The 57,671-nt window shown below is 42.8% G+C and carries 54 protein-coding genes (1 of these 54 running past the window's edge); 34 read left to right on the forward strand and 20 right to left on the reverse strand.

Going from position 1 to position 57,671, the window contains the following annotated elements; translation table 11 throughout:
* From K1X84_05545 to K1X84_05585, 9 genes are all read left to right on the forward strand, one after another.
* On the forward strand, positions 1-1,044 hold a 1,044-nt coding region (locus K1X84_05545), incomplete at its 5' end, for a hypothetical protein (GenBank protein ID MBX7151083.1).
* 169 nt (positions 1,045-1,213) lie between these two features.
* Complete coding sequence (lptD, locus tag K1X84_05550) at positions 1,214-2,563, forward strand: LPS assembly protein LptD (protein ID MBX7151084.1); 1,350 nt, start codon at positions 1,214-1,216, stop codon at positions 2,561-2,563.
* A 13-nt stretch (positions 2,564-2,576) separates the two neighbouring features.
* Positions 2,577-3,677 (forward strand): cytochrome c3 family protein, encoded by a 1,101-nt coding sequence (locus K1X84_05555; protein ID MBX7151085.1) that lies wholly within the window; start codon positions 2,577-2,579, stop codon positions 3,675-3,677.
* 30 nt (positions 3,678-3,707) lie between these two features.
* Positions 3,708-4,088, forward strand: coding sequence for a hypothetical protein (locus tag K1X84_05560; protein ID MBX7151086.1), 381 nt, complete (start codon positions 3,708-3,710; stop codon positions 4,086-4,088).
* A 26-nt stretch (positions 4,089-4,114) separates the two neighbouring features.
* Entirely contained in the window at positions 4,115-4,705 is a 591-nt protein-coding gene (locus K1X84_05565) for a cytochrome c family protein (GenBank protein MBX7151087.1), read from the forward strand.
* Between the two features lie 263 nt (positions 4,706-4,968).
* Positions 4,969-5,298 carry a cytochrome c gene (locus K1X84_05570; protein MBX7151088.1) on the forward strand — a complete coding sequence of 110 codons (330 nt, stop codon included), beginning with the start codon at positions 4,969-4,971 and terminating at the stop codon, positions 5,296-5,298.
* Positions 5,299-5,447: 149 nt separating this feature from the next.
* Entirely contained in the window at positions 5,448-7,604 is a 2,157-nt protein-coding gene (locus K1X84_05575; protein MBX7151089.1) for a cytochrome b/b6 domain-containing protein, read from the forward strand.
* An 18-nt stretch (positions 7,605-7,622) separates the two neighbouring features.
* On the forward strand, positions 7,623-10,382 hold the full coding sequence (locus K1X84_05580; protein ID MBX7151090.1) for a cytochrome b/b6 domain-containing protein: 2,760 nt from the start codon (positions 7,623-7,625) through the stop codon (positions 10,380-10,382).
* Between the two features lie 74 nt (positions 10,383-10,456).
* The gene (locus K1X84_05585) at positions 10,457-11,950 is read left to right on the forward strand and encodes a NapC/NirT family cytochrome c (GenBank protein MBX7151091.1); all 1,494 of its coding nucleotides are present in this window, start codon (positions 10,457-10,459) and stop codon (positions 11,948-11,950) included.
* A 28-nt stretch (positions 11,951-11,978) separates the two neighbouring features.
* Here the strand turns inward: K1X84_05585 and arsB are convergent, their stop codons facing one another.
* The 3 genes from arsB to K1X84_05600 are packed head-to-tail and all read right to left on the reverse strand — an operon-like array spanning position 11,979 to position 13,817.
* Positions 11,979-13,028: an ACR3 family arsenite efflux transporter gene (gene arsB / locus K1X84_05590; GenBank protein ID MBX7151092.1), complete on the reverse strand. Its 1,050-nt coding sequence runs from the start codon at positions 13,026-13,028 to the stop codon at positions 11,979-11,981.
* On the reverse strand, positions 13,028-13,444 hold the full coding sequence (locus tag K1X84_05595; GenBank protein ID MBX7151093.1) for an arsenate reductase ArsC: 417 nt from the start codon (positions 13,442-13,444) through the stop codon (positions 13,028-13,030). The genes arsB and K1X84_05595 overlap by 1 nt, the downstream gene beginning before the upstream one ends.
* A gap of 28 nt (positions 13,445-13,472) precedes the next feature.
* Positions 13,473-13,817: a metalloregulator ArsR/SmtB family transcription factor gene (locus K1X84_05600; protein ID MBX7151094.1), complete on the reverse strand. Its 345-nt coding sequence runs from the start codon at positions 13,815-13,817 to the stop codon at positions 13,473-13,475.
* Positions 13,818-13,984: 167 nt separating this feature from the next.
* Here K1X84_05600 and K1X84_05605 point away from each other — a divergent pair, with 167 nt between their 5' ends.
* Positions 13,985-14,986, forward strand: a complete 1,002-nt coding sequence (locus tag K1X84_05605; GenBank protein MBX7151095.1) for an alkaline phosphatase family protein — start codon at positions 13,985-13,987, stop codon at positions 14,984-14,986.
* Positions 14,987-15,000: 14 nt separating this feature from the next.
* Here the strand turns inward: K1X84_05605 and K1X84_05610 are convergent, their stop codons facing one another.
* Genes K1X84_05610 through K1X84_05625 form a run of 4 tightly spaced genes read right to left on the reverse strand, consistent with a single transcriptional unit; the run spans position 15,001 to position 18,746 of the window.
* Positions 15,001-16,167, reverse strand: coding sequence for a metallophosphoesterase (locus K1X84_05610; protein ID MBX7151096.1), 1,167 nt, complete (start codon positions 16,165-16,167; stop codon positions 15,001-15,003).
* Between the two features lie 24 nt (positions 16,168-16,191).
* Positions 16,192-17,286 (reverse strand): VWA domain-containing protein, encoded by a 1,095-nt coding sequence (locus tag K1X84_05615; protein MBX7151097.1) that lies wholly within the window; start codon positions 17,284-17,286, stop codon positions 16,192-16,194.
* A gap of 12 nt (positions 17,287-17,298) precedes the next feature.
* Complete coding sequence (locus K1X84_05620) at positions 17,299-18,288, reverse strand: prenyltransferase (protein MBX7151098.1); 990 nt, start codon at positions 18,286-18,288, stop codon at positions 17,299-17,301.
* The gene (locus K1X84_05625) at positions 18,285-18,746 is read right to left on the reverse strand and encodes a PaaI family thioesterase (protein MBX7151099.1); all 462 of its coding nucleotides are present in this window, start codon (positions 18,744-18,746) and stop codon (positions 18,285-18,287) included. Before K1X84_05625 ends, K1X84_05620 begins: the two co-directional genes overlap by 4 nt.
* Before the next feature lie 271 nt (positions 18,747-19,017).
* Between K1X84_05625 and K1X84_05630 the strand changes: the two genes are divergently transcribed.
* The 8 genes from K1X84_05630 (at position 19,018) to K1X84_05665 (ending at position 25,572) form a co-directional block, all read left to right on the forward strand.
* A complete protein-coding gene (locus K1X84_05630; GenBank protein MBX7151100.1) occupies positions 19,018-19,692 on the forward strand; it encodes an outer membrane lipoprotein carrier protein LolA in 675 nt (224 codons plus the stop codon).
* Positions 19,679-20,308 carry a hypothetical protein gene (locus K1X84_05635; GenBank protein ID MBX7151101.1) on the forward strand — a complete coding sequence of 210 codons (630 nt, stop codon included), beginning with the start codon at positions 19,679-19,681 and terminating at the stop codon, positions 20,306-20,308. Before K1X84_05630 ends, K1X84_05635 begins: the two co-directional genes overlap by 14 nt.
* Before the next feature lie 15 nt (positions 20,309-20,323).
* Positions 20,324-21,562 (forward strand): exodeoxyribonuclease VII large subunit, encoded by a 1,239-nt coding sequence (gene xseA / locus K1X84_05640; protein ID MBX7151102.1) that lies wholly within the window; start codon positions 20,324-20,326, stop codon positions 21,560-21,562.
* A 140-nt stretch (positions 21,563-21,702) separates the two neighbouring features.
* Positions 21,703-22,758, forward strand: a complete 1,056-nt coding sequence (locus K1X84_05645; GenBank protein MBX7151103.1) for a class I fructose-bisphosphate aldolase — start codon at positions 21,703-21,705, stop codon at positions 22,756-22,758.
* Complete coding sequence (locus K1X84_05650; GenBank protein ID MBX7151104.1) at positions 22,755-23,432, forward strand: DUF2259 domain-containing protein; 678 nt, start codon at positions 22,755-22,757, stop codon at positions 23,430-23,432. Before K1X84_05645 ends, K1X84_05650 begins: the two co-directional genes overlap by 4 nt.
* Before the next feature lie 11 nt (positions 23,433-23,443).
* A complete protein-coding gene (locus K1X84_05655; GenBank protein ID MBX7151105.1) occupies positions 23,444-24,010 on the forward strand; it encodes a hypothetical protein in 567 nt (188 codons plus the stop codon).
* Positions 24,010-24,456, forward strand: a complete 447-nt coding sequence (locus K1X84_05660; GenBank protein ID MBX7151106.1) for a hypothetical protein — start codon at positions 24,010-24,012, stop codon at positions 24,454-24,456. The genes K1X84_05655 and K1X84_05660 overlap by 1 nt, the downstream gene beginning before the upstream one ends.
* Positions 24,457-24,507: 51 nt before the next feature.
* Positions 24,508-25,572 (forward strand): winged helix DNA-binding domain-containing protein, encoded by a 1,065-nt coding sequence (locus tag K1X84_05665; GenBank protein ID MBX7151107.1) that lies wholly within the window; start codon positions 24,508-24,510, stop codon positions 25,570-25,572.
* A 66-nt stretch (positions 25,573-25,638) separates the two neighbouring features.
* Here the strand turns inward: K1X84_05665 and K1X84_05670 are convergent, their stop codons facing one another.
* Positions 25,639-26,628: a S1/P1 Nuclease gene (locus K1X84_05670; GenBank protein ID MBX7151108.1), complete on the reverse strand. Its 990-nt coding sequence runs from the start codon at positions 26,626-26,628 to the stop codon at positions 25,639-25,641.
* Between the two features lie 24 nt (positions 26,629-26,652).
* Positions 26,653-27,732, reverse strand: coding sequence for a beta-lactamase family protein (locus tag K1X84_05675; GenBank protein ID MBX7151109.1), 1,080 nt, complete (start codon positions 27,730-27,732; stop codon positions 26,653-26,655).
* Between the two features lie 145 nt (positions 27,733-27,877).
* On the opposite strand from K1X84_05675, the gene K1X84_05680 reads away from it, so the two are divergent.
* A complete protein-coding gene (locus K1X84_05680; GenBank protein MBX7151110.1) occupies positions 27,878-29,530 on the forward strand; it encodes an amidase in 1,653 nt (550 codons plus the stop codon).
* On the opposite strand, the gene K1X84_05685 is transcribed toward K1X84_05680, so the two are convergent.
* The 4 genes from K1X84_05685 to K1X84_05700 form a co-directional block, all read right to left on the reverse strand.
* Entirely contained in the window at positions 29,525-29,965 is a 441-nt protein-coding gene (locus K1X84_05685) for a hypothetical protein (protein ID MBX7151111.1), read from the reverse strand. The two genes, K1X84_05680 and K1X84_05685, sit on opposite strands and share 6 nt — an antisense overlap.
* Positions 29,962-30,444 carry an RNA polymerase sigma factor gene (locus tag K1X84_05690; GenBank protein ID MBX7151112.1) on the reverse strand — a complete coding sequence of 161 codons (483 nt, stop codon included), beginning with the start codon at positions 30,442-30,444 and terminating at the stop codon, positions 29,962-29,964. The genes K1X84_05685 and K1X84_05690 overlap by 4 nt, the downstream gene beginning before the upstream one ends.
* Before the next feature lie 18 nt (positions 30,445-30,462).
* Complete coding sequence (locus K1X84_05695) at positions 30,463-30,894, reverse strand: hypothetical protein (protein ID MBX7151113.1); 432 nt, start codon at positions 30,892-30,894, stop codon at positions 30,463-30,465.
* A gap of 79 nt (positions 30,895-30,973) precedes the next feature.
* Entirely contained in the window at positions 30,974-35,422 is a 4,449-nt protein-coding gene (locus K1X84_05700; protein ID MBX7151114.1) for a DEAD/DEAH box helicase, read from the reverse strand.
* A 226-nt stretch (positions 35,423-35,648) separates the two neighbouring features.
* On the opposite strand from K1X84_05700, the gene K1X84_05705 reads away from it, so the two are divergent.
* Positions 35,649-36,749, forward strand: a complete 1,101-nt coding sequence (locus K1X84_05705) for a serine/threonine-protein phosphatase (protein MBX7151115.1) — start codon at positions 35,649-35,651, stop codon at positions 36,747-36,749.
* A 100-nt stretch (positions 36,750-36,849) separates the two neighbouring features.
* On the opposite strand, the gene K1X84_05710 is transcribed toward K1X84_05705, so the two are convergent.
* The 3 genes from K1X84_05710 to K1X84_05720 all read right to left on the reverse strand — a co-directional run bounded on the left by K1X84_05710 (position 36,850) and on the right by K1X84_05720 (position 38,715).
* A complete protein-coding gene (locus K1X84_05710; protein MBX7151116.1) occupies positions 36,850-37,302 on the reverse strand; it encodes a VOC family protein in 453 nt (150 codons plus the stop codon).
* Between the two features lie 522 nt (positions 37,303-37,824).
* Entirely contained in the window at positions 37,825-37,995 is a 171-nt protein-coding gene (locus K1X84_05715) for a DUF1508 domain-containing protein (protein ID MBX7151117.1), read from the reverse strand.
* A gap of 186 nt (positions 37,996-38,181) precedes the next feature.
* Positions 38,182-38,715, reverse strand: a complete 534-nt coding sequence (locus tag K1X84_05720) for a hypothetical protein (GenBank protein MBX7151118.1) — start codon at positions 38,713-38,715, stop codon at positions 38,182-38,184.
* Positions 38,716-39,132: 417 nt separating this feature from the next.
* Between K1X84_05720 and K1X84_05725 the strand changes: the two genes are divergently transcribed.
* From K1X84_05725 to K1X84_05760, 8 genes are all read left to right on the forward strand, one after another.
* Positions 39,133-40,722 (forward strand): Na+/H+ antiporter, encoded by a 1,590-nt coding sequence (locus K1X84_05725; GenBank protein MBX7151119.1) that lies wholly within the window; start codon positions 39,133-39,135, stop codon positions 40,720-40,722.
* Positions 40,723-40,777: 55 nt separating this feature from the next.
* Complete coding sequence (locus K1X84_05730; protein ID MBX7151120.1) at positions 40,778-41,374, forward strand: hypothetical protein; 597 nt, start codon at positions 40,778-40,780, stop codon at positions 41,372-41,374.
* 36 nt (positions 41,375-41,410) lie between these two features.
* Positions 41,411-42,187 (forward strand): phosphatase PAP2 family protein, encoded by a 777-nt coding sequence (locus K1X84_05735; protein ID MBX7151121.1) that lies wholly within the window; start codon positions 41,411-41,413, stop codon positions 42,185-42,187.
* A gap of 159 nt (positions 42,188-42,346) precedes the next feature.
* The gene (locus K1X84_05740; GenBank protein ID MBX7151122.1) at positions 42,347-42,781 is read left to right on the forward strand and encodes a DUF2569 domain-containing protein; all 435 of its coding nucleotides are present in this window, start codon (positions 42,347-42,349) and stop codon (positions 42,779-42,781) included.
* A 144-nt stretch (positions 42,782-42,925) separates the two neighbouring features.
* The gene (gene hxpB, locus K1X84_05745) at positions 42,926-43,588 is read left to right on the forward strand and encodes a hexitol phosphatase HxpB (GenBank protein MBX7151123.1); all 663 of its coding nucleotides are present in this window, start codon (positions 42,926-42,928) and stop codon (positions 43,586-43,588) included.
* A 9-nt stretch (positions 43,589-43,597) separates the two neighbouring features.
* On the forward strand, positions 43,598-43,849 hold the full coding sequence (locus K1X84_05750; protein MBX7151124.1) for a hypothetical protein: 252 nt from the start codon (positions 43,598-43,600) through the stop codon (positions 43,847-43,849).
* A 192-nt stretch (positions 43,850-44,041) separates the two neighbouring features.
* Positions 44,042-46,066 (forward strand): Na/Pi symporter, encoded by a 2,025-nt coding sequence (locus K1X84_05755; GenBank protein ID MBX7151125.1) that lies wholly within the window; start codon positions 44,042-44,044, stop codon positions 46,064-46,066.
* A gap of 49 nt (positions 46,067-46,115) precedes the next feature.
* The gene (locus K1X84_05760; protein MBX7151126.1) at positions 46,116-46,496 is read left to right on the forward strand and encodes a hypothetical protein; all 381 of its coding nucleotides are present in this window, start codon (positions 46,116-46,118) and stop codon (positions 46,494-46,496) included.
* A 97-nt stretch (positions 46,497-46,593) separates the two neighbouring features.
* On the opposite strand, the gene K1X84_05765 is transcribed toward K1X84_05760, so the two are convergent.
* Positions 46,594-47,571: a deoxyhypusine synthase family protein gene (locus K1X84_05765; GenBank protein MBX7151127.1), complete on the reverse strand. Its 978-nt coding sequence runs from the start codon at positions 47,569-47,571 to the stop codon at positions 46,594-46,596.
* A gap of 267 nt (positions 47,572-47,838) precedes the next feature.
* On the opposite strand from K1X84_05765, the gene K1X84_05770 reads away from it, so the two are divergent.
* Positions 47,839-48,429, forward strand: coding sequence for a DUF1579 domain-containing protein (locus K1X84_05770; protein MBX7151128.1), 591 nt, complete (start codon positions 47,839-47,841; stop codon positions 48,427-48,429).
* A 55-nt stretch (positions 48,430-48,484) separates the two neighbouring features.
* Here K1X84_05770 and K1X84_05775 read toward each other — a convergent pair whose 3' ends face one another.
* On the reverse strand, positions 48,485-48,913 hold the full coding sequence (locus K1X84_05775; protein MBX7151129.1) for a nuclear transport factor 2 family protein: 429 nt from the start codon (positions 48,911-48,913) through the stop codon (positions 48,485-48,487).
* A 229-nt stretch (positions 48,914-49,142) separates the two neighbouring features.
* Between K1X84_05775 and K1X84_05780 the strand changes: the two genes are divergently transcribed.
* From K1X84_05780 to K1X84_05800, 5 genes are all read left to right on the forward strand, one after another.
* Positions 49,143-50,873 (forward strand): amino acid permease, encoded by a 1,731-nt coding sequence (locus tag K1X84_05780; protein ID MBX7151130.1) that lies wholly within the window; start codon positions 49,143-49,145, stop codon positions 50,871-50,873.
* A gap of 111 nt (positions 50,874-50,984) precedes the next feature.
* Positions 50,985-51,458 (forward strand): TlpA family protein disulfide reductase, encoded by a 474-nt coding sequence (locus K1X84_05785; protein ID MBX7151131.1) that lies wholly within the window; start codon positions 50,985-50,987, stop codon positions 51,456-51,458.
* 1 nt (position 51,459) lies between these two features.
* On the forward strand, positions 51,460-52,062 hold the full coding sequence (locus K1X84_05790) for a thioredoxin family protein (protein MBX7151132.1): 603 nt from the start codon (positions 51,460-51,462) through the stop codon (positions 52,060-52,062).
* Between the two features lie 603 nt (positions 52,063-52,665).
* Positions 52,666-54,996, forward strand: coding sequence for a DUF2339 domain-containing protein (locus tag K1X84_05795; protein MBX7151133.1), 2,331 nt, complete (start codon positions 52,666-52,668; stop codon positions 54,994-54,996).
* Complete coding sequence (locus K1X84_05800; GenBank protein ID MBX7151134.1) at positions 54,983-56,236, forward strand: DUF3999 family protein; 1,254 nt, start codon at positions 54,983-54,985, stop codon at positions 56,234-56,236. Before K1X84_05795 ends, K1X84_05800 begins: the two co-directional genes overlap by 14 nt.
* A gap of 2 nt (positions 56,237-56,238) precedes the next feature.
* On the opposite strand, the gene pabB is transcribed toward K1X84_05800, so the two are convergent.
* On the reverse strand, positions 56,239-57,612 hold the full coding sequence (gene pabB / locus K1X84_05805; GenBank protein MBX7151135.1) for an aminodeoxychorismate synthase component I: 1,374 nt from the start codon (positions 57,610-57,612) through the stop codon (positions 56,239-56,241).
* Positions 57,609-57,671, reverse strand: partial view of an aminotransferase class IV gene (locus tag K1X84_05810; GenBank protein MBX7151136.1) — the end only. The gene runs 798 nt beyond the window's last position; the window shows 63 of its 861 coding nt (coding positions 799-861); its start codon lies off the right edge, out of view; its stop codon occupies positions 57,609-57,611. Before K1X84_05810 ends, pabB begins: the two co-directional genes overlap by 4 nt.

The following is a 57,671-nucleotide window of genomic DNA, read 5'->3' on the forward strand; positions in this document are numbered from 1 at the left end:
GATTATGCAACGGTTCCGGGTGAATCGCTTGGATTAATCGATTGCGCTACTTGCCATAGTTCATTACACACAGAATACACACTGGACGACATTGTTTTCACGAACACTGCTGCCGTTCCTATGACGATGTGGAAAGGCGCCAAAACTATCAATTTGACACAAGACGGTGGTGTATCCAATCTTTGCGTGAAATGCCATCAACCGCGTCCTTTGACCAAAGCAAGCCTTACTGATAAAGTTACGACGGATGCCGATTCACTTCGTTTTAACGGCGATGTTTTGGATTATGCCGGTTTAGCCAGTGCACCAGCCGACACTTTCTGGTCCAATCATGATATATCAGCAAACGTACTTTTCCCAAGCTACAGAACGCATGTTCACTATGGAGTAGTTGGCGCTGTGTTTGCGGGACAAGGCGGTGTTGAATTTGCAGGAACAGAAGCCTATGGTAATTCATCGCACACGACGGTTGCTTCCTGCCCGGATTGTCACATGGCTGATGTTTATCAAAGAGGCGGCGGCCACACATTCTTTATGCGTGGAACGGATGCTGAACTTGGTTTGACTTCCAGCACGACATGGAATTTCAATGGTTGCAATGTTTCCGGATGCCACTCAGCAGCCCCGATCAGCGCTACTTCGAGTAAATTTACAACACCGAGATCCAATCAAAAGACCAAACTGAACACCCTTGCTGCTAAACTGAATGCGCTTGGTGGTGCAACGCCGATTCTGCACGTCAATACTGATCCTGTCAGCAATCTCTGGTACGGTCTGACAACCAATAATTATGATGGATATTTGGATATCTATGATCCATCAACGAATCCTGCCGGTGCATGGAGAAATCCGAATCCCAGCAGTTCATGGTCAACGGCACAAAAGAATACAAACAATGCATTGCCTAACTTCCCTTCGTTGACGAAGAGAGATATGGGTGCGATGATCAATTTCCAATTTGCATTGAGAGAATACAGCTTGGGAATTCATAACACGACCTACACGAATGCTTTATTGACGAATACGATTGCTTTGTATCCATAACAAATTCGGACATGGGATTGACTTTTATGAAGAAAGGCTCCACAAATCGTGGAGCCTTTTCTTCGATGTAAATAAAAAAATAATTTTAGATTGAATATTTTTATCGCAATACGTACTTTACAAATGCTTATCACTTCTCTAAACTTTCCCTGCATATGAAGAGGTCACAATGAAACCGATACAACTGCTTTTCGTGTTGACTTTCTTGCTCACCGGAATGATTCAGTCGCAAACAATGAATGCACGTTTTTCCACGTCCGTATATTCGTGGGAAGATCAGTTTACCGACCAAACTGCCGCAAAAAGTTTTCGTGGTTATCAAACGGCGATGTTTCAGGTGAACGGATTGAAATGGGATAACCTGTCATTCAATACTTATTTGCGTTCGACGTATGACTTCGGAACGGAAAGCAAGGATAATCCGGACTATCGCATTTACAATATGTATTTGCGGTGGAGAGCATCTGAAAAAGCTAAAAACAAACTGGATGTACAAGTCGGTCGTCAACAAGTTTTTACCGGTATGCGTAGCCCTACGATCGACGGAATTCGAGCAGACTATAGTTACGATCATAATTTTAATTTTATGGGTTATTTCGGAGCCCTTCCTCCGGCTGATGGAGGAGCATCTGCTTTGAAACCTTTCCAGCGAAGAAGTTGGGGAATAAAATTGTCGACTTCAAAATTCTGGGCCACCAATGCATCGATTACGTATTTTGATAAAAGCCGTGAAGGGCCGTTTTATCACACTGAAAATTCTCTGGGTTTCGACAGTCTTGTTACAAGGCCTGACTTGAAAGAAAGGGTTGTTGGTTTCGATGCTAACAGAATGTTCTTCAAAAAAATTAATGTTTTTGCGAATGCACAATACAATGCGTTAGAAAAAAACATTCAACGCGCATCAGGTGATTTTCAATATACTCCGAATAGCGACTGGTTTGTTGCAGTACAATACATGTATCGGCGACCTTTATTGCTTTATAATTCAATTTTTAGTGCATTTGATGACGTTCGGAGCAATCAAGAAGTATGGATGCGAGTTCATTACCGTATTAATGAGTTGTGGGGTGTGAACGGTGAATACGCCAATGTGTTCTATAAAATGAAGGATGCATGGCGATATGGACTTGGAATTAGTTTCATGCGAACCGGGCTTCAATATCAACGCCGTATGGGTTATGGCGGAACGATGGATGCATTTACTGCTTCAGCGTATTATCCGGTCAATAGCCGTTTAAAGATCAACGGGGCATTGTCGTATACACGATTTGATTTAGCCGACGATATTACCGCGGGTATTGTAGACCCGACCACTGCATCACCGGACGTTTTAAGAAATACCAATACAGCCTGGTCGGCTGTTGCTCGGATTAATTATCAAATCCTGCGTTCGTTTAACATAGATGTTGAAGGACAAATTCTTTCGCAGAACCTTAAAAGCTCACCGGTTTTTGCCGGAAGCAAATACGATGTACGTTTCTTCGTAAGAGCTAACTACTGGATTTTTAAAAGAATCTAACCGGTGAAAAAATATGAAACCATTTAAATTCAAATCATTGGTCATTTTGCCCTTTACGGCATTTGTATTGCTCTTATTGGGTCTTTCGGGGATCGGGCATATCACAAAGTCAGGGCTTTTTCTTCCGTCTCAAGTCGTGTCAAAACTGGTAGGAGGGCATAACTACCATGATGTTTATAAGGAAGAAGACCGTAGCAAATTGATCAAATTCAGCCATGCCTACCACAAAACCGAAGTCGGCGCTGAATGTGCTCAATGTCATAGCGGCGTTGAGAAAAGTACAAAATCCACTGACAATAACTTAGGTCTGATGGAAGATTGCTACGCCTGCCATGATAAGAAAAAAACCGATTGTTCAGTATGCCATATGGAAAAATCGGAGCCTTATTCGGCATTCGCCAATCCTAAACGCGAATTGGTATTTTCTCACAAGCAACACATTGATGCCGGATCTAAATGTGAAGACTGTCATACCAATGTCGGAGAAAAGGGATACGTCAATACCAGTTTTCTTCCGACTATGGAGTCATGTATGGGATGTCACAATGGCGTCAAAGCCAGTAATGATTGTCAAACATGCCACACGGACATTCGTTTTATTAAACCAGCCGATCACGTCGGCGATTTTATGAGAACGCATAAACAAATTGTTGCAACTCAGGGCGATGTAAATTGCGTTATGTGCCATTCTTCCGAAACATGCGAAGAATGTCATGAAGGCGGCAATCTCGAAAAATTCAAAAAGCATAATGATTTTACAACCTCTAAAGGTGCTTCCGGTGTAAACGGCAATAATTCGATGATATTACAACGTTCACACTCATTGGATTATCTTTTTACGCATCGTTTTGATGCAAAAGCAAAAACTTCCGATTGCCAATCGTGTCACGAAACAGAGACTTTCTGCGTCCAATGTCATACTCAGAATCCAAAAGTATCAAAACCTGCGGGCCATGATGCCGCGGGCTTTGTAAATTTCACGGCCGGATCCGGAGGAGGATTGCACGCATCATTGGCGAAAAAAGATATGGAAAATTGTGTTTCCTGTCACGAATTAGAAACCGGAGATGTTACGTGTTTGCAATGCCATACCAATGACGGGAAAAGACGATAATATATAACCTACGACGTAAGGTTGAAATTTATGAAAACTTATGCATTCTTAAGCGGTATTTTCTTAATGATAGCCATTCTGGCTGGTTGCAGCGATTACCGGAGTATTACTGCCAGCGCCCCGCCGCCACCGCCACCGCCGGATTATGTCACGTACGATGCTAATATTAAACCCATTCTTGACAGCAAATGTATTGGGTGTCACAACGCTACGGCTCCGCTCGCTAATTACAACCTGACAACCTATGCCGGTGTTTTGGGTAATGGAACTGATGGCGCACCAAATGCGATTGCCGGCGATGCTACCTGCCGATTGATCACTCAGATCCAAACCGGTCATGGCGGATTGACTCAGAATCAAATCGATCTGATTTATCAATGGGTGGTCGATGATATGTTAAGACAAAATTAACACCAATTATAGAAAGGAGAACCGTCTTGAAGACTTCATTAGTGCTCATCGTCGTCGCGATGTTTCTTGTATCGTTTAATGTGCGTTATTACATTGAACCTTCAACGGAAGGCGACGAACAAGATCAGACTCAACGCGTATTTGTTGGCGCAGACAAATGTAAGCCTTGTCACATGTCTCCTAAAAAAGGCGCCCAATATAAAAAATGGAAAGAAGAAAAACACTCTCAAGCTTTTGCAGCCTTAGCTTCTGATAAAGCAAAAGAATATGGGGCCAAAGTCGGTGTGACCAATCCTCAGGAAGATGGTAAATGTCTCAAATGCCATATTGATGGTTACGGTGTTGATGCTAAGTTTTTAGGCGAAAAATATAACAAAGCCGATGGTGTTGGCTGTGAATCGTGTCATGGTGCAGGCGGCGATTATTGGACCAAAGAAGTAATGACCGATATCTCTGCAGGTAAAACAGATGGCGCCACAGTCGGTTTAGTTAAACCCAATGAACAAACCTGCAAACGTTGTCACAATGAAGAATCGCCTACATTCACCGGATTTAATTTTGAGGAATTTTCAAAGAAAATTGCTCATCCCATGCCAAAAGATGCTACCGGAGGATAAGTGGGCGGACAAAAGATACTTCGTTTGATGCGTCCGAAGTGAACGTTATTTGTCAGATAAAAATTGTAAGAACGCTTTAACAAATCCGCGCAGGCGAAACAAGGTTTTGTTAGAGCGTTTTTATTTGAAAAGGCGCATGACCAAAATCATATCTTTCGATGATGAAGCTCTTTGAAGATTGAATGGGATATGATTAATTTATAAGCAGTAGGATGCGTCTTGCTGCTTAACTTCGGTAAAACCGAAGAAGAAAGGAGAAAAAGATGAAAACGCTGCTATTGATTTTTGCCAGTGTCGGCGTGATTAGTCTTTTTGGGTCGAGTGGTTATACTCAAACCAAAGACGACGGAAAGACAATTTTTTTAGCGACCAAATGCCAACTCTGTCATTCCATTCAATCAGATGGAATTGAACGAAGCGGAAAAAAAGAGTACAGTGATCTATCTAAAATCGGCGCTAAAAGGACGGCTGATTGGATAATGAAGTATCTTAAGAAACAAGAAACGATCGATGGCGTTAAGCATATGAAAGTGCTGACCAATAACGATACGGAGATCGAAACTCTCGCCAAATGGCTTGCTTCACACAAGTGAAAGAGCTGTTGGTTTTAATTAAAACTTACCATGCACCTTTTCATCTTGCTTTCAAAGAGTTAAGTTATAACTACCGTCAGTCCTACGTTGAGGATTGACGGTATTTTTTTAAATGATTGAAATTTTGAAATAATTCGTCAGGTGACACGATGAAATGTTTAGTAAAATTATTAATGGCATGTTTCTGCATGATCTTGGGGGTATCAGCTTTGTTTGGGCAGACCAATCAAACATGTTTAGAGTGCCACAGTGACAATTCATTGACGATGACAAAAAACAAAAAAGAAGTTTCTTTGTACGTCAATGACAAAATTTTGAGTCATTCCGCTCATTCGAAGGTCGCGTGCGTCGCGTGTCATACTGGATTCAATCCGGATGATATCCCGCACAAAGAAAAAATAACACCGGTCAATTGCCTTTCATGCCACAACAAAGCGCTTTTGAAACATCAATTTCACATCAATATGGTCAGCGCGACCGGAACGGATGGGAAAAAAGACGTTTCCTGTAAAGGATGTCACGGGACACACGATGTTCAGCTTACGAAAACCGAGGGAGCAAAATTCAGTAAAGAAAATTTAGTCAATGCCTGCGGATCATGTCATACAGATGTAAAAGAAAAATTTATTCATTCAGCACATGGTGAGGCGTCAAGTAAAGGATCGAAAGACGCTCCCAATTGTTTGACCTGCCATCAAAGCAATATCACCCGGGTTACGGCCGCAATGGATTCCGTTCAGCTTAAAATCGCACAGGAAAAAGTCTGTCTTTCATGCCATTTAAATAATCCCAATGTTGCCGATAAAACGGTAAGAGGAACCAAGTTCATTGAATCGTACGAAAACAGCATTCACGGCTCACAACTCCGGGGCGGCAATGCCAAAGCGGCTAATTGCGTCAGCTGTCATGGCAGCCATGAAATGAACAAAAGTATTGTTGAAAGTTCACGCGTCAATAAACTTAACATACAATCGGTGTGCGCAAAATGTCACGAGAAAATCGAACATGAGTTCAGTACCAGCGTCCACGCAGCAGCCGTCGCGAAAGGTAACAAAGATGCGCCGGTTTGCACCGATTGTCATGGCGAGCATAACATTCTTAAACATGATGACCCAAATTCTCCGGTGTCATCACGAAATTTATCACAACAGGTTTGCGGAACTTGTCACGCGTCCGTCAAATTATCACAGAAATACGGTTTATCTACCGATCGATTTAAAACTTTTTCAGATAGTTTTCATGGATTAGCAGCCCGAGGTGGTTCGGTAGAAGCTGTCAACTGTGCAAGTTGCCATGGTGCGCATAATATTAAACCTCCGGGCGATTCGACGTCAACGGTCAGCAAAGATAATCTGACGAAAACTTGCGGGAAATGCCATCCTGGAGCCAATAATCGGTTTACAGTCGGTTCGGTGCATTCCAGTGTCGAAGAAAAAGAAGATCAACCGATATTGTATTGGATCGCCAACTTTTATATTTGGATGATCGTGGTTGTCGTTGGTGGAATGTTTCTACACAATTTCTTTGATTTTCTTAAGAAGATCCGAAGAAAATTAGCAATACAAAGAGGGGAAATTGAAGAAGAACATGTTGGGCATGCTTTGTATTTACGCATGACCGTCAATGAACGTATCCAGCATGCCACTTTGGCTATCAGTTTCATCCTGTTGGTTGTTACAGGATTCATGTTACGATATCCTGAAGCATGGTGGGTCGTAGCCATTAGAAATATGAGCGACCATGCATTCGAGTGGCGAAGCTGGATACATCGAATTGCCGGCGTTGTCATGGTTGTCGCCAGCCTGTACCACATCATTTATGTTTCATTTACTGTACGGGGCCGCCAACTGATAAAAGATCTTGTCCCGAAAACAAAAGATATGTTTGACGCTATTCATGTGATGAAATATAATTTTGGGCTTCTCAAAGAAAAACCGAAATTTGAGCGCTTTGGTTATGTCGAAAAGGCTGAATACTGGGCATTGGTGTGGGGCACGATTGTCATGGCGTTAACGGGGGCAATCATGTGGTTTGAAAACGCATCGATGGGCATGTTTACAAAACTCGGCTGGGATATTTCACGGACCATCCATTTTTATGAAGCCATTCTGGCAACTTTAGCAATTATCGTCTGGCATTTTTATTTTGTTATCTTTAATCCGGACATGTACCCAATGAACCTGGCATGGTTGACCGGGAAAATATCCGAAAAAGAAATGATGGACGAACATGCGCTTGAACTCGAGCAGGTTAAAAAACTGGAAGCTGATACTGAAAAACGTAACAAACCCGCGTCCGAAGAATAAGAAGTTATTTTAATGCAAATGAAAAAGATAATCACAATTTTGTTGTCTCTCGCGGCATCATCGTTGTTTGCTCAGACCAATAACGATTGCTTTGACTGTCATGACGATGTGACTTTAACGGTCACGCGCGCTGGAAAAGAAGTATCGTTATACGTCAACAAAAAGAAATTTGCGTTTTCATCGCATAAAGATGTCCAATGCGTCGGATGTCATGCTGAATTGGCCGGTAAAGAATTGCCGCACGAAGAATTTGTATCAAAAGCGCAATGCGTTCCTTGTCATGCCAGCGCACAAAAATTTTACGACGAAGGATTACATGGCACAGCTTTTAAACAAGGTGATCGTCTTGCACCGACGTGCATTACCTGTCATGGATCGCCGCATGAAATCCTTTCGAAAACGAACCCCATATCGCCTGTAACTGCAATCAAGATTCCTGAACTTTGCGGACGTTGTCATCACGAAGGATCGCCGGTTCAAATCAAATATGACATCCCGCAATCCAATATTCTGGAAAATTACTCCGAAAGTATTCACGGAGAAGGTTTATTGCATAAAGGATTAGCTGTTAGCGCTAATTGTGCTTCATGCCACACACCGCACCGGATTTTGCCTCATACGGATCCCCGTTCGTCAATTGCGCGGACTAATATTGCAAAAACCTGCACCAAATGTCATCAGGCCATCGAAGTCGTTCATCAAAAAGTCATCAAGGGCGAATTATGGGAAAAAGAAGCCAATGTTTTACCGGCGTGCGTCGATTGCCATCAACCCCATAAAGCCCGCAAAGTTTTTTATGATCAAGGTATGGCCAATAGTGACTGCATGATCTGTCACGATAAAAAAGATCTAAAAGCCAAAGACGGACGTTCGATGTATGTTGATGACCATAAAATGCTCGATTCACGTCACAACAAAACCGCCTGCAGTCAATGTCACGTAGGTGTAACGCCTATCAATAAAGAACGGCCATGTGAAACTCTGACGCAAAAAGTTGACTGTGCAACGTGCCATGCTCAAGTCGGCGATGATTACAAAATCAGCACGCACGGAAAACTGCACGCCAATAATGATCCAAATGCGCCGGTTTGTGCTGAATGTCACGGCACGCATTTCATTCAAGGTAAAAATAATCCGTTGTCTCCGATTTTTGCATCGAACATTCCTAACCTCTGTGCCCGGTGCCACCGCGAAGGCGAAAAAGCGGCTGTACGATATAAGGGTGAACAGCACGATATCATTGAAAATTATCAAGAGAGTATTCACGGTAAAGGCCTTATTAAAAGCGGCCTTTTGGTTACCGCCAAATGCACCGACTGCCATTCGGCTCATCGTGAATTACCTAGTTCAGATCCGATGTCTACGGTGCATTTCAGCAACATACCCGAAACATGCGGAAAGTGTCATAGTGGCGTAGAAGAAAAATTTAATCAAAGTATTCATTCTGCGGCCGTCTCCACATCCGATAAAAAACTACCTGTGTGCAATGATTGCCATACGGCGCATACGATTCGCCGGACTGATGAAACCGGATTCATGCTCAATATTACAAATACGTGCGGTAAGTGTCATGAGGATATTACCAAAACGTATTTTGATACTTACCACGGCAAAGTTTCTCAGTTAGGTTACACGAAGACCGCAAAATGTTACGATTGCCACGGTTCGCATGATATTTTACCTATTTCCAATTCTAAATCGCATCTCAGCCGGGAAAATGTCGTTGCGACTTGCCAAAAATGCCATCCTGAAGCGAACCGTCGTTTTGCGGGCTATCTTACGCATGCAACCCACCACGATCCGAATAAATATCCTTATCTGTTCTGGGTGTTTTGGGGAATGACCGGTCTTTTAGTTACAACGTTTTTCTTCAGCGGACTTCACACGCTATTATGGCTGCCTCGCGCATTGCAAATGCGGCACGTTCATAAAGAATATGTCGTCGATCCGAATGAAAAACAGTTTCAAAGGTTCACGCGCCTAAATCGTATTTTACATATTTTCATGATTGTCAGTTTTATTAGCCTCGCTCTGACCGGGCTTACGTTGAAATTTTCAAATACAGGCTGGGCCAAATTCTTGTCACAGCTTTTTGGAGGATTCGAATCTGCCGGATACATTCATCGTGTTGCTGCCGTAATCATGTTCGGTATTTTTGTTACACACATCACGGATTTGATTAAGAGCAAACGGAAAAATTTTAAGAGCTGGAAAGCGATGATTTTTAGTCCCGACTCGCTGATGTTTAATAAAAAAGACTTGAAAGATTTATGGGGTTCAATTAAGTGGTTTCTCGGGGTAGGCAAACGACCGGAGTACGGGCGGTGGACGTATTGGGAAAAATTTGATTACTTTGCCGTATTCTGGGGAATTGCCGTTATCGGATCGACGGGATTATTACTCTGGTTTCCTGAATTATTTACAAACGCTCTTCCGGGATGGGTTATTAATATTGCCACGATCATTCACTCTGATGAAGCCCTTTTGGCTGTAGGTTTTATTTTTACGGTTCACTTTTTCAATACGCATCTTCGTCCTGAGAAATTTCCTATGGACCTTGTTGTATTTACCGGGCGTATGCCATTGGAAGAATTTAAACGCGACAAGCCCGCGGAATATGAAGCGTTGGTGGCCAGCGGTGATTTGGAGAAATATTTAGTGGAGCCTTATCCCGCAATAGTGATCAGAGTGATCCGTATTTTCGGCTGGACGGCGCTAACCATAGGCTTCAGCATTGTCATTTGGATTATTTACGCCATGCTATTTTCATATAAGTAGGTTGCTGTTTTTTTAAATAGGCCGAATAACTAACATGTCATAGATCTTATGATCGACAATTATTTTGGAGCCTTATGAAAAGAATATTTCCCAATTCATTTTACAATATTTGGTCGCTTTTAGGCGCCGGCTTGGCGGGCTTGAGTCTTGGCCTTATTTTGTTTTTGCTTGTTCTTGAGGCAATGGCTGAGCATTCGAAGCCATACATGGGAATTATTACGTTTATTATTTTGCCAATTTTTCTTGTTCTGGGATTACTTTTGATTGCGTGGGGAATCTGGCGCGAACACAGATTGCGGGCTCAAGGCAAAACCTCTGAAGGTCACTTACCGAAAATTGATCTCAACAATCCAAAACACCGTACAGCGTTTAGCTTTTTTATGATTGGAACGATTTTATTTCTTGCACTCAGTGCGTTCGGAAGTTTCAAGGCTTACGAATATTCCGATTCCGACCAATTTTGCGGCGAAATTTGTCACAACGTCATGCATCCGGAATACACGGCGTATCAATTTTCACCGCATGCCCGGGTCGGCTGTGCGCAATGCCATATCGGGTCGGGTGCAGAGTGGTTTGTCAAAGCTAAAATTTCAGGCGCCTATCAGGTTTATTCTGTTATTTTTAACAAGTATTCCAAACCCATTCCGACCCCGATTGAAAACTTACGCCCGGCACAGGAAACATGCGAACAATGCCATTGGCCGAAACATTTTTTCAGTGAAAAGCAAAGACACTTCGATTACTTCATTTCGGATGAAAAAAACACGCGGTGGTCGCTTAATCTATTAATGAAAATCGGTGGCGGTAATAACGAACAAGGTGCGACATCCGGTATTCACTGGCATATGAATATAAAAAATGAAATTACTTATGCGCCGCTCGATTCATCCCGGCAAACCATTCCATGGGTCAAAGTCAAAGGTCCTGACGGCAAGGAAAGTATTTACAAGAGTACGGAAGTAAAATTCAGCGACGAACAAGTTAATAGCGCTCACAAACGCCGTATGGATTGTATAGACTGCCATAACCGCCCGACGCATATTTATCACCACCCGTCGCGTTCAGTGAATGAATTGATGTCAATTGGCTGGATTGATCGGAACTTGCCTTTCGTCAAAAATGTGGCCGTGCGCGTTCTGAATACCCCCTATCTTACTAATCAAAATGCCATGGACAGCATTGCTTATCAGATTCGTGATTTTTACAAAGCGAATTATCCGGAAATGATCACGACTCATAGTGTGAAAATTGACAGCGCAATCGCGCAGGTTCAGAAAATTTATAATCGTAATTTTTTCCCAGAAATGAGAGTCAGCTGGAAGGGATTTCCCGACAATATCGGGCATATGTATTCGCCAGGCTGTTTCCGGTGTCACGATGGCAAACATGTGAATGAATCAGGCAAAGTTCTTTCGCGCGACTGCAACGTTTGTCATACCCTTTTGGCGCAAAAATTTGAAAATGATAAACAGGAAGTTTCAATGCAAGGCGTCAATTACCGGCACCCGGTTGATGTTGATAAAGCCTGGATGGAAATGAATTGCTACGATTGTCATCGAGAGGAATAAGGAATTTCTGTTAACTTCTGATGATGTTTTAAATTGCCTTTTCGAAATATTTTCTTTTAAGCCACAACGATACATCGACTAATAGTATCAGGACCGGAACTTCAACTAAAGGCCCTATCACTGTGGCAAATGCCGCCTGCGAATTGATTCCAAATACTGCTACAGCCACCGCTATTGCTAACTCAAAATCGTTACTGCCCGCCGTAAATGCTACCGTCGTTGATTTCTCGTAGGAATTTCCCATTTTTTTTGCTGCGTAAAAAGTCGTAAAAAACATAACGGCAAAATATAATGTGTATGGTATCGCAACGCGCAGAACGTCCGTGGGCAATTCAACAATTTTATCCCCTTTGAGTGAAAACATTACAAAAATAGTAAATAGCAAAGCGAAGGGCGTGAGTGGGGAAATTTTCGGGACAAATTTTTCGTGGTACCAGATTTTATCTCTGAATTGCAGTAACAAAATTCTTGTCAAAAGCCCGGCGCCGAAAGGAATTCCAAGATAGATCAAAACGGTTACAGCGATTTCACTGATCGAAACCTGGACTAAAGTTCCGTGCAAACCGAAAACCGGTGGAAGGATCGTGATAAAAACATATGCATAAACAGAATACAAAAAGACTTGAAACAGTGCGTTAAAAGCAACTAATCCGGCCGCTAATTCAGGATCTCCTTTTGCGAGATCGTTCCACACCAAAACCATGGCAATGCAACGGGCAAGACCAACCAATATCACGCCAATCATCAAATCGGGTTTGTCGGATAAAAGCAGTATAGCAAAGAGGAACATGATAAAAGGCCCGATGACCCAATTTTGAACGAGCGATAGCAGAAGTAATCTAACATTTCGAAAAACAATGGGCAATTCTTCATACTTCACCTTCGCTAATGGCGGATACATCATAAGAATAAGGCCAATGGCGATCGGAATATTCGTCATGCCTGAACTGAGAGAATCCCAAAAGCCGGCCATGCCCGGTAAAAAATAACCGGCAATCACACCGAAGAACATAATCAGGAAAATCCACGCGGTGAGATAACGGTCAAAAAAGGAAAGTTGTTTGCTGACGGCGTCCATTATATTTTTAATTTGAGGTAGAAATCATAAAAACGTTCGTTGATTTCGTCGCGTATTCTTCGAAATTCACCCAATATAAATTCCTCTGTTCCGCTGGCTTCGGCCGGGTCATCAAAACCGATATGCAGACGGTGATTGACTTTTCCGGTAAAAATCGGGCAGTTTTCTTGCGCATGCCCACATACGGTGATAACATAGTCGAAAGCTTTGTTAATAAATTCATCCGTGTTTTTCGGGTAGTTTTTACTGAGATCGATGCCAACTTCCGACATCACTTGAATTGCTTTCGGATGAACACGTTCGGAAGGTCTTGTTCCTGCAGAATAAACTTCCAATCGCGAATCAAACGATTTTAGAAATCCTTCAGCGATCTGACTACGGCATGAATTACCGGTACAAAGTATTAAAATTTTCATAATCACTCATATTTCGTTAAATAGCGAATTATTTACACAGTAAAGCGCGATCGACTTTGTTAATGGTAGCCCGGTCTTTTTTTATCAAATCAATGTCTTCTAACCAAATGTGCATCATTCCGATCAATGATGCTAATGCAGGGTCGGACGGTTTTCTATTGATAGAATAATTGACCCACTTTCCGTCTTTTTCTTCCAAAATATATCCGGATTCCTTCAAAATGCTCAAATGTTTAGATACCGTGGAAGGCGCGAGTTGCAATACTTCGGTAATTTCACAGACACACAGGTCTTTCATCTGCAACATTTTCAGAATTCTAAGCCGATTAGGGTCGGATACGGCTTTAAAAAGTTTGGCTTTATCAATCAGCATAAAAATCATTTCGTTATATGACGAAATATAGATATTTTATATAGAAAAACAAAAGAGTTTTTCTGATAACCATGCTGCAATTTAGTTTACAGGACATTTCGTTTGAAATGGATTTTATAGTACATATATTTGTACCGCTTGGTTTCACTTTTTGAATGTTAAATCCGATGAAAAAAATATTAACGGTCTTATTAGTCGTACTTGCAGCCGGTTGCGAAAATCCTTCGTCCGAACTCAAAGAGCCTTTGCCGGAAAAAAGTGCCGGAACTTTTCGCATTGCTTTTGGTTCGTGTGATAATCAAAACGAACCCCAGACGATCTGGAGCGCCATTGAGAATTCTAAACCTGATCTTTGGATCTGGCTTGGTGACAATATTTATGCCGACACCGATAATATGACAAAAATGAAAACTATGTACGAATTGCAAAAGAGTTTTGAAGTGTACAATCGCTTTAGGAAACAAGTTCCGATTATCGGTACTTGGGATGATCATGATCTGGGCTACGACAATGCAGGTAAAGAATATCCTCAGAAAAAAGCAAGTATGCAGCTTTGTTTGGATTTTTTGGGAGAACCGGCCGATAGCCCTCGCCGAAAACAGAATGGTGTATATGCCACGTACGAATTAAAAAAAGAAGGTGTTCCGGTCAGGATTATTTTATTGGACACACGTTATAATCGTGATCGGCCCGGCCCGAATAGCGATATGCTGGGTGAAGAACAATGGTCGTGGTTTGAAAACATTATTGAAACCGATACATCGGCGTTATGCATTATCGGCTCATCGAATCAGGTTTTTCCATTCGAACACTGGCGCGAAAAATGGGCAAGATTTCCTAAATCCAAAAAACAACTCATGCGGCTCTTAAAAGATCATACCGATAAAAAATTTTTGTTCATTTCCGGTGATCGCCACTATGGTGATATTTCTAAAATCGATGGTGTTATGCCGGCGCCTTTATATGAAGTTACTTCCAGCGGATTGACACATTATAAAGGCTTAGCTTGGTTTTATGCGGGCTTGGAAAAAAATAATTACAGAGTGAGTAAACCTTGGATTGGGCTCAACTTCGGTGTGATCGATATTGATATGACAATGAAGCCTGTCCGAGTTTCAATGTATATTTGTGATAAAGAAGGTTTTGTGCGAATAAAAGCCCGGGATTGAATTTCAAAAAACCCTTAAGCCTTACGTAAGGTAATAACGGTAATTTCAGGTCCCGAACCCAGCCTTAATGGTGGTCCCCAATACCCAGTTCCCCGATTGACATATATCCACATATTATCATGGTTGTGAAGGCCTTTTAAATAAGGTTGTCCTGCCGCAGCGAGAAGATTACCCGGGAAGAATTGCCCGCCATGGGTGTGTCCGGATAACTGCAGATGGAATCCGGCTGCATGCGCGGCTTCGACGCTTTTAGGTTGATGTGCGAGCAGAATTTTGACCAAACCTTCCGGCGCATCTTTGATAGCACGTTTCGGATCGGAAACATGACTGGGAATCATTGCTGAATAATCGGTAACGCCGGCCAAAACGATCTGTTGATTTTTATAATTGATCAGGCGATGCTCATTGAGCAAAACGTCGAATCCCAATCGAGAGGCTTCTTTGCACCAGGATTCCGCTCCGGAATAATATTCATGATTACCTGTAATAAAAAACATTCCGTACGGCGCTGTTAATTCCGTTAATGGAGCTACATCTTCCCGAAGCCACGATACGCTCCCGTCCACCAAGTCCCCAGTAAAAGCGATCAGGTCCGGTTTGAGTTCATTAACTTGACGAACAACCCTTTCCACAAATCCGCGTTTGATCGTCGGGCCGACATGAAGATCAGAAAACTGCACAATGCGAAAGCCATCAAATTCATCCGGTAGTTTATCGAGCGGAATTTCTATCGTTTCAACCGTTGCGCGGCGATGCGCTTCGTAAAATCCGTAGCCGGCTACCGCACTGCAAACAGCAGCTACTCCTAAATTAATGCTTTGTGTAAGAAACAATCGCCTCGACGGATCAACAGAATTTTCACCGGAGGTAAAAAGTTTGGTAATCAGCGTATGTGACAACCCAATCGTATCTTTGATCAGAAATGCCGTTACAAGCAATGCAAAAAGTCCTAAGCTGATGTAGCCGGCATACAGGAGCACATCCAGCCATACGCCTTCTTGTCGTTGTAAAAGCAAATAAAATCCGGCCAGCGGCATTAGGCATAATACAAAAATTATCGACCACCACATCGGTTGCGATAAACTGTAATGGGATAAAGCCGGCACAATCCTACGGCCGACATACCAATATCCAAGTGCCACAATGGCTGCCCACGTAAGAAAAAACCAGATAAATCGCATGAATATCCTTAAAAACCAGCAGTGTTAACGTAAATTTTTCCGACGATTACGGATGTAGTCGACAAATATGTATTGGCCAAGATCATTGAGGCCGGCGTAAAAAGCTCGTCCTTTGTTAGTCTGAGTCAATGTTTCAACAAATCGCGTCAGATACGGATCATCGGTAATCATAAATGTTGAAATAACGACGCCGTCTTTTTTGCATTGCGCCGCTTCGTTTAAAGTCTGATTGACAATTTTGCGATCAAGACCGTACGGATTTTTGTACAATTGACCTTCTTCCCAAATGCAGGAAGGTTTTCCGTCCGTGATCATAAAAATTTGTTTGTTCTGATTACGGCGTTTGCGAAGGATTTGTCGTGATAGCCGCAAACCTTCTTTGGTATTGGTGTGAAAGGGACCGACTTGAATATACGGAATGTCTTCCAAATCGATTTGTTTGGCATCGTCACCAAATGTAATAACATCGAGCGAGTCTTTAGGATAACGAGTGAGGATCAATTCCGTCAGCGCGAGCGCAACTTTTTTGGCCGGTGTGATACGGTCTTCACCGTACAAAACCATGCTGTGACTAATATCAATGGCCAGAACGGTAGCGCATGAAGTCAGATGCTCGGTTTCATATACTTCGAAATCGTCTTCACGTAAATCAATATCGTCATTGTCACTATGTTTCATCGCATTGCTGATCGTTGTCATAAAATCGATGTTTGATGGAGGATCGCCGAATTGATACGGTTTAGTTTCGCTCAATCGTTCGACCCCTTTGCCGGTATGATCGGTTTCATGCAATCCTGACGGCGATTTTTTCAGCGATGAAAATATTTCATCAAGAGAATCCTGACGAATTTTCTTTTCGCCTTTGGGCGTTAAAACAGGCGTTCCGCCTTGCTGTTCTTCGATATATCCTTCGTCTTTAAGCTTCTGGAGAAAATCGTCGAACCCGAATTCATCCGAGAAAATTTTGTATTGTTTGTCCAATTCGGTCAGCCAATGCAGAGCTTCATTTACGTCGCCATTAGTGAAAAGCAGCAACTGATTGAAAAGTTTGAGAATATCCTCAAACTTCATGTTTTGTTTGATCAGATTATCGCGCCATTGCCCGTATTGAAAATGCATACCGTACTTTCTTTAACGATTCGTCACGAAACGAATTTTACCGAATTTTTTATGCAAATAAAAACTAACTGATATTGGAATCATCATCCAGAGAAATTGAATATTAATCCAACCCGTAAAAGCGATTGTGTAAACGATCATGGCCAACGTTACCCATTTTCCTTGACGGATAATGGAATCCGGTGAAAAAGGATTAGTTGAAATTTGTAATAATAACTGCACACCGGCACACAAGGTTAATAAATAAAAAACAGGGTGAATAAGAGCCGACAAGATTATTGAAAGAATCATTGAAGCCGAAAGCAAAATCATTACATACGTTTTGCTTTTTTTCAAACCTAAATAAACAATCGTTGTGTTTTTTTTCGGATTGGCATGCGTGTCGCTTTCAAAATCAAGGTAATGAAAAAGCATCATAATACCGATATAGATCAGGCCGGTCGTCGCTGCAAACGCCACGATATTCCACCGAACGGTGTCGGCTTGTACGAAATAAGTTCCGGTCATATTCAGCAAAATTCCGGTAAAGCCACCGAGCCACTCGCCGGCAAAAGGTCGATACGCCCAGCGAAAAGGCGGCATTGTATAAAAAATGCAAACAAAATAGCCGGTGAAAAAAAATATAAGACTTTCAATTCTTGTTCGATAACATAGGAGCAACATCAGAAGGAAACTCAAAACCGTCGTAATGATAAACATGATCCACAATTGCGGTATATCGGCCAAACCCGATTTGATAACTTTGCTTCCACCCGATTTTTCTCCAAGCTTTTTAAACCGGTCAGCGCCGCTCTGCCAGTCGAAAATTTCATTGACAATATGTGCGGGAAAACCCTGTACGAGTGATGCGATTGCCAGGGTAAGTATGAAATCAACCCAGTTAATCCGGCCTGAATCAAGATACGCTATAGCCGCGCTCATCATAACGGTTAACACAGCCCAGACAACCACGGCAAGAATTCGAAAAATCATGAACCATGCCTTCAGCGGTGCCAGCGTCATTTAATTTCCATTGGTTTAGTCAAAATAAAATTTAAGGTTGCTTTCGCTACGGGAGTATCTTCCGTGTCATATACATCGACATCAACGACATTGATACGTGAGCCTCTGCGTATGACTTGAGCATGAGCATTGATTCGGCTTTGCGCTCGTGCCAGATAATTGATGTTAAGCTGGACCGTGGCGAAACTCATCTGTCCATCGAAATATGTGGAGAGTGCAAACGCCGCAGCCGTGTCGACAAGTGTGGCCACAATTCCGCCATGAACGGTGCCTCCGCTGCGTACACCATTGGTTACTTCTTCGCTATACTCCAACGCCATATTGCAATAACCTTTTCTAACAGCGTCAATCGTAAATCCCATCATTTTACTGATGGCATGGTTTTTAAGTCTTTGCAAAAGCTTTTGACTTAATTCTTCAGATATCGATTCAAAATCTTCGGGATGTACACGTTTCATAGTAGTGATTGATGATGATATACTATTCAAACGAGAATCAACGCAGCAATATTCTGATTAAATAATATTATTCAAGATTTCGAAGAGATTCAATTGAAATATCTTTTAAATTTTTATAAAAAACGCATATCGGATATAACTTTCATTTACTTCCAGCGTATTTTCCGCTATTAATTACCAATTAAAATGTTGCTTGGAAGATTCAAAATCGCTATTTTCCAGCCGCATAGAGCTATATAAATAAAAATTTCTTATTTAAGAAAGTAATACCATGTTTCGTAATATTTTCTGGATAATAACATTGATTGCGTTCGGTTTTCGCTTCAGCTATGCTGGTGACGAAGAGAAAAAGAACGTGATGTCTAATATGAAAATCAACAATGACAAAGTTACTTCGTTGCAGGCGAAAATGAAACAACGGAAAACATCGTCATTTATGGACAATGAAGTAGTAAGCCGTGCCGTATTTTATTATTCCAAACCGGGCAAATATATGCTGGATCCCGGCAACAAAGAAGACAATCAATACGTGATCAATGGTAAAGAAATCTGGATGATTAATCACAAAAGCAAATCCGTCACCATCACCAACGATTCAGAATTAAATTTTTCACAATATATGATGGGCATTGGCAATTCGATGGATATGCTTGAAACATATTTTGACGTGAAAGTCGGTCCTAAAAAAGTCGAGAAAAAATTCAACTCGTTTAAGATGGAGTTAACGCCATTAAAAAACGGTAAGCTCGATGGAAAATTTGAAAAAGTAGTTATTTATATACGCGACGACCTCTGGTTACCGTATGGCGCAGAATTGTACGAAAATGATGGCGATACAACCATATGGGAATTCTCCGATTTTAAAATCAATCAATCGATTAAAGAAGATATCTTCAAACAAGAGGTGCCCAAAGGGTATACGGTAAAAAAGTATGAAAAAAAATAGGACGGAGGCGTGTGTGAGAAATCTGATGGTGTTCGTATTGGTAATAGCTTCCGTTCATTCTTCATGGTCGCAGGCCCGCCGAAAAACTCAACCGAAGTCTCAAACCAACGTGCAAGCAGGGGAAATTCCGCATTATCTTTCCGTAACAACTTCCATCAATAATATTACCGGCGTTTGTTACGAAATCGGCCTTCGAAACAAATACGGAGCCGTCAGCAAAAGTACCGTTTCATTCCTAGCCGGATATTCATCCCGTTACTCCGATTTTGAAGATCCCGCAACGTTTCAAATAAATAAAAAATGGATTCACGGCGTTGGGTTTGCGCTTGTATTGAATAACTATATTTATAAATTAAATGAAGGTTTTGTTTGGAATGCCGGTGTAACAGGAAATTTATTTTTTGAACATTCCGAAGTTGACAAAAAATTTTCCAACCAATTAAAAACGTATTCCGTCTTTTTTTTAGGCGGTTATCGTACTAAAATGAATGACCGTTATTTTATCCAGCCCAATATTGGCGTCGGCATCATGGGCTCCTCTTTCAAAAGTTCGACCGGATCAGAAATTAACGGGCTCTATCTCACCGGAGGAATAACCTTCGGATTTAAATTATAAAATTTAAAACTTTTTATGACTATGGACCTTTTTTCATCGTCCAAGGATTTCCTTGATGAGGAGCCAAGGAAACCAAAGGTCTATTCGGTAGTTGAAATTACCCGCCAGATCAAATTCCTGATCGAGGAAAGCTTTCCTTCTCTGATGGTACAAGGAGAGATCTCCAATTTTACCCGCCATGGTTCCGGCCATCTGTATTTCACTCTCAAAGATGAAATGGCTCAGATCAAATGCGTCGTTTGGAGATCGGATGCGGAAACGATGGATTTACCTTTCACCGATGGCAACAAAGTTATCGTTCGGGGCCGGCTGGCATTGTATGAAAAAGGCGGCTATTATCAAATGACAGTTTCCCAAATTCAACCGATTGGAACCGGGGAACTACAAGCGGCGTTTGAAAGATTGAAACGAAAACTTTTCGAAGAAGGTCTATTTGATGAAGTGCACAAAAAACCTATTCCGGCATTTCCCCAGACCGTTGGAATCGTAACTTCACCGACTGGCGCGGCTATCCGCGATATCATCAGCGTGTCCAAAAGACGCTGGCCGGGCGTTGAATTGATCTTGCGGCCAACAAAAGTTCAGGGAATCGGCGCAGCCGATGATATTGTCCGGGCGATCGAAGAATTTGAAGAATACCGATTGGCCGACGTACTCATCATTGGCCGAGGCGGCGGTTCACTCGAAGATTTATGGGCGTTCAATGAAGAAAAAGTTGCACGGGCGATTTTTGCATGTACGATACCAACCATCAGCGCCGTCGGACATGAAATCGATTTTACCATTACTGACTTTGTTGCCGATGTCCGGGCTGCAACGCCGTCTGCAGCGGCCGAATTAGCCGTGCCGGATCGGGCTGAAACACAACAACAGGTTCGTAATTTGAAATATACTTTGACGCAAAATGTCAGCAGCGTTATTGAACAGTATCGCGATGAATTGGAGCAATTACAAAATCGTTATGCGTTTCGGCAACCGGCCACAATGGTCGGTGAATACCGCCAACAAACAGACGACCTTGAGCGACAATTGGTTCGTAATTTTCGGCACCGGATCGGGCTTCTTAAACAAAAAACAGAACATATCGAAAAACATTTGTCTGCTCTCAATCCGCGAAACACCCTCAGGCGCGGCTATTCCATTGCGCGGCAAAACGGAAAAATTGTACAACGCGCTAAAGAGTTTTCAGGATCAAATGAAACAAGCATCGAATTTTTTGATGGTTCGGTCAAAATTATAGCAAAGAAAGAATGAAACACTCTTACGAATCAATAAAATGCAAAAAAAGAAATTAGTGTTTTTTGCACGGATAAAAATTTCAGATAAACATTGAAGCGACATTGAATTTTTAATACATTCAACGGCCAAAAATCTACTTACCGGGAGACACAACCATGATGAAACAATTAACCGAACTTTTAGGACAAGAAGCGGATAAACTTCTTAAACATCAATGCAAAGGAATTACAAAAGACCAACTGCATTTACCGGGCCCTGATTTTGTAGATCGAATTTGGAAAGACAGTGATCGTAATGCGCAGGTGTTGCGTAATTTACAAATATTGTTCAATACAGGCCGTTTGTCAGGAACAGGTTACTTGTCAATCCTTCCGGTCGATCAGGGAATCGAACATTCAGCCGGGGCATCATTTGCGCCAAATCCGATCTATTTCGATTCAGAAAATATCGTCAAGTTGGCCATAGAAGGCGGATGTAATGCGGTGGCGTCTACATTTGGCGTATTAGGAACCTGTGCACGGAAATATGCGCATAAAATACCCTTTGTCGTAAAAATCAACCACAACGAATTTTTAAGTTATCCTAATAAATACGATCAAATAATGTTCGGTTCGGTCAAACAGGCATGGGACATGGGAGCAGCTGCCGTTGGCGCTACAATTTATTTCGGTTCGGCTGAATCGTCCAGACAGATACAAGAAGTCACCCAGGCATTTGCGTATGCTCATGAACTCGGTATGGCGACCATTTTGTGGTGCTATACACGCAACAACGCTTTTAAAACTCCTGAAAAAGATTTTCATACGGCGGCTGATCTTACCGGACAGGCCAATCATCTGGGAGTAACCATTCAGGCCGATATTATCAAACAGAAATTGCCGACCAATAACGGCGGATACGAAGCATTGAAATTCGGTAAATTTCACAAAAAGATGTATGATACTCTGGCGACCGATCATCCTATCGATTTGACACGGTACCAAGTTGCCAATTGCTATATGGGCCGTGCAGGATTGATCAATTCAGGCGGAGAATCCAAAGGAGCAAGCGACCTTTCGGAAGCGGTAGCTACAGCCGTCATCAATAAACGCGCCGGTGGAATGGGATTAATTTCCGGCCGTAAAGCATTCCAAAAGCCGATGGCAGATGGCGTCAAAATATTGAATGCCATTCAAGACGTTTATCTCGAAAAAGAAATCACGATTGCATGATTCGTTATATTTGGTTTTTATTCCTTTTTAATTTTATATCTAAACAGGTAAACGCCGGGGATGAGTCATCATGCGCGGTCCTTGGTTTTTCTCTTGATGGCCGCTATGTTGCATTTGAAATGTTTGGGGTTCATGATGGAACGGGTTTTCCGTATAGCTCGGTTTTCATAGTAGACGTACCCGCTAATAAGTATTTGGTAGAATCATATGAAGTTGGGCAAGAAGAAGAAAACCAACATTGTGAAAATGTAGAACTCCAAATTCGGAAATTAGCTATTGAAAAAACTTCCGAAAAATTTGCCAAGTATCAGATTAGCTTCGGCAATGTTGGGCGTTCACAAAAACCTGAGAATATACTTCCACAATTTTTTCATTTTGTTGATGGCCAAATAAGTTACCAGATCGAAGTTATTGAAACTGAGTTGTATGGAAACAATATTACTCAAAATTGTAATGACGGATTTCCAGTCAAACGATTTAATCTAGAATTAACAATTGGAAATTCAATTTGGATACTTGAAAAAGACATAATTAAAGATTGTCCTTTTTTTCATTCTATTGAAAACGTTGTCATTTATAAAAACAGCATCGTGATTTTTATTCGTTATAGCAAACCAGGCTTTGAAGGTCCTGATTACAGACAAATTGCTTTAACATGTATGATCAAAACCTAGAATAAAAAAATATGAGTAAATATTTTTGCACATTTTTGTTTTTGGCGACTTTTTCAGTGTTTGCACAATTTGATCGTGGCGGTGCTATGACGTACGAAGGCAAACACAGACATTCATTTTATCTTGAAATGCCTTTTCGTGCAGCGGATTTTGCTGTTGGAGGAACCTATCGTTACTCCATCAAGGGCGAAAAATTTCTCGGTATCACGGCGACGTTTTTTGGGCGACCATTTGGAAAAAGTATTTTAGTTCAACATGGGCGCAGGACGTATTTTCAATGGAAAGAGTACCGGTATGTAATTGCTGCGGGGTTGGATAAAAAATTCTGGTTGAATAATCGATGGGATGCCTTTATCAGCGCGTCGGGTGGTTATACATTTGCCGATTACCGCGGGTCGGGTGAAGGCACATTTATGGGAATGAGCCTCGAAACAAAGGATGGAATTACGCCGGTAATCAATGTCGGTGTATCGTACAAATTTTCACGTTATGTATTTCTGCGAAGCGGTTTGCAGTATAGCGATTTGAAAACAGTTCGCGGCGTCCGCATCTATGCCGGTTTAGGAGGTCAATTGTGATGAACTTCTTACGAAACACTTTTGTTTCTTTTGTACTATCAGCTATTATCCTAAACAGCGGATGTGAAGAATTATTAAATGCGGACGACGATTGTGAAGTAGCGCCCTTTGATTGTATTGATTCGCGTCCGACGGAAGGCCAGTTAATCATTCGTTCTACGATCAATGCCCAAAATCCACAAGTACCGGTATGGGTATATCTCGGAGATTTTGAAAACAATGATCTTGTAATGGATACGATGTTGTCCGTCAACGGTTTAACACTGATCCTGCCGGTCGATCATTATTATTCAGTTGTTGCCAAATATATTCAAGCCGACGGTGATACCGTGTTTGCTGTTGACGGAGACGATATTGAAGTTGATGAGGAAGATTATTGCGATGCTACATGTTTCAGTCTCGATAACGGGCACATCGACGTGCGATTGAAGTTCCCGAAGCAGTGACTTTAAATCCAAATCCTTCCTTTTTATAAAAAATCTTCCAATTCAAATCAAATGATTCATTCTGACGTAGCGCAGTTGCGCTTGGCCAATCAAGGGTTAATTCAAAACCGCGGCGAAACTCCCTCAGAAATCGTTTCGTGGCTTGGCGCCATACAAGCTCAGGATTACACGATGGCGAAGTGGGCCATTGGCGTAAGGCTGCCCGGATCAACTGAGAAAACAATTGAAGCCGCGTTGGATGGCGGCGATATCTTAAGGACACATGTTCTGAGGCCGACATGGCATTTCGTTACCGGGGAAGATATCCATTGGATGTTGGAATTGACAGCGCCCCATATCCGGTCGTCGATGAAATCAAGACACAAACAATTAGGGCTTTCAGCAAGTGTCTTGTCTAAAAGTTATGCTGTTATCGAAAAATTTTTGATGGGAAATAATCATTCAACTCGCGATGAATTGATGGCTAAATTAGAAAAAGCTAAAATTTCAACAAAAGATTCACGTGCATCGCATATTTTCCTGATGGCGGAGTTGGATGGACTGATCTGCAGTGGTGTTTTAAAAGGAAAAAAAACAACGTATGCACTGCTTGATGAGCGAATTTCCAAAAAGAAAAAAATGACACGAGAGGAATCATTATATAAATTATCCAGTCTTTATTTTTCCAGCCATGGTCCAGCCACGTTACAGGATTTTATATGGTGGTCAGGTTTACCAGTCGGCGATGCCAAAAGTGCTTTCCAAACGATTCGAAAAAATTTTATTGAAAAGACTATAGATAAGCAAAATTATTTAATGAAAGATTCGTCAAACCAGACAATCAGCTCGGCTTTTTTACTTCCAGCGTTTGATGAGTTTTTGATCAGCTACAAAAACCGAAAAGCGTCCATACCTTCCGGAAATTTTGCTAAGGCGATTTCAAATAATGGAATTTTCTGGCCGACGATTACTATTAATGGGCAAGTTGAAGGCACATGGAAACGAATACTAAAAAAAGACCGGATGTCCGTTGTTTTCAATTTTTTTAACAAAAAACTCAACACTACTACACAAAAAAAATTACTTGAAAAAACCACTGAAGATTTGAAACTTTTTTTTGATTATCCCAACGTTTAGCGGACGAATTCATTGGGATGTTTCGGCAGCAGTGCATTAATAGCTGTTTTCAAGACAGCTTATTGTTTAAAAATCTGTCTCGCTTTGAATTCCGAACAACTTTCCTTTCTTCCACAAAGACAATTCTTCTTTAAGATTCTTTCGGTTGCGTTCAGTCAATTCTTTCGGATCTAGATTATTCAGATCAGGTTTGCCTGCATTAATCCAAGCTGTGTACCAGAAATTACTTGTTGAACGGATCGCATTGAGGAGCTGGCGCTCGATCATACCGTTGGCTTGGGCATGATATTGACGGGCGTAATTTAACGTGTGAATGACCTGGCTAAATTTATTCTTGGCAGGTTTTCCGTCAGCGCCTTTGACTAAGATGCTATCCGGAGAAAAAGTTTTTTTAAGTTCACGATCAATCATCAAAAGCGTGTCAGCAAGCCTGTGAGAGTGGAGGATAATATCCCACGTTTCCGATTGGACGTTTTCAATGTATTTTGCTTCGTCGGTATGGAAATCATAAGTGGAACCAAACATTTCCGGTAATTGAGCCTCCCAAAATGCGTGGATGCCGCGTTGATTAGTCAATTGTCCGTCATGATTGGCCGATGTGTGCAGAGGCATATTGGCATCGCCGAGATAATGACCGATGTCCGCTGCAAGAAACAGGATTTCGGTTTTTCTTTTTTCTTTAAAAGCGCGCGTCAGTTTATCCATCGATTCCATCAAATACCACGGCAAAATCCCGTTCGTGTCCAAAAATGCTTCGGAATATTTTATTTTCGCTTCTTTCATTGTCAAAGGAATGCTGTCAAGGATCCCGAAATTTTCCAGGTCAATGTAATGGCGCGGATGTTCAGCTTTATCGCGCAACGTGTATTTCCGCAAATCCGGAACGGATGATTCCTGAGTAACAAAATCGATGTGATTGTAAAAAAACTCCAGCAGCGGCGAAGGCAAAGCCAGCACGGCCGCCCGATTGATCCTTTCATGGCCGTACGCTCCCCAGCCTAAAATAACTGGAACGGCAATTACCGGCAAAATTATCAAAGTCAGTTTAGATCGAATAAGTTTTTTTATGGACATGCTTGTTTAATCCTTTACTGCTTTTAAAATGTATTGTTGTAAAAAAATAATAGCTTGATCGTCATGACTTTCATCGTAATTGCCGCCGGTGGAGACCACCACCATGTCTAATTTTGGAATTACAAAAATAAATTGATCCGCAAACCCCCATGCAATTTTTATGTCCTGACGCGTGGGAGAATGATTTTTCAAACTGTCGGCCGCTGTCATCCACCATTGGTAGCCATAACCGAAAGGATACGTTAAAACCGCATGCAACGTTGTAGAAGTGTCGATCCAGTGGGATGAGATAATCGGTACACCTTGCCACATACCTTTTTGCAGATATAGATAACCGATTTTGGCCATGTCACGAGGCGTTAGATATAAACCGGCTCCGGTATTGGTAATCCCCATCGCTGCTTCCGTCCATTTATAATCGGTAATATTCAACGCATCAAACAGGGTTTCGCGAGCAAAAGATTCGGCTGATTGACCCGTCGCATTTTCCAACACACCGGACAACAAAACGCTTGCACCGGTATTATAGACGAAGCGACTACCCGGAGGATCGGACATCGGCCGGTCTAAAACAAATTTACACCAATCGGAGCTGTTTGCCATTTGATTAAAATTATTCGATGGATCATAATAGGAGATGGACAATTCGTTCCAACTAAATCCTGCTCGCATAGATAGTACATCCGACAATTTTACTGATTGTTTGTTGGAACTCATATTTTGAATCTGACTGTATTGCGGGAAAAATGAAAGGAGCGGTTGATTCAAATCATTGATCAGACCTTTGTCAATGGCAATTCCAATCAATGCGGATGTCACGGATTTTGTTACCGAATACATCGGATGTTTATTCGAAGCTCCATAACCACGGTAATAATTCTCCGTTACTAATTGTCCATGTCTGATAATCAGCAGGCTATGTACTTCTCCATAATATCCTGCTTCAATCCGGTCGGACAGTTCATTCAAGATGCCTGAATCTAAGTCCGCACTTTCTGGCGAAGCAACCGGAAGCCAAGGCTGCTCTTCGAGTCCGCCACAAGCAATGAAAAAGACGGTAATCCAAATCCACTTAATTCTTTTCATAGCAACTCCGGAACAAAACTTACGCAAGTGCCCAACCAATTTCAATAATGGTTATGGTAATGTTATTTATTGACCGGTATTGGCTGAATATTTACCTTTCGGTCGTTCAAATCCAGACACATTTTCAGTGAAAGGTAAAATAATTATGAAACGTTTCAGATTTATTTTTGTTGGGCTGTTTATTCTTTGCGGATTTGTTCTTGGCATGTTAGTGCAAACGCAAATGACGATTACGACAGCTGTGGTAGAACAAGCCGAGAAATTAATCGGCTTGAATTTCAATGAAGCCAAGAGAGATTCCATGCTGGAAGGGCTACAGGAACAGTTAGCAAATTATGAAAACATACGTAAAGTAAATTTGTCCAATTCCGTAATGCCGGCCGTTCAGTTTAATCCGATTCCGGGAGGATTTAAATTTGAAACTGAGCGTAAGCCGTTTAAATCGTCAAAACTTGATAAAGTCGATATGCCTACGAAAATCGAGGATATCGCGTTTTACTCCGTCGGAGAATTAGCTTATCTCATCAAAAATAAAAAAATTACTTCCGTGCAATTGACGTCAATGTATCTTGACCGGTTAAAAAAATACGGCCCGAAATTGGAATGCGTCATTACAATTACTGAAGAACTTGCCATGAAACAGGCGAAACGTGCCGATGAAGAAATAGCCAAAGGGAACTATCGCGGGCCGCTGCACGGTATTCCGTACGGCATTAAAGATTTACTTTCGGCCAAAGGTTATAAAACGACCTGGGGATCCGTTCCGTACAAAGATCAGGTAATCGATGAAAACTCAACGGTTGTCAAACGTTTGGAGGAAGCCGGTGCCGTGTTAGTGGCGAAGCTCACGATGGGAGAATTGGCCTGGGGTGATGTATGGTACGGCGGTAAAACAAGAAACCCGTGGAATTTAGAGCGGGGTTCGAGCGGCTCGTCGGCCGGATCGGCTTCGGCCACTTCTGCCGGATTAGTCGGTTTCTCAATCGGAACGGAAACGTGGGGTTCCATCGTCTCACCGTCGACGGAATGCGGCGTTACCGGCTTGCGTCCAACCTATGGACGCGTCAGTCGGCATGGCGCGATGGCATTAAGTTGGTCGATGGATAAAATCGGCCCGATCTGCCGGACTGTTGAAGATTGCGCTCTTGTGTTCAACGCCATTTATGGTCCGGATGGCGTCGACCCGACGTTGTATGACGCTCCATTCAATTACGATGCTTCGATCGACGTAAAAAAATTACGCGTGGGATATTTGAAAAACGATTTTGAAAAAGATTCAGCCGACATGAAGTATTATTCAGCCGTTTTTGAAACATTGAAAAATATGGGTGTGCAATTAGTTCCGGTGGAATTACCCAAATATCCGACCTTCGACATCGCGATCATTCTCAGCGCCGAAGCCGGAGCTGCATTTGATGAACTCACACGCAGCGGCAAAGACGATTTGCTCGTTCGTCAAATTAAAAATGCATGGCCAAATGTTTTCCGTGCCTCTCGTTTTATTCCTGCGGTTGAATATATTCAAGCCAACAGAATACGAAACCTGATTATTCAGGATATGCAAAAACTGATGACGACGATCGACGTGTATCTTGCACCGCCATTTGCGGGGGATAATTTACTTTTGACTAATCTGACCGGCCATCCGTGCGTGGTACTTCCAATCGGATTTACAGAAGATCATTTGCCGAGAACGATAACTTTTATGGGAAAACTTTTTGGTGAGGCACAGATTTTGGCCTTGGCCAAACGTTATCAGGATGCGACGGTATTTCATAAAAAACATCCGGCTTTATAAGACATTACGTGAAGCCGATAGCAGATGCAATTCTGATAATGCGATCAGTAAAAACAAAAGAACAAACGTTTCAAAATTAAAAATCGAAAAACTTCTTTGAATTGCCGCCCAATTGTAGTTGTTGCTGAGAAATAAAACTGTAATTAAAATACATGCAGCAACCATGGAAACTGATGTTCCTGTAGAAATCTGGCGGTTAAATTGGCGTACATTCAGCTCTTTTTTCTGCAATTCGCTTCGAATGAGGACCTGATGAAAAGGCGGAACGTCAGCCTGCTTCTCAGTTTCGGTTTTTATATTTTGAAAAGACTTAAGTAGCTGCTCAGCGAGCCGACAGGAAGCGCACGAGTCAACATGAACGCGTAATTCGTTTGTCCAACCATTTTTCACAATGGCCTGAATAACTTCATTTTCACGATGGCACTCAGAATTCATAACGATTCCTTTTTTGATAAAATTTCCAGCAAACGGTTTTTGGCACGAAACAGCAGAACTTTTACGCTTTTAGATTGAATGTTCAGGATTTCGGCGATTTCGGAATGAGAATAATTTTCGGCATAAGCTAACCACAACAAAGAGCGCTGATTCGATGGTAATTGGCGAAAGGCGCTTTCGAGGTCAATTTTTTGAACAACCTTCAATTCGAAATTTTGTTCCATCTTATCTTCAATGCTAAGCTCAGTCATTTTTTTGTTTGCACGCCAGTGATCCAATACCAGGCGCGTAGCCGTTTGAAACAGATAGGTTTTTCGCTGTTGATCGGTCAAGGATGGAATTTCGCGGCTGAGCATACGCACAAACGATTCCTGAACGACATCGTTAGTCAGATCCTCATCATTACAAAAACGGCGGATGTAAGACCATAACGATTTTGCATGCGACTCATACAATTGTTTGAATTCAGTTTCATTCATGCTGGTAGCGCGCGGTCATTATTTTTGTAAAAACTTCTTGGCAATCACCGCATTGATCAGAAGTCCCAGACCGATGGCAATGGCCATACTTCCCCAATAGTAAAAATCGTGCATTTTATTGATCTGGTTGACATCTTCATATCCGCTCCACGAATAGCCGTTTATCAGCATGGCAATGCCTGCCAAAATTAAAATAACCGCCGCACTCAAAAGCCTTAGAATTTTCAATTCAGCATTGCTCTGATGGTCAGGGAATATCTTTTTTCCATCGCTGCTTTTTAGAAATTCTATGAATTCCTGATACGTTGAGAATTTTTTGATCATTTCGTGTTTGATCTCCAGTTGCTTCATATTCTCGTCAGCCGATAACCGATATTTTCTGAACCAAAGCCATGAAATCCAGCCTGCGAGAGCCAGCAATGCCGGAAATATAAATAGTTCTTCATTCATAATTCACTCCGCGTTTATAACAATAAGACGTAGCAGGCATGCCGAAAGTTAACATTTTTAATTCAAGCAGAGATTTAATTCACGCAATCCCTTTGCCGAGATAGGAACGCAATTTTGGAGGAATGGGACGTTGGACGAGGACGTTTTGCAGAGGCCATTTTTCAGGCTCGTTGATGTTTTCAAGGAACGTGACATCTTTGCCGTCTAAAAGCGCTACCGGAACGCCGTCGCGATAGAGAATACGATTGGCGGCAATATTGGAAACGCGTTTTTCGACGGTGATGACGCCGTGAAGATTGAGCGGATCGGACGCGCTGATGGAAATAAGTTTGCCGGTTTTTTGTTCTTTTTTGATGGAACGTAATTTCGTGACGGCTTCCGGTAGTGCGAACTGCTCGCCCCACACGCCTTCAACAAATCGTCCGCCGCGAATTTCACCGCGCGCTTCGAGCTTCCGGTAAATTTTAGCTAATTCGCGCCACGGCGGCGAAATGGCTTCACGTTCAGCGAGTTTTCTGAACACCACGCCGTAACGTCTGAGCAAAAGCCGGGCGGTAAATTCGATTTCCATGTTTGATTTGTCTGAAGCAGGTGCAGAGAGGGAGCCCGAAACTTGGCTATTGTCCAGAAGTAATCCCCAACGTCCAGCCTGATCCATCGTGAAAGGAGCTTGTTTTTTTCCACGTTCGTGTGCGCTGGCTAATTTGTATTTGGCCGGAACCAGCAACGCGCGCAGTCCTGTAAAACTGTCAGACGTGACAATTCCGAGCGCAACAAGTTCAGCAATGGCTTCTTCCGCTTGTGACTTGAGCACACCGGCCTTGTCAACAATGTCATGGTAAAACGATGCGCCGCGTTCAACTAAAAACTCGTAAACTTTTTTAGTCGTATGCGACAGCGATTCTAAAATTTCTTTCGGCGCGTCGGAAAAATGTTTCCATGTTTCCAGATTCGTTCTCTGCACGAGCATGATCGGCGTGGATTTGACAGGTCCGCGGCCGGAGCCGTTCACACGAAATCGTCCCCATGCAGTGCGGCCGGATAAACAGGCAAAATCGAGCCAGGTAAAATCGTAATCGGTAATTCGCGCCGGTAAAATATCCGATTCCCAAGCCGCTGCCGCCGCTTCAAATCCTTCCAGTTGATTCAAAACTACATTCAGCGCTTCCTGGCCTTCTAAGCGCTCCGCAGGATCGACGTGCTGCCATGAAAATAAGAACCGCATGAAATCAGCCGGCGAAACCGCTTCGATTTCTTTACGCAATTTCTCAAGTGTATAGCGATGAATGCGCGCCAGAATTCGCCGTTCACACCATTCGGTTTCCAATGCATCCGGCTTGAATTTTCCACGGAAAGCAAATCCTTCAACTTCCAATTTGAGTAAAGACTGATCGATGTCAGAAGCCGGTAAGCCGACCGAAAGGGCAAGTTTAGAAGCTGTGACCGGGCCAAGTCCTTCAAGTCTTCCACGAATGATCTCTGTCAAAGCATCTTCGCGGGTCCACGATTGAGCCAATAGTTTTTCAGGAAGATTCAATTCGGGCGTAAAGTGGCCGTTATCAAAAATCGCTTTGAATTGCTGGACGCGTTCGATAGCAAGATAACAGACTGTTTGATTAACCTGAAAAATCGTTGCGCGTTTTTGAGAAGCGAGTTCATCAAAATAATTTTTCCACGGTGCGATTTCCTGTTCGGTCAGAAAACCTAAAAGCGTCAGGGCGTCATGCAATTCATCCGCATTTTCAACTTCCGGCCAGACTTCATCACAGACCAATTCAATGGCAAGCGGATCGAGTTTGCCCAGATCAGCGGCTTCGGAAGGATCAAGCCAGCGACGGCTCATCACGGCACGGGCACGGCGTTCTTCAATCGGAGCGTCATCGAGAAACGCGTACGGACGTGCGTTCAAAATTTCTTGCGCCAACGGCGACGGTTCGCGTAAATCTTTGGCTACCAGTTTGATCTCATTGGCTTCAATGCGCCGGAAAAGATTTTCGAGTTCACCGACGTCCATCGCCTCGAACAAACAATCTTCGATAGTTTGATTGACCAAAGGATGATCCGGAACTTCACGATCGCCGGCGATATTTTCGAGGCACGCGAGTTGATCCGGGAAAACAAGCGCAACCAGATCCTGCGCGTTCATGCGTTGAATCTGAGCGGGAACTTTTTTTCCGTCACGGCGGCGCAGCATAGCCAGTGAGCGCGTTGCATTCCAGCGCCAGCGTATTTCAAACATCGGCGAATCGAAAACAGCTTGTACCAACGTAGGCCGGACGATTTTAGAATTGAGATACGTGAATACTTCATCGACCGGAAAACTATGCGTCGAACCGAGCGATAAAATAATTGCATCTTCTGTCGCCGCGGCCTGAAGCTCGAAATTAAATTTCCGGCAGAATTTTTTCCGAAGCGACAAACCCCATGCACGATTGAGCCGGCTGCCGAAAGGCGAATGAATGATCAGGTGCATGTCGCCGGCTTCATCAAAAAATCGTTCAAGCACGATCGTTGTTTGCGAGGGGATTACGCCGAGTGCCGTTTTCGCAAGGGCGAGATATGTGACAATTTGATCGGCTGCCGCCGAGTGAATTCCAACTTCATTGACTAACCAATCCGGAGCCGTGCCGCGCCATTTTGTCGGCGCAGTCTCTCGATCTTTGAGCGTGGTCGAAGAGTCGGGAGAGAGTTCTGAATTTGCTGCCAATAATTCATCCAAATTTCCAAACCGTGAAGCCACCTCATCTCTGAATCTCGAAACGGCGTACGATAATTCGATACTCCGTCCCGGCGCTTCACCGAGCCAGAACGGAATACTCGGCGGTGACATGCCTGCGTCTGCAACGCGTACTACGCCATTTTCCACACGTAGAATTTGCCACGACTTATTACCCAATTGAAAAATATCGCCGACGCTGGCTTCGAAAGCGAAATCTTCATTAAGCGTTCCGATAAACGTATTCGTCGGCTCGAGGATCACATCGTAATCAAATGTATCGGGAATGGCGCCGCCGGAAGTGATGGCAGCCAACCGGGAGCCTTTTCGTGCGCGCAGGCGTTTGTTGACGACATCGTTAAATAAGTACGCGCCGCGTTTACCACGACGTGTCGTAAATCCATTGACCAGCATCTCGATCGTCTCGTCAAATTCCTTACGCGTCAGATTCCGGTAGGGATACGCGCGCCGAAAAAGTTCGAATAACTCGTCCTCATGCCATTCCTGCGCGGCTACTTCGGCGACAATTTGTTGCGCCAGAATATCGACCGGTTTTTCCGGGATGATGATGTGATCAAGTTCGCCGCGGCGGATCGCGTCAAATAACGACGCGCATTCGACCAATTCGTCGCGTGTGAGCGGAAAAATCCGGCCTTTGGGAGTACCGGTCACGCTGTGTCCGGAGCGCCCAACGCGTTGTAGAAAAGTCGCAATTGATTTGGGCGAACCGATCTGGCACACGAGATCGACGGAGCCGATATCGATACCGAGTTCCAATGACGCCGTTGCAACGAGTGCACGCAGTGCACCGGATTTTAATCGCTGTTCGGCATCCAACCGCTGCTCGCGCGACATACTGCCGTGATGTGCGGTAATTGTTTCGGGTCCTAGTTTTTCCGTAAGATAATGGGCGATGCGTTCGGCCAATCGGCGTGTATTCACAAAAATCAATGTCGTGCGGTGTTCGGCGATCAGTTCTTCGAGGCGGATATAAATTTCTTCCCATACTTCGGTGGACATCACGGCGGTAAGCGGAGAACGCGGAACTTCAATGCCAAGTTCCAGGTTGCGTTTGTGGCCGGTGTTGATGATCGTACATTGGTTCCGATCTTTGAGCGAAGCCGAAGAGTCGGTTTGTGTTTGAGGAGCGGCTTGATCAATTCCAACCAAAAAATCCGCGATCGCTTCAATCGGTTTTTGCGTCGCCGAAATGCCGATGCGCGTTAGCGGTTTTTGAACAAGCGCTTGTAAACGTTCGAGCGAGAGTGCCAGATGCGTTCCGCGTTTGTCGCGCACGAGCGCATGAATTTCATCCACAATCACCGTATGTACGTCATGTAACATTTTACGGCCGTTCTCACTCGTCAAAAGCAGAAACAACGATTCCGGCGTCGTGACGAGAATGTGCGGAGGATGTTTGAGCATCGCGGTGCGCTCGCTGGCAGGCGTGTCGCCGGTTCGAACCATCGTACGCAGTTCGACCCGCGGCAACTGCATCGATGTTAATTCTTCTTCGATACCTTCAAGCGGTCGCTGAAGATTTTTTTCAATATCGTTGCTCAGCGCTTTTAATGGCGACACGTACACGACCATCGTCTGGTTGGGCAACGGCGATTGCAGGCCTTGTTGAATCAAATCGTCGATCGTGGCGAGAAAAGAGGCCAGGGTTTTACCGGAACCTGTTGGCGCAGCAATGAGCGTGTGGCGGCGGCGTTTGATCGCCGGCCACGCGAGCGATTGTATTTCTGTCGGCTGACTGAAGGTTTTAGTAAACCAGTTTGCTACAGCCGGATGAAATTCGTTTAAAGACATAATTAAAATTTGATAATTATAATCGCCACAAAAAAACACAAAAATTTAAACAAATAGTACATGGAAGATACGCACACAGATGACACGGATTTGACAGACTTCGCGCTAAATTTTTAACGATTGGCAATGATCAATCTGTGTTGATCAGTTATATCAGTGTTTTCCGTGTGCCAAGGTTATCAACAATTTCTTGAACTCTACGTATTATTTGCTAAACTTATGCACCATGAATACTAAATCCAACAAAAAAGAACCGCGATTTTTTGAAACGCTTGGTGAAGACTTTCGCACCGGCAATTTCATCGACAATCTGCGCAGAGAAATCCGTGAGTTGAATGATTTTTACCTCGACGAGGAAAAGCGGACCCGGCTTAAAAATATGAACGTTTTTAAACGCGTGATATTTTTTATCGGATGGATTTTGAAAAGCATGTTTTACCGGCTCACGCCGACAAGACGCATTCTGATCATCTTCGGGCTGGTGTTTACATTCAATGAAATGACGTTTCGTTTGCATGAAGTTGATCTCCAGATTAATCTTGGCTCGATCGGCGGAATCGTCATTTTTTTCATTTTATTACTCGAACTTAAGGACAAATTGCTTGCTCACGACGAATTAGCAGCCGGCCGTAAAATTCAAAACGCCTTAATGCCCGAAAAAAGTCCTGAAGTTCCGGGCTGGTCCTTATGGCTTTTTACAAGGCCGGCGAATGAAGTGGGCGGCGACCTTGTGGATTACCTGAAAATCACCGATAAACAATATGCCGTGGTCATGGCTGATGTCGCCGGCAAAGGCTTGCGTGCGGCGCTGTTTACGGCCAAACTTCAGGCTACCGTCAGGGCGCTCGCCTCCGAAAACATCCGTCCGTCGGCGCTTTGCAAGCAAATCAATGCGATCTTTCATCGCGATAGCCTACCCAATATTTTTGCGTCGCTGTTGTACGTGGAGCTCGCGCCGGATTCCGGAGAAATTCGGTTTGTCAATGCCGGTCATTTGCCACCGGTCATTCTAAGACAGCCGTTTGAATATAAAGAACTCGCCAAAGGCGGCCCGGCGCTTGGTCTATCGAAAAGCGCCGCGTACGAAGAACATTCCGTGACTCTGCAAAGCAGTGAAATATTTTTCGCGTACTCCGACGGACTTACCGAAGCCTGCAACGAAGCCGGCGAGTTTTTCGGATCGGAAAGACTCGCTGCACTCCTGTCCCGTCTTCAGAATTTCCCACCTCAAACGATCGGCGAAACCGTCGCCGCCGAAATCACCCGCTTCACCGGCAACACCCGCGCCAGCGATGATCTGTCGATGATTGTAGTGAAAAGGATTTAAAGAAACTCAATTGCTTGAAAAAGAAGATGTTTGATGATTAAAAAACCCGAACAGTTTTGCTATTCGGGTTTTTAAAGGTAGTAATTCTGACTCTACAAGTTTATTTTGACCAGGATTGCAATTCGATAATGTTTCCTTCCGGATCGGTAACATAACACCAAGTGACTTTAGTTCCGACTGAAGTTATCAGTGTCACAATTTCACCGATGGCTTTTCCGCCATTTTCCAAAATTATTTTTTGAGCAGATGGAACATCATCGACCGAGAAAGCTATGTGTCCAAAACCCGGCCGATTGACTACATTTTTGCCGCGGTCTTCAAGGATATTATAATTAAAGATTTCCAAAGTAGGTCCTTCATCACCGTGTCCCGGCAAACGCAGGTGTTCTCCTCGAAGATGTGCACCCTGAATTCCTGTTCCGGCTTCGAGCTTTTCACCTTGAAAATCACGTTCCGGTGGTACCGGAACACAGCCAAAAACGGTCTGATAGAATTTTGAAAGACTTCGCCAGTCTTCTGCAATAAGATTCGTGTGACCATAGCGCGCATTAATGAGCATGTTTTTTTCTCCTTTTCTATTAAAAATTTTGTTGTCAAAAATTCCCGAATAAGATCCTGCAAAGAAAGCCTTCACAATGAAAATGAAGCCAAAAAATAAATTCATCTTAAGTAGAAAAAAAGTTTTAATGTAATTTTTTTTAAAATATAAGGAAACCGCCGTCTCTGCAATGGGCACTTCGTCCTATAAATAACTGGAAAGACCCATAAACTAAATTATTTGATAGTGTCAAAATAAAATTTGATAAAATGTCTACTGCAACTAAATCGAAGAATCTTCGTGCCTTTCTGCTTTCGTGGTCTCCTCACCCCAACAATAGGCGAAACAGTTACCGCCGAAATCACCCGAACACTCGCGCGAGCGATGATTTTGTCTGTACAGATAAATTTAAAAAATCAGTAGGCTGAGAATAGAATATTTTTGTATTTTACTTATAATTTTGTATATTGACTTAATCAAAGTAAAAAAACGAAACGCCTGTATTTATCAGGCGTTTCGAATTGTTAGATGCGGCGGTTACTGTTCGTAAACAGGCGCAGCAGAGGAGCCCTTGACAAGTTCAATCGCGTGCACGCAATCGCTCTTGTAAGAGTAGCCCTCACCGGATGTTGCAATTATCTTGTAATTAGAAGCAAGAAGCCTCCAACGCCAGTAACCGGCAGCATCTTTGTAAACCATGTAGGCCATAATAGCCTCCTTCTGGTTGGTTAATGGATAATAAGAAAACAACACAATTATATTTGTTCTCATATTACCACGAAAATTCTTGGTGGTCTTTTGAAATTCCTGCGTTCAGTAAAGAAGATGCTATAGCAAGAATAAAAAAAATGCCACATGCAAAATTTGATGGTGAAGTCAAATTCAAAATTCCTGCTACTTCTTCTTTTCTTCGTCGTTTTCTGTCTCACTTTCTTCAATAACCTCCGATTTTTTATCAATTGATTTTGTCTTATCACGTTCCCGCAATTTATCAGGGTAAAATTCCCAAAGTCCATACGCATTTCCTTTTGCTGTATCAACAATAACAAAGTCATATCGATTCTTGCTCAAAGAAATAGCGAGGTTTTTTAATCTTAATTTTTGCTTCCAGTCCTTTGGCCATTCAAATCCACCTGTTGATAAGGCATCGAAAATTTCTTCAATTAGAGCGGCTTTTCCATTCATTTTGAGAAATTGTTTAACTGCAGGTGCAACTCCCATTCCAAAAAACGTATCATGATCAATTTTAAGTCGTAATCTACCGGCTCCTGTAAAAGAATCAATAATATCAAACATTTTTTCTCTACCGATAGCTTCACACAAGCCGTTGATCAATTGCTTTGTCTTTGAGACATCCTGTTCCTGTTGCTCTAATTTTTGCAACAAAATATCAAGTGTCTTATTCAAACTCATTTCATTGTCAGACATAAAATCACCACTTTCATTATTAAGCCTAAGTCATCCATAATTGAATTTAAATGATCAGAAGGTGGTTGTCAAGTTAAAAACGCGGCGCGGCAAAAATATTTTTCCCCGGATTAAAATCCAAAAAATTAACCCTTGAAATGCAAATTAAGAATTTAAATACATAATAATTATATTTAAATAATTATTTATTATCAGTTTACAATGCAAGTATTTAATAAAATTATTTGCTATTTATTTAAAAACTAAGCGTCTTTCTCATACATATAACAATTAAGTTTTATTTATTGATAGAGTTGATGCGATTTACAAGTAGAATTTTTTTTAAAATTTTCGTGCCTTTCTGCCTTCGCGGCCTTACATTCCTAAAAAATCTCAGCGCACTCCGCGCTCTCTGGTGTAAAAAATTAACCTGACATTATGGAATCCGTATTCATTGCTCTTGGCGCGCTGATCGCCATTACGATTTTCGGGATACTCGCGCAGCGTGCGCCGTCTTTTCCTTTTCCGATCATATTGGTTCTCGGCGGGCTTTTGGTAAGTTTGATTCCCGATGCGCCGCAGATCCGGCTCGATCCGGCGGTATTTTTTATTTTGTTTTTGCCGCCGCTGCTGTTTGCCGATGGCTGGCTGATGAATCTGCGCGATTTTAAAGCCGCGCGCCGCCCGATTTTGTTATTGTCCATTGGTTTGGTCATTTTCACGACGCTGGCGGTTGGCTGGATCATGCACATGCTGTTTTCCGATTTGCCGATGTCGGTGTGTTTTGCGCTGGGCGCGGTCATCTCGCCGACCGATGCCGTCGCCGTCTCCGCGATCACGGAGCGGCTGAAAGTTCCGCATCGCATCGTCACGATCCTGAACGGCGAAAGTTTGGTCAATGATGCCAGCGGGCTTGTCGCGTTCAAGTTTGCCGTGGCGGCAACGCTGACGGGCACGTTCCATCTGATGGACGTCGGATTTTCATTTTTGTGGTTGTCGGCAGGTGGCATTTGCATTGGCCTGATCGTTGCGTTTTTCATTCATAAACTCCGGTCGAAAATTCTGACCGATCCGAATTCATTGCATCATATTACGATTTCACTTTTGACACCGTTCGCGGCGTATATTCCTGCGGATGCGCTTGGCGTGTCGGGCGTTTTGTCAGCGGTCGCAGCGGGTTTGTACGGCGGCTGGGCCGATCCGCTTTCAATGTCTCCGCAGACACGTATGCGTGCGTGGTATGTATGGGAAATGTTCTTGTTCTGGTTCAACGGACTCGTGTTTTTCCTGCTTGGCATGCAGTTACGCGCAGTTTTGGGCAATTTGCGTGACACGATGAGTTGGTCAGAGTTAATCGGTTATGCAGCATTAGTAGGCGTTGTCACCATCGTCGCGCGGATGGTGTGGGTTTTTCCGGGCGCGTATCTTCCGCGTTGGATTTCACGAAAAATCCGTGAGACGGAACCGCCGCTGCCGTGGCAAAACGTGTTTATCGTGTCGTGGGCTGGTATGCGAGGCGCCGTAACGCTCGCGGCCGCATTGTCGATACCGGTGTTATTGCCGGACGGTTCGGCTTTTCCCGGGCGTGAATTAGTCATTTTTCTGGCGTTCGGCGTGATTTTGATTACGCTGCTGTTCAATGGCCTCAGTTTGCCGTGGTTAATCCGTAAACTATGCATTCGTGACGACGGAATGCTGGACGTCGAAGAAAAAAATGCGCGGATTTTGGGTGCACGCGCGGCGCTGCTCAGCATCGAAGACGCCGTCGCTAAAATGGAAGTCAACGATTTTTACATCCGGTCCATTTTGGATGAATACCGCGACCGGATTCACTCGCTCGAGGGCGATGAAGTGCTGCGCCAAACGGCCGGCGCACGAATGGAGCGTTATCGCCATCTGCGGAAAGCCGCGATCCGGGCGGAACGTGAGACCGCAGTGCAATTGTACCGCGACAGCATTATCAATGACGACGTCCTGCGCCGGATCCAAAACGATATTGATTTTGAAGAAGCACGGTTGGGTAAATAAAGAATTAGAAAGTCATCCTTCGGCTACGCTCAGGATGCAACATTGATAAGGAGTAATGATGGTATTTAAATTCATGACCGTGCTGCTTGTGGTTACTCATTCTATTTTTGCTCAAAAAGCCAAACCTAAAACGGCGGATGAACTCAAACCGCTCGGGCGGGCGAAATTGATTCAAATGGCGGTGGAGCGCATTCAATCGAATTATCCTCAATTCAATCCGGTTAATTTTGATCGCGTGAATGTGTACACTGAAGGAGGCCGGTTGATCGTACGTTTCGATGTTGCCGTCAAATTCATTCCAAAAAACATATGTGCGTATTACATTGTTACGGCGGAATTGACGCGGGGCTCGCTGGGCATGATTCCTTTCGGAGAAGTCGAAAATTGCAAGGATGACAATTTTTACGTGATAAACAAAAATGCGAACGATCATATTGCGTTGATCAGAAAAAAATTGCCTGGCTTGATTCCGGAAAAAATTCAGAACGATGAGGCAATCGTTATTCAAGAATCGGATACCAGTTATAACGTGTCGATGGAAGGTTCGAGTTATTCCCATGGTTTTAAATTGGATAAACAGTCGTTTCAAAAATATGATATCTTTGACGGTATGAAGGTACCGACTAAAAGCACCTGGATCGAAATTGAGTAAAAAGAACGGGTCTATAAAATCGCAAGAGAGTTGCCGATGAAACTGGTTTTGATTCTTGCCATCACTTTAGTCTTTCTTAGTTTGTCATTCATCCTTCCCTTCATCCACCCGGGAATGAATGCCGGGAAAGATCTGACGAGTATCTGGCATATGGCCGCATACTGGCTCAGCGAAAGTGCCGGTCCCGTCGGCATGCCGATATGGGTTTTGCCGGTTATTATTTTCCTGATGGCAAAATCGACGCCGGTCGTCAAAAAACGTGTTCTCTGGACGGCCGTTACGATTACCGGGCTGATCGTTTTTCTTGCCGGCGGCGCGCAGTTTAACGAACATGTGCTCAAACCGTATTTTAAAAATCCAAGGCCGAATATGGTTGAATTACTAAACGGTGAAGATTACAAAATCACATATTCGGTTTTTTATGATGAACCGGATAAAGAAAAACGGCGCGATTATTTGAGGCAATTGATCGGCGATGATTTTCAATCGCGACATGGATTCGACATTCATCCGCTCATTGCCGAACACTGGATTCATGAAACCGGGTTTTCATTTCCGTCCGGCCACTCATTTGCGTCGATGATGTTTGCGACGTTTTGTTTGGTCTGGGTCATACGAAGACGGCTCCCGTTCAGACCCTGGCTGATTTTAATTGGCTGGTCGGTCGCCGTGTGTTATTCGCGTTGTATTCTGCGCGTGCATTGGCCGATGGATATTTTTTTTGGAGCGATGCAGGGCATGATCGGCGGCGGTTTTCTCGCTTACTTACTTTTTTCCATCCTCAAAGTTAATAAAGAAAATTCGGCGAGCTGATTTGACTTGAGGCAGAAATCGTTTTTGCCGAGTCGAATAGTGTTCATTTTTTCAACATTTTTTCTATCGCCGCTGATCCGGCCTCTTGCCAACCGCGTAAAATTGCCGTAATTTTAGAAACCAACTTTTTATCGCCTTCATCTTCAAGGAGGTGCGTTCATGGATCAAGAAAATAAATACGATCATATCAGTGGATGGCTCTGGATTCTGGCCATTTTGCTGATCATTAATCCGTTGCGTGTTTTGTATGTCATGGCGACTGTGTCGATTCCGGCGCAAGCTGGAATGGCGGGCTCGTCAATCGGGCCTTTCGGCATGATCGTCAATATCGTGTTTTTGCTGCTGTCGGTCTTGGCGGTGTATTTCTTTTTTAAAATGAAGAAGATCACGCCCGCGCTACTCATTACGCTGTTTCTTTTTAATATGGTTTTTGTGGCCGTGAATGGTACGATGACGGAATGGCTGCCGGCGAACATGATGCACGGCGCAGATTTATTCCGTGTGCGTGAATTTGTTATCGGCGGGATCGCATTGATCGTCGTGAGCGGCTATTTGCTGATGTCAAAACGCGTGAAAGCGACGTTTGTCCATTAGGCATTCAAGGAATACATAAATTTTGTGTATGGGCTTTTCTCAATGAGAAAAGGGAGGTGGCGTACATTTTTTTGATTTTGTGACCCGATTTTTGTATCGTAGCCCCGTCTTAAGTTTTGAATTTCAAAAATCCGGAATAATTTCATGATTGACGCAGTCATTTTCGATATGGACGGAGTCCTGATCGATTCCGAGCCGTTTTGGCGCATCGCGTTGCAGGAAACGTTTGCGCGCGTGGGGATTAATATGACGGAGTCACTGGCCGCGCAAACAATGGGCATTCGCATCGACGAAGTGGTTAAATATTGGCACAAACGTTTTCCGTGGAACGGTCTTTCCGTGTCTGAAGTGGAATCGCAAATTGTCGATCGCGTGCAGGAATTGGTCGTACAAAAGGGCGAGATGTTAGCGGGCGTCCGGCAAACGCTCGACTTTTTTCATAAAAAAAATCTTCCCCTCGCGCTCGCGTCATCGTCACCGCAACGATTGATTCAAACAGTCGTTGGTCATCTTCATATTGTATCGGATTTTAAAATTATCCATAGCGGCGAACTTGAACCGTATGGGAAACCTCATCCGGCAATTTTTCTGACGGCGGCGAAGTTATTGAATTGCGATCCAACGCATTGCCTCGTGATCGAAGATTCTTTCAACGGTTTGATTGCCGCCAAAGCGGCGCGCATGAAAACGATCTGCATTCCCGAACATGCTTCTTTCAGCCAAACACGTTTTGATATTGCGGATATCAAATTGAAATCGTTAAATGAATTGTCTGAAAAAATTTTTGCTTCTTTAAATCAACATTAAGGAAATCTCTTGGAAAAACTTGATCGCGGAAAATTAAAAACAATTCTTAGTGAGGTCAAAAAAGAACTGGATAGGGCGGCGGCTAAATTTGATCCTTATCATTCGTATCACGAAGGTTTCGCCGTGATCAAAGAAGAATTGGATGAATTGTGGGATGAAATCAAATCGAAAGATCACACGAATGAAACGTTGCGTATGGAAGCGATTCAGGTTGCCGTGACGGCCATTCGTTTTGTTCACGATTTATTGCCCGCAAAGTAGAGATTCAGTCTCAAATGTGTTAACATAGTTCTTGTAAACCGGAGTAATTTTGATGAAATTATAGAAATATCGGCGGTCTTGTGATAAGCGTGGTATCTCATGACTGGCATTGACATCACATCCGGAATTTAAAAATTTTAAAGAGCATGCGTGTGCGTGCTCTTTTTTTTATTTTAGAGGAGGAATAAAATTATGAAGATCTGGATCAGTTGGTTGCTTTTTTGTGCAGTTTCTGCCGCAGGGTGGTCCCAGTCACATATTTTAAAAAATGTCTCGTATCAGCCCGGTCAGAAATTATTTGTCGGTTTGGAAGGTAACGATCTCGGTGCGCCGTTAAGGATTCAAGTTACCGATACGTCCGGAAAACCGGTGGCCGGCATTGCTGTGACGTTTGAAGTCGTTGGGAAGCCGGGCAAATCGCACGGTGAAAAATTGCATAAAGAAATCGTTGAAACAAACGCCGAAGGCATTGCCGAAAACGGATTTGTTCTCGGCGATCAGGCCGGCGATTATCTGATCATTGCACACTCGGTAGGAATGACCGGCGAAACGCCCGTGATCCTTGTTCGCGCGCAAAGGACGCTCTGGTGGATGTTTTTGGTGATAGGACTTTTTGGAGGATTGGGAATTTTTCTGTACGGAATGGGACTTGGTTCCGGCGGTCTTCAGAAAATTGCCGGGGAACGTTTACGAACCATTCTTGCCGTTTTAACAAGCAACCGGTTTTTAGGATTGCTGGTTGGCATTGTCATCACGGCGATCGTACAAAGCAGTTCGGCCACATCCGTGATGGTGGTCGGCTTGGTGAGTTCATCGTTGATGACGCTTACGCAAGCGATCGGAGTTTTGATGGGCGCGCACATCGGCACGACGATCACGGTGCAATTGATCGCATTTAATGTATCGGATTATTCATTGCTCCTCGTCGCTGCAGGGTTTTTGATTACACTGATCACCAAAAGAAAATTTTACATTTATCTCGGCGAAATTATTCTGGGGTTCGGTTTTATTTTCTTCGGCATGGCAGTCATGTCACAAGCGATCGGGCCGCTGAAGTCAATGCCGACGTTTATCGCATGGCTGTTGAAATTCGGGGAAAGCCCGTTGCTTGGAATTTTAGCATCGACTATTTTTACCGGCATCATTCAAAGCAGCGGTGCGACGATCGGTCTGTGCGTCGTGATGGCGGGAGAAGGGTTGCTGTCATTTGAATCAGCGATGCCTTTGGTATTTGGAGCGAATATCGGAACATGTGTGACGGCGCTATTATCAGCTATCGGTGCAACGACTGAAGGTAAAAGAACCGCTTTAGCCCACACATTATTCAGCGTAATCGGTGTAATTTTATTCACGCCTTTTTTGATTCCGTTTGAAAATGTTATCCGAACGATCACGCACGCGATGGGAACGGACGCCGTTCCGCGCTTGATCGCCAACGGACACATGTTCTTTAATATTTTTAACGCGGCATTATTGATCGCGTTTGTTCCTGTAACGGCGAAATTAATTACCAAGTTGATCCCAGAAAAAGCTGAATCAACGGAATTTAAACCGAAATATCTGAACAATGCTTATCTTGAAACGCCGGAAATCGCACTGCAACAGGCACAATTGGAAGAAGACCGCTTGATGGATGTTGTGCGGCAAATGTATGCGACCGTTCCGTCGCTTTTCAAACACGATAATGAAGCTGAAATTGCCACAATGCAGGAGCACATGAAAAATGTCAATATGCTGGAAGGCGAAATCAGGCGTTACCTGACGCGCCTTTCGCAAAAGAGTATCAGTTTGACACAATCACGGCGGTTAATGCGGTTGCTGTTGACGATCGACGACATCCGGCATATCAGTAACCGGTTGGGAGATTATGTGCCTGAAATCGCAACAAAGCTTTCGGATAACAAGTGGACATTACCGGAAGCCGACCGGAAAGATTTTGAAACGTTCATGAAAGCGGTCGGTGATAGAATGGAGAATACGTTCAAGGCTTTACAGAAAGAAAACAAAGAAGCGGCGGAAGAGTTGATCAATACGAAACGAACCATGTCGGAGATGGAAGTTCGTCTGCGTGAGTCTCATTTGCAACGGGTTCAGAAAGATTTTGCTACGTACATGAATACAAGTCCGGTAATGCTTGATCTGCTCACGGCTTTGAAACGCGTGGAGACTTTCTGTGTGAAAATTGCACACGAGGTAATTGATCAGTTTAAATTCTAAAACAAATTTTTTTTGAATGTTTAAAACTCCACTTAACAACGGAGGGGTTATGAACATTCAACGGTTTCTTTTTATTGTTCTTTGCATGATTATTATGCTCCCGGCTTGCGATGATGACGAATCAGTGAATTACAATCTCACGGGGACTTGGTCCGGCCCGTACAACGGAGTCAGTGGTAGCGGAACGATCACCAGCATTTTGGGTCAAACCGGTAATCAGGTGACCGGTACTTATATGACGGTGGACGACACTGGGACCGTGGCCGGAACAGTTGACGGCAAACGCTTTGAAGCAACAGTCACCAGTACGATTTACACTTGCGAATCGTATCTTCACTTTACGATCCAGGACAGCATGCATATAGGTGGATACTATGCCGGATACGATGCGTGTGCTGATTCGGGAAGTATTAGCATGACAAAACAGTAAGCTTGGGAAAATGCAAAAAAAAACGGCGCATTTTTTTTAATGCGCCGTCAAATGTGAGAATTTTTTGTGCCTTTTGTGGCAAATCGCAACAGTATTTCTACCAACCCAAAATGTATGCAAACATCAGAGGCGCAACTATCGTAGCGTCCGATTCGATGATAAACTTCGGCGTATCTTCGGCTAATTTTCCCCAGGTGATTTTTTCGTTTGGCACTGCGCCAGAATATGAGCCATAACTTGTCGTCGAATCGCTGATCTGGCAGAAATACGACCACAGCGGAACATTGGTCCGGTGAAGATCCTGGTGCAGCATAGGCACGACGCAGATTGGGAAATCGCCGGCAATGCCGCCGCCAATCTGAAAAAATCCCACGCCGTACTTCGTTGCGTATTCGGTATACCACTCGGCAAGCATCATCATGCATTCGATGCCGGTGCGCACAGTGTGGACATTTTTGATGTCACCTTCGATACAATGTCCGGCAAAGATATTTCCCAGAGTTGAATCTTCCCAGCCCGGGACGATAATCGGTAAATTTTTTTCCGCCGCGGCAATCATCCAGCTGTTTTTCGGATCGATTTGATAATATTGTTTTAATTTGCCGCTCAGCAAAATTTTGTACATGAATTCATGCGGGAAAAAAGATTTGCCGCCTTTATCAGCAGCCGTCCATTCATCGAGCACGGCTTTTTCGATCCTGCGGATGGCTTCTTCTTCCGGAATACACGTGTCGGTGACGCGATTCAGGTGTTTATCCAGCAATTTTTGTTCGTCCGCCGGCGTGAGATCGCGATAATGCGGAATGCGAACATAGTGATCGTGTGCGACCAGGTTAAAAATATCTTCTTCAAGATTGGCGCCGGTGCAAGTGATCGCGTGAACTTTATCCTGCCGAATCATTTCAGCGAGTGAAAGTCCAAGTTCCCCGGTGCTCATAGCACCGGCTAGTGTCACCATGAATTTTCCGCCCTTACTCAAATGCGCTTCATACGCTTTAACGGCATCCACCAAAGCCGCCGCATTAAAATGACGATAGTGATGAATAATAAATTGCGAAATAGGTCCTTTGGCCATGAGCGTAAACTCCTTTTTAAATGAACAAGCAACGGCAATTTACTAACTTAGAATAATTCTGCAATAGAAAAAAAGAAGTTATTTTAAAGGAAAAAATTAAATTAAAAATTGTATCGCAAAGGGATACTGACATAACGGTGTCACTGAATAGCTTTAATTTACGTTGTTCTTGCTTTTTATAATATCGATCGGCACATTTTAAGTATCCACAAAGCCTACCTGTATCATTTATTTTCTTTTAAAAACTTAACTGAGAGGAGATGTTTTATGAAAATCCGTATGTTTTTTTATGGAATTTTGTTGATGACATTTTTTGCAAGTGTAAGTGCTCAGGACAAAGCGGCTATGGATGAAATGATGAAAAAATGGATGGAAATGGCCTCGCCCGGTGAAGCGCACAAAAAACTTGCCGATTTTGTCGGTACGTGGGAAACAACCAGTACGATGTGGATGGAAGGACCGGATAAAAATCCGACCGTCACCAAAGGTACCTGCGAAACGAAATGGGTGCTCGACGGACGTTTTATCATCGACGATTTCAAAGGTGAAATGATGGGTAAACCTTTTCTCGGGATCGGGCTGACGGGTTACGATAATCTCAAGAAAAAATACGTCGGATTTTGGGCGGATAATTCATCGACGGCGATGTACATGATGGAGGGCAGTTTTGATCAATCTGGCAAAGTTCTGACGTTGTGGGGTAAAGCCGATGATCTCATGACCGGTGAGCGAGATAAAGTTGTCATGTATGTTTTGAAACTCGACAGCAAAGACAAACATACTTTTGAGTTCTATGATACCGCATTACCGGCCGGAAAGTCAAAAGTCGGTGAAATTGTTTACGTTAGAAAAAAATAAAGCCAAAAGTCTAAAAACTCTGAGACTGTTTTGAATTGTTCGGCAGTCTCAGAGTTTATTTTTTCCAGTCTTCTACGATACGCTTGATCAGCTTTCCATCAAATTCAAAAAACATAATTTGTGTTCTCTTCAAAGACGTCCATTTTCCATCCGATTTCATCTCGCCGGTTAATTCCACTTCTACGGCAGCCATATTGAACCCGCTAATTAAGTGACGGATTTCAAACCGTACATTGCGTGTAGCTCCGAGCCATTTTACCATGCCGGTTTTATCTTTACCCGTGATTTTGGCGTTAAATTTCGGATGTTCGTAAATGAAATTATCGGAATACATTGATAAAACTTTATCGACGTCTTTTTCAGTAGAATTTTCCTGCATTGTAGCCGCGCGTGCGATAAAATATTCATTGACAATATTTCCGGGATCGTCTTGTGCAAATAAATTGATGCCGAAAAACAGAATAAAACCAATAACTCTTTTCATTACGGTCTCTCCCAACGATGTAAAAAATTTGAGGATTGGAACGCCAATTGACAATCGCAAGTTTCAATAATGTCATCAACCGGTCCTTTAAAGGAATAAAATGGATTGAATGAAACTTGAATCGCTCAGACAAATTCTTCCTTGCACTAATTGCTCAAAATGCCTATCATTTTTGCCAACATTCCAGATTGATTATTCCCGCATAACATCAAAAAATGGTATACTCAGCATGATGAGCAATCTTTTCCGCCGCAAAACGATCGACAGCATTCTGGCCGATACGAAAGAAGGTTATGCCGAAGACGGAACTACACTCAATCGCACACTGACGGTTCGCGATCTAACGGCGTTCGGAATTGCCGCCGTCGTCGGAGCCGGAATTTTCAGTACGATCGGCAATGCCAGCGCGAGTGGCGGTCCGGCAGTTTCGTTGTTATTTGTTTTCACAGCCGTTGCGTGCGGATTTTCAGCCTTGTGTTATGCGGAATTTGCGTCGATGATCCCTGTTTCGGGCAGCGCCTATACTTATGCGTACGCGTCGTTCGGAGAATTTATTGCGTGGATTATCGGTTGGGATTTATTAATGGAATACGCGATCGGTAATATCGCTGTTGCTATTTCATGGTCGGATTATTTTACCGGATTCCTAAGCGGAATCGGATTTGTGATTCCCGAATATTTTACGATGGATTTTTTAACGGCGTGGCGAGGATACGATCAGGTGACTAAATTGCTGGCTGAAGGCCAGACGCTCGATACGATTTCAGCCGGGTTGGTTGATGCGTACAATGCATGGTTGAATGCACCGACCATCGGATCGCTACGGATTGTTGCGGATATTCCGGCGCTTTTGATCACGCTGCTTATATCATACCTGATTTATATCGGCATCAAAGAATCGCGTACCGCCAGCAATATCATGGTGGGAATCAAACTCGCGATTATTTTTCTCGTCATTGCCATCGGTTTTTTTTACGTCAATCCCGACAACTGGAGTCCATTCGCGCCTCACGGTGTCGCCGGTGTTTTGAAAGGCGTTTCGGCTGTGTTTTTTGCCTACATCGGATTTGATGCGATTTCCACAACGGCTGAGGAGTGTAAAGATCCGCAACGGGATTTACCCCGTGGAATGATTTATTCACTGGTAATTTGTACCGTTCTATACATCGTCATTTCATTAACGCTGACGGGAATGGTTAATTATTCCGAATTGGCCGTGGGCGATCCGATGGCGTTTGTCTTCAAAAAAGTGGGTCTCAACTGGATCAGTGGTATCGTTGCCATCAGTGCGGTTATTGCAACGGCAAGCGTTTTCCTGGTCTTCCAGATCGGCCAGGCGCGCATATGGATGAGCATGAGCCGCGACGGGCTTTTGCCGAAAAAATTTGCAGCCATTCATTCTAAATATAAAACACCGTCGTTCTCGACAGTCATTGCCGGTTTCGTAGTCGCGGTTCCGGCACTGTTTATGAACCTAACGGAAGTCACTGATCTGACGAGTATTGGAACGCTGTTCGCCTTTGTTCTCGTGTGTGGCGGAACGTTGATGCTGCAGAATTCATCGAATGTGAAAAACGCTAAATTCCGGGTTCCGTATATCAATGGACAATTCATTATTCCTGCCCTATTTTTGGGTACGATTGCGGTGATTTATTTTTATTATCCTGATTCATGGAACAGTTTTTTCAGCATGCAGGATCCCAATGGTACCGAACACGGCTGGGATGTATTTAAACACAAAATTCCCATGATACTTTTTATTTCTGTTTCAACGATCGTTACGGTTTTGTCATTCTTGAAAAAGTTTTCATTGATTCCGGTTCTTGGATTGACCAGTTGTTTTTATTTAATGTCGGAATTGGGCATTACAAACTGGAGCCGGTTCTTTATCTGGCTGGTAATCGGATTGATCGTGTATTTTCTTTTTAGTTATCGTCACAGTAAATTGCATCAAAAATAACCCGAAAGGGACTGAAACTTTACATCTCTGCTGGCGTATTTTCCACACATTTCGACCTAACCTGTCTTTGCTGAAAATCTGTTACCGGCCATTCATATATAAGGCTCAACTATGCTCAAACTGGTATTTTGGCTAATGGTATCCGTATCGGTTTATGGTCAGGAAATTATTTCATTTAACGATCTTCAAAAACGAACGCACCAAAATAATGATACAACCTATGTAATAAATTTTTGGGCAACGTGGTGCAGCCCGTGTATTGAAGAGCTGCCGTACTTTGAAGTTTTGCGCGATAACTATCGCTCAGATAAATTGCGTGTGATTTTGGTTAGTCTTGATTTCAAATCGCAGTTGCAAAAAAAAGTCATTCCGTTTTTGCAGAAAAATAACATTCGTTCTACCGTGTGGTTATTAGACGAGCCCGATGCAAACGCCTATATCGACAAAGTCAGTAAAGAATGGTCGGGAGCGATTCCGGCAACTTTGATACTCAATGGAAAAAAGAATATCAAGCAATTTTATGAAAAACAATTCACAGAGAATGAATTACAATCCATTATAAAACCTCTCATGAAAGGAGATTGATATGAAGCGATTAATGTTTTTGATGTTTTTAATTCCTGTGATCGCCTGTGCGCAGGACGGTTACAAAGTCGGCGATGCCGTTAAAGATTTTAAATTGAAAAACGTCGACAGCAAATTCGTGTCGCTGAAAGACATGAAAGACGCCAAAGGCGTTATCGTTGTATTTACATGCAATACCTGTCCGTATGCTCAGGCGTATGAACAGCGTGTCATTGATCTGCATAATAAATTTGCATCGGCGGGTTATCCCGTAATAGCGATCAATCCCAACGATCCGAATGTACAACCCGGAGACTCCTTTGACAAAATGGTCGAACGCGCCCGTGATAAAAAATATCCATTTGCTTACGTGATGGACGAAACACAGGAAATAGCGAAAGCTTTCGGAGCCACGCGTACGCCGCATGTTTATTTATTGCAGAACAAAGGCGATAAATTCGAAGTGGCGTACATCGGCGCCATCGATGATAATACGGAAGACGGCTCCTTGGCAAAAAACAAATACGTTGAATTAGCCGTCGATGCTTTAAGTAAAGGTCAAAAACCTGCGACCAATTTCACCAAAGCGATCGGCTGTACGATCAAGTGGAAAAAGAATTCCTAACGGTTCAGTTTCTATAATTAACCCCAATTTCGTTAATTTGAAATTGGGGTTTTTTGTTAAATACAAATTATTGCTAATGCGAGGCATCTTTTGTAAATTGGAACCGACCCAATCTACAAACCTTGCTTTCACATTTTAATGGAAAAACAGACCCAGCCTGCCGGTATGTCGCCGACCGATTTTATTAAAGGCGAGATCCGAAAAAAAGCGATGGAAAAAAACGGACAACTCGGCGTTAAGTATTATTCAGAAAATCCTGATGAATACGATTTTATAGGCAATTCACAGTTTGAGGATCATTTTCTTATGATATTTCGGTGTTCGCGGAGTTATTCTAGCCTTACCATTCGTATCAATAGGCGCCAAACTTCTAACCCTTAAAATTATAAAGAAGAGGAGGTTGACCCTACCTTCGCTTTTTGCCCGGTTTTTCATGCGTGAGAGATCGGGTTTTGTTTTTTTCCAGAAAATCTGATTGCACCTCTACAGAAATTTGCCTAAACTCTGGATGAGGCAGGAAAAAAACCTACAGTATTTCCATTCTTTTCATCCGGCATTTCTATTTTATCATTACCAATAAATTTTAAAACGGTTTAAAATTTTATGACCGACCAAGAAAAAATCGAAGCGTTGGAAAAACGGCTTCAATTTATTACAACAACCTTGATCAATGCCCAGACGGAACTAGCCAAAGTAAAGACTGATCTGGAGGTCATGCGGAAAAAGGAAGCCGGTCAAACAGTCATTGAAACGAAAGTTGAAGCGAAAGCTCCAGTTGTTGCGCCGATACAAGAACACAAAACTGAAATTCCAAAGCCGGTGCAGCCTAAACCAACTACAGTGACCGCTGCACCCTCGCCAGCAAAGAAAAATATGGAAGAATTTATCGGCGGGAATGTCATCAATAAAATCGGAATTGTCATTCTCGTTTTGGGGTTTGGAATACTTTTGAAGTATGCTATCGACAATGATCTGATCAATCCGCTTACACGCGTTGTCATTGGTCTGGCGTCTGGAGCCGCTGTGCTTGTATTGGCGTTCAGAATGAAAGAAAAATATAATGCCTTCAGCGCAGTATTGCTCAGCGGAGGCATTGCGATATTATATTTTTCTATTTTTGCGGCCTATGATTTTTACGGACTCATTCCGCAAGCATTGGCTTTTGTGCTGATGGTCCTGCTTACCGCTTTTACTGTCTTTGCTGCAACGATCTACAATCGGCAAATCATTGGTATATACGGTCTCGTCGGCGCGTATGCGGTTCCTTTTCTTTTGAGTGAAGGAGAAGGCAAAGTAGTCATCTTATTATCGTATGTGACTATAATCAATGTTGGTATTTTATTTCTTGCTTTTCGGCGCAATTGGGTATGGCTTAATTATCTGGCCTTTACGTTTACCTGGCTGATTTTTAATGCTTGGTTTATTGACCGTTATAAACAAGACGAGCATTTGGCCATTGCTATCGGCTTTAGCTTGGCATTTTTTATCATGTTCTATTTAATGACTGTGGCCTATAAGTTTATTAAAAAAGAAGTTTTTGGGATCAAAGACGTGTTCATTCTCTCGATGAATAGTTTTATTTATTACGGAGTCGGTTATACGATTTTTGATAAAATTGACAACGGCCTTTACCTTGGATTATTTACTGTGGCCAATGCTGTTTTACATTTTCCTTTTACCGTCTATTCGTACAAAGCCAATCTTACAGACCGAAGATTCTTTTATTTACAAATTGGCTTGGTGCTTTCGTTTATAAGCATTGCAATTCCGGTGCAGTTGAATGGTAATTGGGTAACGTTGATATGGGGAATCGAAGCGTTCTTGCTTTTCTGGATCGGCCGTACTCAAAAAGTTGTTTTTTATGAAAGGCTGGCTTATGCCGTCGTGATCTTGAGTTTTATCAGTCTCATTCAGGATTGGGAAACCGCTTATAATTTTTATAACGTGGAAGATCCAGAAAACTGGCGATTCATGTTTAATATAAATTTCTTAACCTCATTGATCGTTGTACTTTCGTACATCTGCATTGTGAAATATTCTTTCGACTCTAAATTTTTATATGCCGAAATCGAAAAATCGTTGATAACGAAAATCGGCAACTACATGGTCGCAATCCTGATGATTTTTTTGACGTATTTTACAATGTTCAATGAGATCGGCGCATATTGGGATCACTTATATTATTCATCACAACTGGTCATCGATGGTACGATCTATAATTATGATCTGAATGAATTCAAAGACATTTGGCTGATCAATTACACGTTTGTATTTCTTTCGGTATTGACGTTACTGGTATATAAACGGTGGCCGATTCGCGGATTAGTATGGTCAGCTTTGGGGTTAAATATCTTTTTTATGACTATCGCATTGTTTGTGATTTTGGAGGCCTTGATCGCACTGAGAACAAGCTACATCGGCGTCAGCGAATTCACGCAATATTTTCCTCCCGGACCGATGCATATTGGAATTCGTTATCTATGTTACTTTTTTGCCGCTGAATTGGTTTATTTAACGATGCAAATGTTGAATCGTCATCTACCGGAATACACGCGGTACTTTCCTGTTTTCGTTAATTTACTCGTGATTGCAATACTGAGTAATGAACTTACAACATGGCTGGTTTTAATGAACCCTGAAGCATACGATGAAATGGAGCGGTTGTCGTATCAAATCGGTTATTCGATTTTATGGGGAGTATATTCGCTAGCTGCCATCGGGTATGGAATTTGGAAACGAAGAAAAGTATTGAGAATTTTTGCGATTGTTTTATTTGCCATCACTTTGATCAAACTGTATCTTATCGATCTTGGAGATATCTCAACCGGATACAAAATTATCCTGTTCATTGCTCTCGGTGTTTTGCTGTTAACCGTTTCGTTCTTATATCAAAAATTCAAACATATAATCTTTGGAGAAGATGAGAAAAAATAAAACTAATGTTGTTATTGCATTGCTGATTCTTTTACAAAGCGCAGCTTTTGCGCAGATGAATCGGTACGATTACAAACGCCGTCTTGAAAATATTGCTGAGAAAAACTGGTATTCTATTCGTCTCGGCGGCGAAATTCTGTCCAAAATGTCTTTGTCCATGGAAGACGTTCGTATTTACCGTCTCTCCAATTCAGACACGGTTGAAGTGCCATATGTGATGGAATCGATGGGATCCAAATTTGAAAAGAATGAACTAGCCTTTGAAATCATTAATAAAAGCTACGACAAGCAAAGCGGATGGCAATATTTTACATTGCGGCAAGCCCAGCGGCATACGGTCAATCGTATTGAATTAAAGTTTGACGAGAAAAATTTTGATTGGAAAATCGATATTGATGGCAGCTTCGATCAGAAGCAATGGCTGACGGTTGCCGAAAATCAACGCATCGTTCGATTAAGCAATGAATTCGTCGAGTATGAATATGCTACTTTGGATTTTCCGGCGTCAGATTATACCTATTTCCGGGTGACACTTAAATCTTCTTCTAAACCGGTGCAACTGGAAAGAGCTGTTGTTTACGATTATGCACGACGTGAAGGAAATTATTATGGCGCGCCGGTTATCGATATTAAAACCGAACAAAATAAGAAGGAACAGATCACGTCCGTTATCGTTGCTCTCCAACAAAAATATGCCGTAAATGAACTTCGATTGAATATAGACAATTCAAAAGATTTCTATCGACGTGTGAAGACATATCATTCGGCTGGACTAATCAAGACAGCAAATGGTGAGATTGAAAACTGGATTTATATAGGTGATTTTATTGCTTCATCCCTTGAACCGGTTGATTATAGTTTTCAAGCAGTACAGACGAATAAATTGAAACTAGAGATCATCAATCGTAACGATCAGCCGCTCAAAGTTGATTCAGTCAAAATTCTTGGAAATTATTTTGAACTTAAAAGTGAGTTGGAACCAGGTGCCGATTATTACCTTGTGTATGGGCGCAAAGATGATGTATCGCCTCAATACGACGTTATTTATTTTCAAGACAAAATTCCTGAGAAATTAAAGAACGTGACATTAGGTGAAGAATGGAAAATGGAAAAACAAGTAGAGTTGACTCAGCCGCTTTTAGTTAGTCAATGGTGGCTGTGGGCTATTATGATTATTGTAATTTTATTGATTGGTGGATATTCTATTCATATGCTGAAAGGCATGAGTAAAGCCGGGTAATTTTACGGTTTTAACTTTTCCAAAGCGTTCAAGATTCCTTTTGCTTTATCCCAACATTCTGCATGTTCTTTCTTTGGGTCGGAATCCCATACGATAGCTCCCCCGGTTTGAAAATATCCTTTTTCTCCCATTAGAATCAGCGTCCTGATTATCACGGATAAATCGCAACTGCCGTCGAAGGCCATATACCCGATAGCGCCTGAATAAATACTGCGCTTGTAGGGCTCCAGTTTTTCAATGATTTTCATAGCACTGATTTTGGGAGCGCCGGTCATCGAGCCGGGAGGAAAACATGCGCGAATAGCATCCATAGCTGAGACGCCATCGCTCAACTTTCCTGAAATTGTGGATAGCATTTGGAATACAGTTGAAAACTTTTCGATTTTGAATAAATCTTTGACAATAATCGAACCGGCCTTGGAGATACGGCCCAAGTCGTTGCGTACAAGATCGACAATCATCAGGTTTTCGGCGTGATCTTTATCGCTGGTGTACAGATCGAGATAATTTTGTTCATCTTCGGAAAATCCATTGCCACAAGGACGAGTCCCTTTGATAGGCTGACTCTCAATTTCCCGGTCATGAATTTTTAAAAATCGCTCCGGTGAAGAACTGATCACAGAAAACTCCGGGCTCTTTATAATTGCTGAAAAAGGCGCCGAACTGACTTCGGTGAGTGATCGGAAAATATTGAAATCACGCCAAGGTTCATTGCTTTTAAACTGTACGTGAAACCGTTGAGTTAAATTGACTTCATAGACGTCGCCGGCTCCGATGCTTTCTTTGATTGATAAAATATTGTTAATATACTCGCTCTCAGACACGCTAGGAGAAATGTTGTAATCGCAGGTGATCGTAGCAGGGGTAATCGTACTGTTAATTTTATCGATTAATTTTTGAGTTTCTTGGAGATTCCCAACGATAAAATAATTGTCATAATGATGGTCAATGACAATAAAACTTTGGTAAAACATCCAAAAACTGTCGGGCAAGTCAAATTCTTTTGCGGATTTTGATGGCAATTCTTCCAAAAAATCTTTCAAATCATATCCCCAATATCCGACAGCGCCTCCGGAAAAATAATGTTGTTCAGTTTCCGTGAAAGTCCATTTCGAGAATTCTTCATTAAATATTTTCTCGAACTCAACCAGTGGATTTCCATTAAAATGATTCCATTTGCCATTTGCAAAAAATGAAATTGCCGGACCTTTCGATTGGAAAATCATATAAGGATCGTAGCCCATATATGAATAGCGTGAGTTGGGATGATCGTGCATCGAACTGAATAGAAAAAAGCTGAATGGGCTAGGATAGAGTTTCGCGTACAATTCGTGTGGAGATCCTAACCAATCAAACGATGTCGTTTGTAAAGTCATTCGAGGATTTCTATTAAGGTTTGGCGGAACGTATTTAAGATTTTTTGAGTAATCGGCCC

The organism is bacterium (assembly GCA_019695335.1).
Lineage (GTDB): Bacteria > CLD3 > CLD3 > SB21 > SB21 > JABWBZ01.

Coding starts and splice junctions, on each gene's coding strand:
- lptD (MBX7151084.1), top strand. CDS start 1,214: ATGAAACCGATACAACTGCTTTTCGTGTTGACTTTCTTGCTCACCGGA.
- K1X84_05555 (MBX7151085.1), top strand. CDS start 2,577: ATGAAACCATTTAAATTCAAATCATTGGTCATTTTGCCCTTTACGGCA.
- K1X84_05560 (MBX7151086.1), top strand. CDS start 3,708: ATGAAAACTTATGCATTCTTAAGCGGTATTTTCTTAATGATAGCCATT.
- K1X84_05570 (MBX7151088.1), top strand. CDS start 4,969: ATGAAAACGCTGCTATTGATTTTTGCCAGTGTCGGCGTGATTAGTCTT.
- K1X84_05575 (MBX7151089.1), top strand. CDS start 5,448: ATGAAATGTTTAGTAAAATTATTAATGGCATGTTTCTGCATGATCTTG.
- K1X84_05580 (MBX7151090.1), top strand. CDS start 7,623: ATGAAAAAGATAATCACAATTTTGTTGTCTCTCGCGGCATCATCGTTG.
- K1X84_05585 (MBX7151091.1), top strand. CDS start 10,457: ATGAAAAGAATATTTCCCAATTCATTTTACAATATTTGGTCGCTTTTA.
- arsB (MBX7151092.1), bottom strand. CDS start 13,028: ATGGACGCCGTCAGCAAACAACTTTCCTTTTTTGACCGTTATCTCACC.
- K1X84_05595 (MBX7151093.1), bottom strand. CDS start 13,444: ATGAAAATTTTAATACTTTGTACCGGTAATTCATGCCGTAGTCAGATC.
- K1X84_05600 (MBX7151094.1), bottom strand. CDS start 13,817: ATGCTGATTGATAAAGCCAAACTTTTTAAAGCCGTATCCGACCCTAAT.
- K1X84_05605 (MBX7151095.1), top strand. CDS start 13,985: ATGAAAAAAATATTAACGGTCTTATTAGTCGTACTTGCAGCCGGTTGC.
- K1X84_05610 (MBX7151096.1), bottom strand. CDS start 16,167: ATGCGATTTATCTGGTTTTTTCTTACGTGGGCAGCCATTGTGGCACTT.
- K1X84_05615 (MBX7151097.1), bottom strand. CDS start 17,286: ATGCATTTTCAATACGGGCAATGGCGCGATAATCTGATCAAACAAAAC.
- K1X84_05620 (MBX7151098.1), bottom strand. CDS start 18,288: ATGACGCTGGCACCGCTGAAGGCATGGTTCATGATTTTTCGAATTCTT.
- K1X84_05625 (MBX7151099.1), bottom strand. CDS start 18,746: ATGAAACGTGTACATCCCGAAGATTTTGAATCGATATCTGAAGAATTA.
- K1X84_05630 (MBX7151100.1), top strand. CDS start 19,018: ATGTTTCGTAATATTTTCTGGATAATAACATTGATTGCGTTCGGTTTT.
- K1X84_05635 (MBX7151101.1), top strand. CDS start 19,679: ATGAAAAAAAATAGGACGGAGGCGTGTGTGAGAAATCTGATGGTGTTC.
- xseA (MBX7151102.1), top strand. CDS start 20,324: ATGACTATGGACCTTTTTTCATCGTCCAAGGATTTCCTTGATGAGGAG.
- K1X84_05645 (MBX7151103.1), top strand. CDS start 21,703: ATGATGAAACAATTAACCGAACTTTTAGGACAAGAAGCGGATAAACTT.
- K1X84_05650 (MBX7151104.1), top strand. CDS start 22,755: ATGATTCGTTATATTTGGTTTTTATTCCTTTTTAATTTTATATCTAAA.
- K1X84_05655 (MBX7151105.1), top strand. CDS start 23,444: ATGAGTAAATATTTTTGCACATTTTTGTTTTTGGCGACTTTTTCAGTG.
- K1X84_05660 (MBX7151106.1), top strand. CDS start 24,010: ATGAACTTCTTACGAAACACTTTTGTTTCTTTTGTACTATCAGCTATT.
- K1X84_05665 (MBX7151107.1), top strand. CDS start 24,508: ATGATTCATTCTGACGTAGCGCAGTTGCGCTTGGCCAATCAAGGGTTA.
- K1X84_05675 (MBX7151109.1), bottom strand. CDS start 27,732: ATGAAAAGAATTAAGTGGATTTGGATTACCGTCTTTTTCATTGCTTGT.
- K1X84_05680 (MBX7151110.1), top strand. CDS start 27,878: ATGAAACGTTTCAGATTTATTTTTGTTGGGCTGTTTATTCTTTGCGGA.
- K1X84_05685 (MBX7151111.1), bottom strand. CDS start 29,965: ATGAATTCTGAGTGCCATCGTGAAAATGAAGTTATTCAGGCCATTGTG.
- K1X84_05690 (MBX7151112.1), bottom strand. CDS start 30,444: ATGAATGAAACTGAATTCAAACAATTGTATGAGTCGCATGCAAAATCG.
- K1X84_05695 (MBX7151113.1), bottom strand. CDS start 30,894: ATGAATGAAGAACTATTTATATTTCCGGCATTGCTGGCTCTCGCAGGC.
- K1X84_05700 (MBX7151114.1), bottom strand. CDS start 35,422: ATGTCTTTAAACGAATTTCATCCGGCTGTAGCAAACTGGTTTACTAAA.
- K1X84_05705 (MBX7151115.1), top strand. CDS start 35,649: ATGAATACTAAATCCAACAAAAAAGAACCGCGATTTTTTGAAACGCTT.
- K1X84_05715 (MBX7151117.1), bottom strand. CDS start 37,995: ATGGCCTACATGGTTTACAAAGATGCTGCCGGTTACTGGCGTTGGAGG.
- K1X84_05720 (MBX7151118.1), bottom strand. CDS start 38,715: ATGTCTGACAATGAAATGAGTTTGAATAAGACACTTGATATTTTGTTG.
- K1X84_05725 (MBX7151119.1), top strand. CDS start 39,133: ATGGAATCCGTATTCATTGCTCTTGGCGCGCTGATCGCCATTACGATT.
- K1X84_05730 (MBX7151120.1), top strand. CDS start 40,778: ATGATGGTATTTAAATTCATGACCGTGCTGCTTGTGGTTACTCATTCT.
- K1X84_05735 (MBX7151121.1), top strand. CDS start 41,411: ATGAAACTGGTTTTGATTCTTGCCATCACTTTAGTCTTTCTTAGTTTG.
- K1X84_05740 (MBX7151122.1), top strand. CDS start 42,347: ATGGATCAAGAAAATAAATACGATCATATCAGTGGATGGCTCTGGATT.
- hxpB (MBX7151123.1), top strand. CDS start 42,926: ATGATTGACGCAGTCATTTTCGATATGGACGGAGTCCTGATCGATTCC.
- K1X84_05755 (MBX7151125.1), top strand. CDS start 44,042: ATGAAGATCTGGATCAGTTGGTTGCTTTTTTGTGCAGTTTCTGCCGCA.
- K1X84_05760 (MBX7151126.1), top strand. CDS start 46,116: ATGAACATTCAACGGTTTCTTTTTATTGTTCTTTGCATGATTATTATG.
- K1X84_05765 (MBX7151127.1), bottom strand. CDS start 47,571: ATGGCCAAAGGACCTATTTCGCAATTTATTATTCATCACTATCGTCAT.
- K1X84_05770 (MBX7151128.1), top strand. CDS start 47,839: ATGAAAATCCGTATGTTTTTTTATGGAATTTTGTTGATGACATTTTTT.
- K1X84_05775 (MBX7151129.1), bottom strand. CDS start 48,913: ATGAAAAGAGTTATTGGTTTTATTCTGTTTTTCGGCATCAATTTATTT.
- K1X84_05780 (MBX7151130.1), top strand. CDS start 49,143: ATGATGAGCAATCTTTTCCGCCGCAAAACGATCGACAGCATTCTGGCC.
- K1X84_05785 (MBX7151131.1), top strand. CDS start 50,985: ATGCTCAAACTGGTATTTTGGCTAATGGTATCCGTATCGGTTTATGGT.
- K1X84_05790 (MBX7151132.1), top strand. CDS start 51,460: ATGAAGCGATTAATGTTTTTGATGTTTTTAATTCCTGTGATCGCCTGT.
- K1X84_05795 (MBX7151133.1), top strand. CDS start 52,666: ATGACCGACCAAGAAAAAATCGAAGCGTTGGAAAAACGGCTTCAATTT.
- K1X84_05800 (MBX7151134.1), top strand. CDS start 54,983: ATGAGAAAAAATAAAACTAATGTTGTTATTGCATTGCTGATTCTTTTA.
- pabB (MBX7151135.1), bottom strand. CDS start 57,612: ATGACTTTACAAACGACATCGTTTGATTGGTTAGGATCTCCACACGAA.